Genomic DNA, 55,510 nt, shown 5'->3' on the forward strand with positions numbered 1-55,510 from the left:
CTGCGCAAGTCTACATCTCGCGCCTTCGGCTACGCCGAAGGGGTGCTGCGCACCCTGGCCCTCCAGACGCCTGCGTTCGGCCTCCTGAAGTCGCACCCTGCGTCGCCTGAACTATCGCGCGCTTAGAAGCAAAAGCGAAAGCAGAGCAAAAGCAGAGCAAAAGCAGAGCAAACAGCACTCTGATATGGCTCTCATGAATGGCTATTGGTCCTCGTTGCGTGATGCGCCACAATAGCGATCATTTGCGGAGCCTCCCATGACCGATTTCACCCCCGATGCCATCCTCGACGCCACCGGCCTCAACTGCCCGGAGCCGGTAATGATGCTGCACCAGCACGTGCGCAACCTGGCGGCCGGCGGCCTGCTCAAGGTCATCGCCACCGACCCGTCGACCCGCCGTGACATCCCCAAGTTCTGCAACTTCCTCGGCCACGAATTGCTGCAGCAGCAGGAAGAGGCAGGCACCTACCTGTACTGGATCCGCAAGAAAGCCGACTGAACCGCGCTGGAACCCACCTCCCATAGCGCCTACACTGCGCTCCCCAGACAGGAGAGCGCCATGCTGATAGTTGCCGACGAGAATATCCCGCTGCTCGATGCCTTCTTCGAAGGCTTCGGCGAGATCCGCCGTTATCCCGGGCGCAGCCTCGACGCCGCCAGCGTCAAAGACGCCGATGTGCTGCTGGTCCGCTCGGTAACCAAGGTCGACCGGCAACTGCTCCAAGGCAGCAAGGTGCGCTTCGTCGGTACCTGCACCATCGGCACCGACCACTTGGACCTGGACTACTTCGCCGCAGCGGGCATCCACTGGAGCAGCGCGCCAGGCTGCAATGCCCGCGGCGTGGTCGATTACGTGCTGGGCAGCCTGCTGACCCTGGCCGACCTGGACGGCGTGGCACTGGCGCAACGCACCTACGGTGTGGTGGGCGCCGGTGAAGTCGGTGGCCGCCTGGTGCGTGTGCTGCGCGGCCTGGGCTGGAAGGTGCTGGTTTGCGACCCGCTGCGCCAGGCTGCCGAAGGCGGCGACTACGTCAGCCTCGCGACGATCCTCGAACAGTGCGACGTGATCAGCCTGCACACCCCGCTGCAGCGCGGCGGTGCGCATCCGACCTGGCACCTGCTCGGCGCAGCACAGCTGGCACAGCTGCGCCACGGCGCCTGGCTGATCAACGCGAGCCGCGGGCCAGTGGTGGACAACGCAGCGCTGCGCGAGCTGCTGCTGGATCGCGAAGACGTGCACGCAGTGCTTGATGTCTGGGAAGGCGAGCCGCAGGTCGACCTGCAACTGGCCGACCTGTGCACCCTGGCCACGCCGCATATCGCCGGTTACAGCCTGGATGGCCGCCAACGCGGCACGGCGCAGATCTACCAGGCCTTGTGCCGCCACCTGGGCGAGGCCGAAAAGGTGCAGCTGGCCGACCTGCTGCCGCCGCCGCCGTTGGCGCACATCGAGCTGGACGGCACTGCAGAGCCGGCCTGGGCCCTGGCGACGCTGTGCCGGGCGGTGTATGACCCACGCCGTGACGATGCCGATTTCCGTCGCAGCCTGAGTGACGATGTGACCGAGCAGCGGGCGGCATTCGACCAGTTGCGCAAGCAATACCCACCGCGCCGGGAGATCGAAGGCTTGACCGTGCGCGTGCGGGGCGAGGCGCCGCAGTTGGCACAGATGGTCAGTGCCCTGGGTGGCATTCTGGCCTGATTGCCGGTGCAGGCTGAAATAAAAAACCCGGCATAAAGCCGGGTTTCAAAGCATTCGCGCCTCAGCCGTGGCGTACTTTTTTCACGCGGCTGTCTTCCAGCTCCTTGCAGGCCTTTTGGATCATCTGCTCGGTAATCTCGATCTCGCGGCCCTGTGCATCGATGATCGAACCACAGGCCTTGGGCTGTGGTTTGTTCTGCGCTTTAACGGTGTCGCTGCCATGTTGCAAGCTCATTGATTATCTCCTCATCAGGTTCCGGCTCAGGTTAAACCTGCGCCATGACTGGCCTGTTACAAAAGTTATCGGGCACCAAGGCCTGCTCAGTCCAACAGAAAGCGCGGCAAAGCTCCAGAGGCCTGTTAGAACGATGGGCTATAGGCACTGCCCGCATGGATGAGTGGTAGTCTTCAATCTTCCTGCAATTCTGGTTCACGCCATGTCCGATCCGGCTTCCTCACGCCAACGCCGTGCCCTGCGCCTGGCCTGGCGGTTCATGCGTCCCTACCGTCGCCAGGCGCTGCTAGCCTTGCTGGCGCTGATTGTCACCGCTGGCATCACCTTGTCCATGGGCCAGGGTATTCGCCTGTTGGTCGACCAGGGCTTCATGACCCGCTCGGCGCACCAGCTGAACCAGACCATTGGCCTGTTCCTGGTGCTGGTGTTGGCCCTGGCGGCAGGCACGTTCAGCCGCTTCTACCTGGTGTCATGGATCGGCGAGCGCTGCGTTGCCGACATTCGCCGCGCGGTCTTCGATCACCTGGTGGGCCTGCACCCAGGCTTTTTCGAGGACAACCGCAGCTCCGAGATCCAGTCAAGGCTGACTGCCGACACGACCTTGCTGCAGTCGGTGATCGGCTCGTCGCTGTCGATGTTCTTGCGCAATGCGCTGATGGTGATCGGTGGCGTGGTGCTGCTGTTCATCACCAACCCCAAGCTCACCAGCATCGTAGTAGTGGCGTTGCCGCTGGTGCTGGCCCCCATCCTGCTGTTTGGCCGGCGGGTGCGCAGCCTGTCGCGGCAGAGCCAGGACCGGGTGGCCGATGTCGGCAGTTATGTGGCCGAGACCCTGGGGCAGATCAAGACCGTGCAGGCCTACAACCACCAGGCACGCGACCGCGAGCTGTTCGCCGGTACGGTGGAGGCCGCGTTTGCCGTGGCCCGGCAACGTATCGCCCAACGCGCCTGGCTGATTACCCTGGTGATCGTGCTGGTGCTGGGCGCGGTCGGGGTGATGCTATGGGTAGGCGGCATGGACGTGATCGCCGGGCGCATTTCTGCAGGGGAGCTGGCAGCGTTCGTGTTCTACAGCCTGATCGTCGGCAGTGCCTTCGGTACCCTGAGTGAAGTGATTGGCGAATTGCAGCGCGCCGCCGGGGCTGCCGAGCGCATAGCTGAACTGTTGGCAGCGCAAAGCACGATCCTGGCCCCTGAGGCGCCCGTGACGCTGGCACAGCAGCGCGCCACCGGACGCATCGAACTGCAGCAACTGACCTTTGCCTACCCCTCGCGGCCCTCGGTGGCCGCCATCGACCACCTCAGCCTGACCATCGAACCCGGCCAGACCGTGGCGCTGGTAGGGCCGTCGGGGGCGGGCAAGTCGACCCTGTTCGACCTGCTATTGCGCTTCTACGATCCGCAACAGGGTTGCATCCTGCTCGATGGCCAACCGATCACGGCGCTGGCCCCGGACGACCTGCGCCGCCAGTTCGCCCTGGTGGCGCAGCAACCGTCACTGTTTCGTGGCACGGTCGAGGCCAACGTCCGTTACGGTCGGCCTGAGGCGACCTTTGCCGAGGTCGAGGCGGCAGCCCGCGGCGCCCATGCCGACGAATTCATCCGGCAACTGCCGCAGGGTTACCAGACGCCGCTGGGCGAGGGCGGCGTTGGCCTTTCCGGTGGCCAGAAGCAGCGCCTGGCCATCGCCCGGGCGCTGCTGGTGGATGCGCCGATCCTGCTGCTGGACGAAGCCACCAGCGCCCTCGATGCGCAAAGCGAGCACCTGATCCAGCAGGCGCTGCCAAGCCTGATGGCCGGGCGTACCACGCTGGTCATCGCGCACCGCCTGGCCACGGTGCAGCACGCCGACCGTATCGCGGTGATCGACAAGGGGCGTGTGGTCGCGGTCGGCACGCACCGGCAGTTGATCGAGGAAAGCCCGTTGTACGCGCGCCTGGCCGAGCTGCAGTTCACCACGGGCTAGGCGTCGAGCATCTGTAACATTTCTGTAGCAATTGCCTGAGAGTATTGATTTCAACTGTTGCGTAAGTGCTCGACCTGGCTGCTATCGATCGATGGCAGCTTTTTTTTGGCCTGCGAACGAGGACAAGGATGTCTGTCGCGGCGCTGCAACGGCGCGCCGTTTTCTTATTCCTTGTTCCGAGATCCACGATGTTGCGTAAATCACTCAGCGTGCAAATTCTCACCCTGCTCGGTGGCAGCCTTGCGGCGATGCTGCTGATCGCCCTGGTGTGCTTCCAGTTCCTGTCCTCCAGCGTGCGTGGCTACGCCGAACTGGTCGATGGACCGCTGCGGGCCTCGCAGTTGATCGACGAAGCCAACCTGCAGTTCAAGATCCAGGTGCAGGAATGGAAGAACGTGCTGCTGCGCGGCCGCCAGCCAGCCGAGCTGGACAAGTACTGGCAGCAGTTCCAGGCCCGCGAGCAGCAGGTTCAGCAACTGCTCGGGCAACTGATCGACAGCAGCGACGCCACGCTCAAGGCACCGTTGCAGCAATTGCGTGACAGCCATCGGCAGTTGGGCCAGGCCTATGCGCAAGGGCGCCAGGCGTTCCTTGCGGCCGGTGGCGATCCGCTAGCCGGCGACCAGGCAGTGAAAGGCGTGGATCGGGCTGCCAGCGAGCAGATGAGCGCGCTGGTCGAGCAATTGCGCGCTGAGGCCCGTGGCCGTGCCGCCGCGATCAATGCCGCAGCCCAGCGCACCGTCTGGCTGGGTATCCTGGTGATGCTCGGTTCGGCGTTGCTGGTAGGCCTGCTCAGCCTGTGGCAGGTCAACCGCAGCCTGATCGAGCCGATCCGCCAACTGATCGAATACGTGGCGCAACTGAGTCAGGGCCACTTCGCCGCGCGCGTCGAAAGCCGTCGCGAGGACGAACTGGGCCGCCTGGCGCGTGCTGCCAATACCCTGCGCGATTTCCTTGCCGAAACCGTTGGCCGCCTCAAGGACAATGCCCAGGAACTGGAAGGTGCCAGTGGCCAGTTGCGCACCATTGCCGGTGACATGGCCCGCGGCACCCATGACCAGTTCCAGCGTACCGACCAGGTGGCCACGGCCATGCATGAGATGTCTGCCACGGCCCAGGAAGTGGCCCGCCACGCCGCCGAGGCCGCCCGCGCCGCCGATGATGCCGATCACAGTGCCCAGGCAGGCGAACAAGTGATGCAGCAGACCATCGACATCATTGGTGTGGTCAACCGCGAGATCACCGGCACGGCTGCGGTGATCCGCGACCTGGAACAAGACAGCTCACGCATCGGCAAGGTACTGGAAGTGATTCGCGGCATCGCCGAGCAGACCAACCTGCTGGCCCTCAATGCCGCCATCGAGGCGGCCCGCGCCGGGGAGGCCGGGCGTGGTTTTGCCGTGGTCGCCGATGAGGTACGCAGCCTGGCGCAGCGTACGGCGGCGTCGATTGCCGAAATTCATCAGATCATCGAAGCCGTGCAATCGGGTGCGGTCGAGGCGGTCAAGGCCATCGAGAGCGGTCAACAGCGCAGCGAGGAGGGTGCCGAACAGGTGCAGCAGGCCGGGCAGATGTTGCAGCGCATCACCCTGGCAGTGGAGGCGATCCGCGACATGAACCGGCAGATCGCCACGGCGGCCGAAGAGCAGACCAGCGTGGCCGAAGACATCTCGCGCAACCTGATCGAAATCACCCGGATTGCCACGGCCAACCAGGAGGCTGTGCAGCATACCGAGCAGGCTGGGCAGCGCCTGCATGGGCTGTCGGGGCAGTTGGGTGACGTCACTTCGCGGCTTACCGCCTGATGGGGGCGGGGCCGCGCAGCGGCCCCAGGGGGAAACCCGCCATCTGGCAGGGAAAACGGTTTCCCCTGTGGCGGAATGTCGCCATGCGACGCGCTGTCACACCCGTATTCATTGGCCCAAACCCAGTTGGCACGCTACCTGCTCTGTGCGGCGCGCGTGTACACAACAACTGGACAACATCAATGAAGAAATTCCTGCTGACGTTCCTCTGCCTGGGCGTCATCGGCTGCTCCAAACCCGAAGCACCTGAGAAGACCGTCGATGTGCTGCTGATCGGCGGTGGCATCATGAGTGCGAGCCTGGGTACCTATCTCACCGAACTGGAACCGAACTGGAAGGTCGGCGTCTACGAGCGCATGGACCAGGTCGCCGAAGAAAGCTCCAATGCCTGGAACAACGCCGGTACCGGCCATTCGGCGTTCTGCGAGCTGAACTACACCAGCGAAGGCAAGGACGGCAGCATCGATATCAGCAAGGCCGTCGGGGTCAACGAGCAGTTCGAGATATCCAAGCAGTTCTGGGCCTACCAGGTCGAGCAGGGCGTGCTCAGCAACCCGAAGTCGTTCATCAACAACGTGCCGCACATGAGCTTCGTCTGGGGTGACGAGAACGTCGCCTTCCTGCACAAGCGCGTTGCCGCCTTGCAGCACAGCTCGCTGTTCCGTGGCATGGAAATCAGTGAAGACCACGAACAGATCCGCAAGTGGGTGCCGCTGGTGATGGAAGGGCGCGACCCGCAGCAGAAAGTGGCCGCCACGCGCATGGCCATCGGTACCGACGTGAATTTCGGCGAAATCACCCGCCAGCTGTTTGCCTCGATGACCCGCAACCCCAACGTCAAGCTGCACCTGAGCCATGAAGTGCGCGATATCGTGCGCAACGCAGATGGCACCTGGAAGGTGCTGGTGGCTGACCTTGCCCATGGCGGCAAGGAGGCCAGCGTCAATGCCCGGTTCGTGTTCATTGGCGCCGGTGGCGGCGCGCTGAAGCTGCTGCAGAAGTCGGGCATCCCTGAAGCGGACGGTTATGCCGGCTTCCCGGTTGGTGGCCAGTTCCTGATGACCGACAACCCGGATATCGTCGCCCGCCACAAGGCCAAGCTGTATGGCAAGGCTTCGGTCGGTGCGCCGCCGATGTCGGTACCGCACCTGGACACGCGGGTGATCGACGGCCAGGAGGTGTTGCTGTTCGGCCCGTTCGCGACCTTCTCCACCAAGTATCTCAAGCACGGTTCGTTGCTGGACATGTTCGCTTCGCTGACCCGCCACAACATCCTGCCGATGATGAACGCCGGGATCGACAACCTCGACCTCAGCACCTACCTGATGGGCCAGCTGATGCTCAGCTTCGACGACCGCATGCAGGCCCTGCGCGAGTATTTCCCCAACGCCAGGAACGAAGACTGGAAGCTGCTGCAGGCTGGCCAGCGTGTGCAGGTGATCAAGAAGGACCCGGTGCTCGGTGGCATCCTGCAGTTCGGTACCGAAGTGGTGGCTGCACAGGATGGCAGCATTGCCGCGCTGCTGGGGGCTTCGCCGGGCGCCTCGACGGCCGCACCGATCATGCTGACGGTGCTGGAAAAGACCTTCAAGGACCGCATCAAGACGCCCGAGTGGCAGGCGCGTCTGAAGGCGATCGTGCCTAGCTATGGGCAGAAGCTGAACAACGACATCGAACTGACCAACCGCACCCGTGAGTGGAGCAGTTCGCGACTGCAATTGCTGTATGTGCCGGTGCAGGCGGAGCAAGTGACAGTGGTCAACTAGTTTCCACAGCACAACAAAAAGCCCGCGCAAGGCGGGCTTTTTGAAAAGATTTTGGTCGGAGAGACAGGATTCGAACCTGCGGCCTTCTCGTCCCGAACGAGACGCGCTACCTGGCTGCGCTACACTCCGATGAACAAAATCCTACTGCATAGATTTTTCGGGTGCAAGCCCTTGTTGTTTAAAGGGCTTATGCCAAAAAAAGCACTCGTATCAGAGTTCCTTGACGGTGCGGATCTGGTCTTTGTTCAGGCGCGTGCGCTTGCCGTCGAGCTGTTCGAACTCGTAGAAACCGGAGTCCTCGTCATAGGAGGGGGTATCCACTGCCTGGATTTCGCGGCCGTCGTTCAGGGTGATCACGGTCGGCGATGCGCAGCCAGCGAGGGCGCCAAGGCCCAGGGCGAGCAGGAAGGCGGGAAGGGTCCGTTGAATCATCGTGTTTCTCCAGTGCGATGGTGCAAGATGACTTTATGACGCGGGGCGTCCACGCAAGTTCCTTTTACATTCCAGCATAGCGGCAAGCCTGGGATATTGACCTGTGCCTGCCTGCACTGCCGCCTGTGATATAACTGCGCCATCCCCTTTCCCTGCGACGGACACCCATGAAAGCCAAGGCAGATATCCCCTTCGTGGCGCTGAACATTGCCGTGCTCACGGTCAGCGACACCCGTACCTTTGAAACCGACACCTCCGGGCAGACCTTCGTCGACCGCCTCACCGCCGCTGGCCACACACTGGCCGCGCGCGTGCTGCTCAAGGACGACCTGTACAAGATCCGCGCCCAGGTTGCCACCTGGATCGCCGACGACAGCGTGCAGGTGGTGCTGATCACCGGTGGGACCGGCTTTACCGGCCGTGACAGCACGCCAGAGGCTGTCGCCTGCCTGCTGGACAAGCAGGTCGAGGGCTTCGGCGAACTGTTCCGGCAGATTTCGGTGGCCGATATCGGCACCTCCACCGTGCAATCGCGCGCCCTGGCCGGCCTGGCCAACGGCACCCTGGTGTGCTGCCTGCCGGGCTCGACCAATGCCGTGCGCACCGGTTGGGACGGCATCCTCGCCGAACAGCTGGATGCCCGCCATCGGCCGTGCAATTTCGTTGCTCACCTGAAACAGGCAGCGGCCTGTGACAGCCGTGGCTGAGGTGCCGATTGCCCGGCCTCTGATGCCGGTGGAAGAGGCCCTGGAGCGCCTGCTGGCGCTGGCCGAGGCTGCGCCGATCAAGGACACCGAACAGGTCTCGCTGGCCGAAGCCGAAGGCCGTGTGCTGGCCACTGAACTGGTGGCTACGCTCGACCTGCCGCCGTGGCCGAACAGCGCCATGGACGGTTACGCCCTGCGCCTGGCCGACCTGCAGGGCGAGCCGTTGCCGGTCAGCCAGCGGATTTTCGCCGGGCACGCGCCCGAGCCCCTGCAACCCGGCACCTGTGCGCGGATTTTCACCGGCGCGCCGATGCCGGCCGGTGCCGACTGCGTCGAAATGCAGGAAAACACCGAGGTTCTGGAAGATGGCCGGGTGCGTTTCCTCGAAGCGCTGGCGCTTGACCAGAACGTGCGCCCGCAAGGCCAGGAAACCCGCAAGGGCGAACAGGTGATGGTCGCAGGCACGCGGCTCGGGCCCATCGAACTGGGCCTGGCGGCGACCCTGGGTCATGCGCATTTGCAAGTGGTACGGCGGGTGCGGGTGGCGGTGCTGTCCACCGGCGATGAGCTGGTCGAGCCTGGCCTGCCGCTGGGCCCAGGGCAGATCTACAACAGCAACCGGCGCCTGCTGGTCAGCTGGCTGCAGCGGCTGGGCTGCGAAGTGCGCGACATGGGCATTCTCCCCGATGACCTGGAGCGTACCCGCGAGTGCCTGGGCGGCCTGGGTGATGTCGACCTGATCTTGTCCACCGGTGGCGTTTCCGTGGGCGAGGCCGACTACCTGGGCGCCGCATTGCGCGAAGCGGGCGAGCTTGCCCTGTGGAAGCTGGCGATCAAGCCTGGCAAGCCCCTGACGTTCGGGCATTACCGCGGCGTGCCGGTGATCGGCTTGCCCGGCAACCCGGCGTCGACCCTGGTCACCTTCGGCCTGCTGACGCGGCCCTACCTGCTGCGCCGCCAGGGTGTGGCCGAGGTCACGCCGCTACGCTTCGATGTGCCTGCGGGGTTCGAGTGGACCAAGGCCGGCACCCGCCGCGAGTACCTGCGCGCGCGTATCGACAATGGCCAGGTGCGTATCTACAAGAACCAGAGCTCCGGCGTGCTTCGCAGCGCTGCCTGGGCCGAGGGGCTGGTGGAAGTGCGTGAAGGCAGCACGCCGAAGCCGGGCGACAGCGTGCCGTTCATACCGCTGAGCGAACTACTCGGCTGAGCGCCCGAGCCAGGCGCCACGGCCTTGCGTGGCGTCGGCCGGTGCCGACTGGGTGAGGCGCATGTGCACCGTTTCCAGTTGCTGGGCGGCCACGCTCCAGTCGTGGCGATTGCGGGCGAACTGGCGGCCGGCCTCGCTCAGCTGGCACATGCGCCACGGCTGGTTGAGCAGTTGCGTGATCAGCAGCGCCAACTGGTCGCCGTCATCACTGCCCAGGTAATGCTCGCCGTTGTTGGCGGCCAGGCCTGAAACGCCTTTGTCGGTGCTGATCACAGGCAGCCCGGCGGCCATGGCTTCGAGGATCTTCACCTTGGAGCCACCGGCATAGCGCAACGGTGCGAAGAACAGCGCGGAACGCCGTTGCAGTTCACGCAGGTCGGGGCGATAGCCGACCCATTCGATGCGTGGGTCGTTCCAGCGCAGTTTCCAACTGATCGGCATGGCATGCCCGGCGATGGCCAGGCGTACTGCCGGATTGCTCATCCACACTTGGGGCAGGATGTCTTCCAGGGCCCATTCGATGGCCTCGACATTGGCGGCGTACTCGAAGTTGCCGACGAACAGCAGCCTTTGGCTGTGCAGCGCCGGCTGGACGTTCTGGTAGTAGTCGCAATCGACGCCATTGACCACCACGTTGACCGGGCGGCCGCTGACCTGGCTGATCAGCTCGGCATCGTGCGGGCTCACGGCCACCACCTCGGTGGGCTGGCGCAGCACGCGCTGCTCCCAGCGCCGATAACGCCAGCGGTCGAAGGCGTTGAGCGGGCGTAGCCACAGCGGCAGGCGGTCATGGCAGGCGGCACCGGTTACTGATTCCAGGTTGTGTTCGCTGAGCATGTAGGGCAGCTCACGTGCCTGCAGCGCTTTTTCGAAAGGCTGGAAGCTGTAGCTGTGTTCGATCTGGATAACGTCCCATGGCTCGTCCAGCAATTGCTCGAACTGGTGCCGCAAGCCTGGAGCTAGGCCATTGATGATGGCCCGCATCGGGTAGTCGATGATTGGCGAGGCGAGCAGGTTGAGTGGGCTGTGCAGTGGGCGCCGGGGTAGAACGATCAGGCGTTCGAGCAAGGGTTCGAGGGCTTCGCGGGCGGCATCGCACAAGGGGGTCTTCGACTGCACCAGCAAGGTGATCCGGTGGCCCTGCTGCGCGAGGGCGCGCAGCAGGTGATATTGCCGGGTCTTGCTGCCACTGGTGGTGGGCCAAGGCAGGTAGGGCAGTGTCCAGAGAATGCGCATGAACCGGAAACCTCGCTGAAGGCTGCGGACAAAAAACGCGTCCGCCAGCCCTCAGCCGATGGCTGCCGCCGGGACGCGTCCGTAAATATCAGTAAAGCGCACGATATCGTCTTCGCCCAGGTACTCGCCGCTTTGTACTTCGATCATCACCAGGTCGATGACGCCGGGGTTGGTCAGGCGGTGGGTGCGGCCGGGTTTGATGAAGGTCGACTCGTTGGTGTCGAGCAGAAACTCCTCTTCGCCGTTGGTCACACAGGCCATGCCGCTGACGATGATCCAGTGCTCGCTACGGTGATGGTGCATCTGCAGCGACAGCGATTCGCCGGGGCGTACCATGATCCGCTTGATCTTGAAGCGCGGGCCTTCTTCGAGCACGGTGTACATGCCCCAGGGACGGTTGACCGTGCGGTGCAGGCGGTAGGCTTCATGGCCCTGGTGCTTGAGCTGCTGGGCAATCACCTTGACCTCCTGGCTGCGAGCAGCGTCGGCGATCAGCAGGGCGTCGGGGGTGTCGATGACGATCAGGTTGTCCAGGCCGACGGCACCTACCAGGCGCTTTGGCGAGTCGATGTAGCAGTTGGTCACGTCGTGCAGCACGGCTTCACCATTGCAATGGTTGCCGTCCTCGTCGGTGTTGCGCAGTTCGCGCACAGCCTCCCAGCTGCCGATGTCGCTCCAGCCCAGTGCGCAAGGCACCACGGCCACCTTGGCGGAACGTTCCATCAGCGCGTAGTCGATGGAAATGTCCTCGGCCAGGGCGAAGCTGTGCGGGTCCAGCTCCACCTGCAGCACCTTGTCGCCTTCCTTGGTGGCGCTCTGCGCCAGGCAGCAGGTTACGCAGGCGAGCAGCTCCGGGGCATGCGCCTGCAGCTCGGCGAGTACGGTGCCCACGCGCAGGCAGAACATGCCGGCGTTCCACAGGTGGCGGCCGCCTTCGAGGTAATCGCGGGCGGTGAGGGCGTCGGGTTTCTCCACAAAGCTGTTCACCTGATGGGCATGCGCGCTGATAGCCTGGCCTTGCTCGATGTAACCGAAGCCGGTTTCAGCGCGGCTGGGCAGCAGGCCGAAGGTGGCCAGCCAGCCATCGCTGGCCAGTTGCCGGGCGTGCTCGACGGCATTGGCAAAGGCCTCGGCGTCCTGGATCAGGTGGTCGGCCGGCAGCACCAGCAGCACGCTGTCGTGGCCGTAATGGCTGGCACAGTGCAGCGCGGCTGCTGCGATGGCCGGTGCGGTGTTACGACCGTTGGTTTCCAGCAGGTAGTCGATGGCGAGGTTGTCTGGGTTGACCTGGCGGTACTCGTCCTGGGTGCGGAAGAATACTTCGCGGTTGGTCACTGTCAGTACCCGCTCGACGCCGGGTAGCGCCGCAGCGCGGGCGAAGGTTTTTTGCAGCAGGCTCTGGCCATCGGGCAAGCGCATGAAGGGTTTGGGCATGGCTTCGCGAGAAACCGGCCACAGGCGGGTGCCGGCACCGCCAGCGATGATGCAGGGGATCAGAACGCTCATTTCACAGCCTCGACTCTAGGCGCTGGTTACAGCGCAGTGAAGGGGAACTTAGCGACCTGTCACGGTTTTGGCGGAAAAGTCAAAAAACCGACTTTTCACTACAGCTTCATCCATGAGGGCCAAATTTTTGTCGATCATGCGCCCGATGGGAAAAGCTTTCAATGATAATTATGTGAATCCGCCTGTTTTTCGCTTGTCCATGCTCCAGGTCAATGCGCGCTCTGGCGCAGATTTGCCAGCGCCGTGCAGCATTCCGGCGATGTTTGTGGTCGAGATCTGGACTGTACGTTCCCTACGGAGAAGCACCATGCCAAAGCGCAAGGCAATCTTGATCCTGCATGGCAAGCAGGCCATGAACGAGGCAGTGCGCCAGGCGGTGGGCGCCCTGCGCGAGCGTGGCTGGACGCTGGATGTGCGGGTGACCTGGGAAGGCGGCGATGCCCGGCGGCTGGTTGGCGAAGCGCTGGCGGCCGGCTATGGCCATGTGATCGCTGGTGGCGGTGACGGCACCTTGCGTGATGTCGCCGAAGCCATGGGTCAGGCTCGCAGCGAGGCGAGCCTGGCGCTGCTGCCACTGGGTACGGCCAATGACTTTGCCAGGGCCGCGGGCATCTCACTGGAGCCTGCCGAGGCACTGGCGTTGCTGGAGCTGCCGCCACGGTCGATCGACCTGGGCCAGGTGGGCGACCAATTGTTCTTGAACATGGCCACCGGCGGTTTCGGCAGCCAGGTTACCGCCAGCACGTCTGAAGACCTGAAGAAAATGCTCGGCGCCGCAGCCTACCTGTTCACCGGGCTGACGCGCTTCAGCGAGCTGCAGACCGCTTCGGTGCAGCTGTCAGGGCCGGGGTTCGACTGGCAGGGTGACCTGCTGGCGCTGGGGATCGGCAATGGGCGCCAGGCCGGAGGCGGGCAGGTGTTATGCCCGGATGCGCAAGTGGATGATGGCCTGCTCGACATCGCCATCCTGCCGGCGCCCCAGGAAATGGTCGGCGCGCTGCGTGATTTGCTGGCGGGCGAGGGGCTGTTCGTGCGGGCGCGCTTGCCTTGGGTCGAGATCACGTGTTCGCAGGGGCTGGACATCAACCTCGATGGTGAGCCGCTGCAGGCCGACAGCCTGCGCTTTGCCGCAGTACCGGCGGCACTGAAACTGCACCTGCCGCCGAATTCGCCGCTGATCAGTCGTCCAGGCTGATGATTTTCTCGCGCACGGCGAACAGTACCAGGCCGGCTACGTCGTAGATCTGCAGGCGCTTCATGATCTGCGAGCGGTGGGTTTCTACCGTCTTGATCGACAGGCCCAGGCCGGCGGCGATTTCGCGGGTGGACTTGCCGCGCACGATCAGGCGCAGGATCTCCAGTTGCCGTGCGGTGAGGTTGTGGCGGTCGACGCCTGGCTGCTTGCCGTGCTGCGCGCGCATCAGGGCCTGGTTGATCACGGTATGGGCGATGGCCGGGCTGAGGTAGCGCTCGCCATTGCGCAGGGCGGCCAGGGCCTGCTCCAGTTCGGTCGCTGTCGCATCCTTGAGCAGGTAGCCATGGGCGCCACTTTCCAGCGTCCGCATGATCAGGTCGGGGTCGGTATGCATCGACAGGATCAGCACCCTGCAGGTGTTGCCTGTGGCGCGCAACTGGGTAAGCGCATCGAGGCCGCTGGTGGAGCGCATGGAGATGTCCAGCAGGACGATGTCCGGCGCCAGTTGGCGAACCTGCTCGAGCAGTTGGTCGCCATCATCGGCTTCGCCGATCACGGTATAACCGGGGATATCGGATACCAGGGCACGAACCCCGGCACGGATCAGCGAGTGGTCGTCCACCAGCAGCAATCTACAGGTCATGATGAAGCGGTAGTCCTGGCGCGTTCATGGGTACGGGGTGGCCACGGGAACAGCACGTCGATCGTCGTGCCCAGGCCGAGCTGGCTGGTGATTGCCAGGCTGCCGTTGAGGGCGGTGGCGCGTTCCTGCATGCCGGCCATGCCGCGTTGGCCGGCTTCGGCGGGGTTGGCGGCAGGGAGGAAGCCCTGGCCGTCGTCCTGGATCGTCAAGGCAAGCCCGGCTGCGCTGCGCTGCAGGCGGATGGTCAGGTTACGTGCGCGGGCATGGCGCAGTATGTTGGTGACCGCCTCCTGGGTGATGCGAAACGCTGCCATGGCGACTTCCTCGGAAATACCGCCCAGGCGCTGATGGCATTCCAGGCTCCAGTGCACGTCGGTGTTTGCCAGGGTGCGTACCAGGTGCGCCCGCAAGCTGGCTTCGAGGCCAAGGCTGGCCAGTTGCCGCGGGTTGAGGATGGCGGAAACGTCACGCACCTTGCTCAGGGTGTCCTCGAGGGTACTGCGCAAGCTGCCACAGTGCACCTGCAAGTCGCTCGGTACTCGGCGCTGCAGCCACTCCAGCTGCATTTTGGCGGCAGTGAGCAGCTGGCCGATGTCGTCATGCAGTTCGCGGCTCAGGTGCTGGCGCTCGCTTTCCTGGACCTTGAGCATGCGCCCGGCCAGTTCCGCCGGGCGCAGGCTGATCGACTTGGCACCGTGGCTCAGGTGCCAGCAGACGCCAAGCGTGGCCACCAGTTGCAGGAGCAACAGGCTGGCTGGCATGCCGTGCCCGCCAGCAAACAGGACCAGGTTGGCAAGCAGCGACACCACGCACAGCAATGCCGTCGCCCAGCGCAGCAAAGTGGCGCGTGAACGGCAGCGCAGAGATATCTTCAAGCGTGGGAACATAGAATTGAGAAGCCACTGAAGTCTTGCTGATGGGGGCCGTGCACAGGTCTCGGCAAAGGCTTTGGCGTCGTGTTCGCAACAAAAGGCGAGCCTGGCTCGAGGCGATGCGTGAATGGCCAGCCAGCATTTGTATGCGCGCATCTTAACACTTCGGTTCGATTTGGTCGCGGCTGGGTAATGCTTTGAAACCTCAGTATTTCCGGGCTTGGGAGAGGGTGCTCGGCAGGGTTGAAGGGTGTCAAAGTGCCATTGCCTGGCCACATGGCAGCCGCCGCAAGTTCAACTTGCTGAAGACCGCTCAAGTGCAAGGCACTGAACTAATGCAGAACTCTGCTAGTTCGGGCTTGTTTGCCGCTTGAGTCATGCGCTTAGTTGCTGTTGCCAGGTGGCTTAGTGGCGCTGCGCGGGCTGGCCGGCTGAAGGCCTGGCCGCCACTGACGGATGCAGATGCACACAGTTGCTGCCGTTATCGTGGCAAGGCGCACACGTTTGCGGCAATGGCTGATTCAGGGCGGTAGCCAGCTCATTGAGCAGCGCCACCTGCTCGCAGGTATCGAGGGCAAGCCGCCCCGTGTGCACGTCGATCAGTTCCAGTTGCCAGGCCAGCAGGGTCAGGCAGGCATTCAGCGTGGGCAAGGCTTCGTTGCCCAGGCGCTGCTGCTGGCAGGCAGGGGCAAGCAACTGCTGCAGGACGCTTGCATAGTGGGCGACTTCGAGCAGGCCCAGGGCGCTGGCACGCCGGGCCAGGGTCTCGAGGGCGTTGTTCAGGCATCGGCAGGCGTCCGGATCATTGGCGATCAGCTCCAGATGCTGCAGGCATTCCTGGGACTGGGTCAGCAAGACCTGGGCATCCAGCAGGAAGTCCTGCAGGGTGCCGATGTTAGAGACGCTGCTGTCCATCATGACACTCCGGCGCGTTGGGCTGGAGCAGGGGATGGCCACGCCATGTCGATCGCTAGCAAAAGCCTGACTCCATTCATGCAGTGAGAATGGCGTCACATTAATGGCTAAAGGATATCGCGAACATCAGGTTGCACCTGATTGCTCCTAGGGGTTTCCCTTAGGGCACCTCGGGTGCGACAAGTTGCCCCGGAATGGATCCAAGGTGGGCGTATCGCAGTAAAGCATGATGCTAATGTGATATCAATTGCCCTGCAGAGCATTTTTTCGCAGGGGTCAAGATGCGCAGTAAAGCGCCGATATAGAACGGATCATTTCATATTTTCGACAACAACCCTGGGGGTTTTCCAATGGCTGGCATTCTCGACACGGTAGACCAACGCACGCAGCTGGTGGGTGAGAACCGTCTGGAAATCCTGATGTTCCGCCTGGCCGGTCGCCAGTTGTTCGCGATCAACGTTTTCAAGGTGCAGGAAGTGCTGCAACTGCCCAAGCTGACCCTGATGCCGCAGCGCCATGCGTTCGTCTGTGGTGTGGTGAACCTGCGCGGGCAGACCCTGCCGGTGATCGACCTGTCCCAGGCCATCGGCATGCGCCCGCTGCAGCCGGGGCCGGACAGCACCATCATCGTCACCGAGTACAACCGCTCGGTGCAGGCGTTTCTGGTGGGAGGCGTCGATCGCATCGTCAACATGAACTGGGAAGCCATCATGCCGCCGCCTTCCAGTGCCGGGCGCCAGCATTACCTGACCGCCATCACCAAAGTGGACGACAAGTTGGTCGAGGTGATCGATGTGGAGAAGGTGCTGGCCGAGATCGTCCCGTACAACGCCCGGGTTTCCGGTGACAAGCTTGCCGACCCGGTACTGGCGCGCGCGCGTGGCCGTGAAGTGCTGCTGGTGGATGACTCCAGCGTGGCCCTGGCGCAACTGCGCGATACCCTGTCGCAACTCGGGGTGAAGCTGCATGTGGCCAGTGACGGCCTGAAGGCCCTGCGCCTGCTCAAGGGTTGGGCCGATGCGGGGGAAGATGTCTGCGAGAAACTGCTGATGGTCTTCACCGATGCGGAAATGCCTGAGATGGACGGCTATCGGCTGACCACCGAAATTCGCAACGATGCGCGCCTGCGCAGGCTGTACGTGGTGCTGCACACTTCCCTGTCGGGCAGCTTCAACGAATCGATGGTGAAGAAGGTTGGTTGCGACAACTTCCTTTCCAAGTTCCAGCCTGATCGCCTGGTCGATGTGGTCAAGCAGCGCCTGCTGCTGGATACCAGCAACGCGTGATCCCGGCGCCGGCCAGGTATAAGCTTGGCTTTTGACAAGGCATGAGGCGGGCAGGGATGTTTCTCAGTGAGTTGTATCGATACCCGGTGAAGTCTGGGCAGGCGCAGCGTCTGCAGGGCTCGCCGGTGGGGCTTCTGGGGTTGCAGGGTGATCGTCGCTGGATGGTGGTCGAGGAAGAGAATGGACGCTTCCTCACCCAGCGTGCCTGGCCACAGCTGGGTCAGCTGAAGGCCAGCGAGGGGGAGGCCGGCGATTTACTGCTGGAGCTGCCTGGGCAAACGCCGTTGCGTGTGACAGTGCCAGGCGCTGACGATGCGCTGCGCGGCGTGACCATCTGGCGCGATACCCTGCGCGCGCCGGACGCGGGCGACGAGGTGGCTGCCTGGTTGTCGCAGTGGCTCGGCAAGGCAGTGCGCCTGGTGCATTGCCCGGAACAACGGGCGCGATACCTGCCCAGCGGCTATGGTCTGAACAGCGACCGTGCGGCTTTCCCTGATGGTTTTCCGTTATTGCTGATTGGGCAAGGTTCGCTGGATGAGTTGAACCGGCGGATTGGCCGGCCGATGGAAATGCTGCGCTTTCGGCCGAACCTCGTGGTGCATGGGGCTGAACCGTTTGCCGAGGACGGCTGGAAACGGATCCGCGTTGGCGAGCTGGAGTTTCGTGTGCTCAAGCCTAGTGTGCGGTGTATCTTCACCACGCTCGACCCGGCTACCGGGGAGCGCAGTGCCGACCGCGAGCCGTTGACAACCCTGAAGACCTTCCGAGAGCGGGAGGGAGACATTCTGTTCGGGCAGAACCTGGCTGTGGATGGCACGGGTTGGCTTGAGGTCGGGATGGAAGTCGAAGTGCTGGAATAACCTGTACCGGCCCCATGTGGGAGCCGCGCTTGTCGTGGCGACGAACCGCGTCGATGGGCCGCAAAGCGGCCCCGGGGTTTTCGGAATTTCGGGAGGTCTGCTGGCCGCAGGCGAGGGCTTCGCCCTCGATCGCCGGCAAGCTCGGCTCCCACAGGCCGGTACCGGTTCAGCAGTATTCACATGTCATCAAAGTAGCGCTCGTGCCAGTCCACCAGCGGCTGCGGCACATTGAGCTTCTGCCCATAGATCACCGAATACGACAGCACGTTCTGCACATACTGGCGCGTCTCGTCGAACGGGATCGATTCCACCCATACGTCGAAGCTCAGGTGCTTGGCGCCTTTGAGCCACTGCCGCACGCGCCCCGGGCCAGCGTTGTAGGCCGCAGATGCCAGTACCCGGTTGCCGTTGAACTGGCCGTGCACCTGGCTCAGGTAGGCCGCGCCGACTTGAATGTTCTTCTCCGGGTTGAACATCTGCTGCGGCGAAGCCAGCGGAATGCTGAACTTGCGTGCGGTCTCCTTTGCGGTGGCCGGCATCACCTGCATCAGTCCACTGGCACCGACACTGGAACGGGCATCCTCCATGAAGGCGCTTTCCTGGCGGGTGATGGCAAACACCCAGCTCGAGTGCAGCCCACGCACCTTGGCTTCGCGCACCAGGGTGTCGCGGTAGGCCATCGGGAAGCGGATATCCAGGTCGTCCCAGTACTGCGCCTGGCTGATGGTGCGAATCGCCGGGAAGTACCAGTGCATGTCGTAGGCCAGGCGTGCCTGGGCGACCATTTCGTCACGGGTGAAGTGGCGGCTCACGTGGTACCACTCGCGGCGGCCTTCGACCACCTGGCCGCGGGCGTGGAACTCCAGGGCACGCTGGATGCCTGGGGTGTTGCGCACCTTGTTGACCAGTTGCGGGCTCAACAGCAGTGGCTTGTTGTTCAGCTGGTAAGGCGTTTTTGCCCGGTCAGCCGCGAGGAAACCGTAGAAGTCACGCTCGCGCGCGACGTTCTTGTACAGCAATGGGATCTGCGGGTTGTTCGGCTGGGCCAGTTCCAGGCTGCGCGCCTGCCAGTACCTCCAGCGGTTGCTGCTGGCCAGGTCCTGTGGCAGGCGCTTGGTCAGGTCGTAGGCGTCTTCCCAGCGGCCCAGGCGCAGCAGCAGGCGCAGGCGCCATTCGCTGACCGTGTTGTCGCGCAGCTCGGGGTCGTAGCGAGTCATCAGGTCAAGGGCGCGCGGGTCGTAACGGCGGGCCAGGGTCAGGCCGATCTCGCGGGCGATGGCGACCTTCTCGTCGCGGGAGAAATGCATGCGCTGGGCGTAGTCGTCGAGCATCTGCATGGCTCGATCGGGATCCTGCCTGGCCAGGCGGCGCAGGCCGAGGCTGACCACGTCGGCCATGGCCTCGTTGGCCGGGGTGAAGCGCGAAGGCTGGTTGAGCAGTTCGGGCTTCTGCGCCACGTCGATCAGCAAGCGGCCCTGCGGCCCGAGGGTGGTCAGGCCCTGCACCAAGCTGTTGGCCAGCGCGTAGTTGCGCGCCTGGGCCGCCAGCTTGGCGCGGTTCCAGCGCTTGGCCTCGGTCAGTTGGCCTTCCGCGGCCCACATGCCGAACAGGGTGTCGCAGGCAGCCGGTTGCGTTTTGCCGACGTTCCACAGCTTGTCAGCGCTGGCGAAGCCTTCGGCGCGCTGGCCATGGCTCAACTGGTACTGGCCATTGAGGCAGTCAAGCTCAGTGAAGTTGAGCTTGGGGTCGTAGTACTTGACGAAGGTATTCCACTCGCCGCGTTCGGCCAGCCAGCGCAGCCAGCGCAGTTTCATCCAGTTGGCCTGGGGCAGGTCGCCGTGCTTGGCCAGGAAACCTTCGATTTCCTCGTTGCTGGCACTCTTCAGGCGCGCGGTCAGTTCGTCGTACGCCAGGTACGGCGTGAGCGGGTAGTCGCGCAGCGCCTGGGCATAGCGCAGGTACGGGCCTTTGTCGCCCTTGGCCAGCGCACGCTTGGCCTCGTCGTAGTACTGGCGTTGCTGGGAAAGGTCGATGGCCTGCGCCGCACTGGCGGTGGCGGCGGTGAGCAGCAGGCAGGAAGCAATCTGTAACAGGCGGCTGCGCATGATACGTCCGGGCAGTTGAACCATGGGGAAGTGACGGCGAAGCCAGCACTGTTGAAATCTGATTGCCTTAGCTTAGCCGTTTGCCGGCGGCGGGTGATAGCGCTGTGCTTGTAACCGGGCGTTAACGCCGACCGGGCGTCGCCAAGCCCCTGTACGGCAGTCAACTTAATGCCGGAAGGGGCCAAGTCAGGTAGAATGCGCGCCCGCTTTCTGGAGACGAACATGACCCTGCTCAAATTCAGCGATGTGTCCCTCGCATTCGGCGCGATGCCGCTGCTGGACAAAGTGTCCTGGCAGATCGCCCGTGGCGAGCGGGTGTGCATCATCGGCCGCAACGGCACCGGCAAGTCGAGCATGCTGCGCCTGGTCAAGGGCGAGCAGAAGGGCGACGACGGCGAAATCTGGCGTGCCCCTGGCCTGAAGATCGGTGAGTTGCCGCAGGAGCTGCCGGTCGCCGACGAGCGCACGGTGTTCGACGTGGTCGCCGCTGGCCTGGATGGTGTTGGCGAGTTGCTGGCCGAGTTCCACCACCTGAGCCAGAACATCCAGGGCGATGAAGATCTGGAAAAGCTCATGCACGTCCAGCACGAGCTGGAAGCCCGCGATGGCTGGCGCTTGCAGCAGGTGGTGGAAAGCACCCTTAGCCGCCTGCAGCTGCCTGCCGACAAGACCCTGGCCGAGCTCTCCGGTGGCTGGCGCCGCCGCGTGCTGCTGGCCCAGGCGCTGGTGTCGGAGCCTGATCTGCTGCTGCTTGACGAGCCGACCAACCACCTGGACATCGGTGCCATCGCCTGGCTCGAAGAAGCCCTGCGTGGCTTCAACGGCGCCGTGCTGTTCATCACCCACGACCGTTCCTTCCTGCAGAACCTCGCCACGCGCATCCTCGAACTGGACCGCGGCGGCCTGATCGACTGGAACGGCGACTACGCCAGCTTCCTGGTGCACAAGGAGGCCGCGCTGGCCGCCGAAGAGACTGCCAATGCGCTGTTCGACAAGCGCCTGGCCCAGGAAGAGGTGTGGATCCGCCAGGGCATCAAGGCCCGCCGCACCCGTAACGAAGGCCGTGTGCGTGCACTCAAGGCGCTGCGTGTCGAGCGCAGTGAACGTCGCGAGCGCCAGGGCAAGGCCAACATCCAGATCGAGGCAGCGGACAAGTCCGGCAAGCAGGTGATGGTGCTGGAGAACGTCAGCTTCCATCACGCCGATGGTCCACTGCTGGTCAAGGACTTCTCCATGGTCCTGCAGCGCCAGGACCGCATCGGCCTGCTGGGTGCCAACGGTACCGGCAAGACCACCCTGCTGAAGATGATGCTCGGTGACCTGGAGCCTACGGCCGGCAAGGTCGAGCGCGGTACCAAGCTGGAAGTGGCCTACTTCGACCAGATGCGCCACCAGCTCGACCTGGAAAAGACCGTCATCGACAACCTCGCCGAAGGCCGTGACTTCATCGAGATCGATGGCCAGAACCGCCATGTCCTGAGCTACCTCGGTGATTTCCTGTTCAGCCCGCAGCGTGCGCGCACGCCGGTCAAGGCGCTGTCCGGTGGCGAGCGTGCGCGCCTGCTGCTGGCCAAGCTGTTCAGCAAGCCGGCCAACCTGCTGGTGCTCGACGAACCGACCAACGACCTGGATGTGGAAACCCTCGAGCTGCTCGAAGAGGTGCTGTGCAACTACAAGGGTACCGTGCTGATGGTCAGCCACGACCGGGCCTTCCTCGACAACGTCGTCACCAGCACCCTGGTGTTCGAAGGCGAGGGCAAGGTGCGCGAGTACGTCGGTGGCTATGAGGACTGGATCCGCCAGGGTGGTTCGGCGAAGCTGCTCGGGGTGACCGAAAGCAAGGGTGGCAAGTCCGAGCTCAACAGTGCCGTGGTCGAAAAGCCGGTGGAAGTGGCCGCGCCTGCGCCAGCGGCGCCGGTGGCGGAGGCTTCGAAGAAGAAGCTCAGCTACAAGCTGCAGCGCGAGCTGGAAATGCTGCCGGGGCAGATCGACGAGGTCGAACAGCGCATGGCCGAGGCCCAGGAAGAAGTGAACGCAGCTGGCTTCTATCAGCGGCCGATTGCCGAGACTTCGGCGGTGCTGGCCAGGATCGAGAAGCTGCAAGCTGAGCTGGATGTGCTGGTAGAACGGTGGGCCGAGCTGGAAGGCTGATTAACCTTTATTGGCCTCTTCGCGGCGGTTCGGCGGCCCGACAAACCCGCTCCCACAAGGTTCAGTGATTACCTGTGGGAGCGGGCTTGTCGGGGCGCCGAACCGCCGCGAAGAGGCCGGTACAGGCCAAATCACTCTTTCTTCAGCAAGCGCACCGCCAGCACATCGCACGGCGCGCCATGCAGCACGTCATTGGCGGTAGAGCCCAGCAGCAGTGCCAGGCCATGCCGACCATGGCTGCCGACCACGATCAGGTCGCACTTCTGCTCCTTGGCCAGTTGGTGAATTTCCTGACGTGGCTGGCCGTAGGTCAGGTGCGAGTCGCCGCGGTTGATGTCGGGGTACTTGTTGAACAGGCGTTCCATGCGCTCCTTGGCCTGGTCGAACTGCTGCTGTTGCAGTTGCGACAGGTCCATCGGTACATCGCCGCCAAAGGCCATGGCCATCGGTTCGACGATATGCACCAGCGAGACCTTGGCATTCGACGGTGCCGCCAGCGCCATGGCACGTTTGATCACCGGGTCGCACTCTTCGGTGAGGTCGACGGCGACCAGAAGATGTTCGTAGGACATGAGCTGTACTCCTGACAATCGCGATAGTAGAAGTATGGTCGCTTTCCGGCAGGTCATCCGTGAAACCTGAGTAACCCGCTCATTTGCAACGCTTTATGGAATCTACAGATATGACGGTATGGCTGGTGGTGTCAATCCTTGCGCTGATTCTCAGCCCGCTTTCCTGGCTGCGGCTGTCGCGCAAGCAGGGGCAGCAGATGAGCCTGCGCCTGGAGGCGCGGCGCATGGGCCTGGCCATGCAGCTGGCACCGCAGCAGTGGCCGCACTGGCTGGAAAAGGAGCCGCCGAGCCCGTGCCCGCAGTACCACCGTGGGCGCCGTCGGGGGCACGAGGACAGCTGGTGCTACTGGCAGGTCAGCCCCGGCGTCTGGTGGAACCAGTGGAAGGAAGTGTGCGAAGAACCGCGCCTGAACGAGGTGTTCGCGCGCCTGCCAGAGACTGTCTACAAGGTCGAGGCCGACAAGCGCATGATCGCCCTGTACTGGAGCGAGCGCGGTGATGAATCTGTATTGCAGGATATTGCCCACGCCTTCGACACCCTCGCTTGATGGCCCAGAACGACAAAGCGGCAACCCGGTAGCTACCAGGTTGCCGCTTTGTCGTTTCTGCAGCGCAGAAAAGGCCAGGCAGGCCGGGAAATTCTTGAATCCAGTCGCAGTGTAGTCATTCTCCGGCCGGCTGCATGAAAAAAATGCAGTGCGGGCGGTTTCCTTGTGGTCAATCGCTGACATGAATGATCGGCAATCACTGTCATCATGTTTTGGCCCCCGGCGATACAAAATGACCGGAAAGTCGCGTTTTCACTCCGTTCGGGAGCATTTGACAACGCCGATCTTTTCGGAGAATGTGTGCATACCCAAATCAAACGGGCGTATGAATTGAGCGTTTGTATGTCATCCCGCTCATACAGAATCCCGACTAGCGCGCTGACGGGTGTGCCTGGGGCAGGGGCGGCAAAGCCAGCTCTTCCACCAGCGTTCGGCGTGTACAGTTCAGCTTCCATATCGTGGAGATCAGTTGATGATTTACGAAGGTAAAGCCATCACGGTTAAGGCTCTTGAAAGCGGCATTGTCGAACTGAAGTTCGACCTCAAGGGTGAGTCCGTCAACAAGTTCAATCGCCTGACCCTGGACGAGCTGCGCCAGGCCGTCGACGCCATCAAGGCCGACGCCTCGGTGAAAGGCGTGATCGTCAGCAGTGGCAAGGACGTGTTCATCGTCGGCGCCGACATCACCGAATTCGTCGATAACTTCAAGCTGCCCGAGGCCGAACTGGTTGCCGGCAACCTGGAAGCCAACCGCATCTTCAACGCTTTCGAAGACCTCGAAGTGCCGACCGTGGCGGCCATCAACGGCATCGCCCTGGGTGGCGGCCTGGAAATGTGCCTGGCAGCCGACTATCGGGTCATGTCCACCAGCGCCAAGATCGGCCTGCCTGAAGTCAAGCTGGGCATCTACCCAGGCTTCGGTGGCACCGTGCGTCTGCCGCGCCTGATCGGCTCGGACAACGCCATCGAGTGGATCGCCGCCGGCAAGGAAAACCGTGCCGAAGACGCCCTGAAAGTCGGCGCCGTCGATGCCGTGGTCGCCCCTGAACTGCTGCAGGCCGGTGCCCTGGACCTGATCAAGCGCGCCATCAGCGGCGAGCTGGACTACAAGGCCAAGCGTCAGCCCAAGCTGGAAAAGCTCAAGCTCAACGCCATCGAACAGATGATGGCCTTCGAGACCGCCAAGGGCTTCGTCGCTGGCCAGGCCGGCCCGAACTACCCGGCGCCGGTCGAAGCCATCAAGACTATCCAGAAAGCCGCCAACTTCGGCCGTGACAAGGCCCTGGAAGTGGAGGCCGCCGGCTTTGCCAAGCTGGCCAAGACCTCGGTTGCCGAAAGCCTGATCGGCCTGTTCCTGAATGACCAGGAGCTCAAGCGCAAGGCCAAGGCCCATGACGAGATCGCCCACGACGTGAAGCAGGCCGCCGTGCTCGGCGCCGGCATCATGGGTGGCGGCATCGCCTACCAATCGGCGGTAAAGGGCACCCCGATCCTGATGAAGGACATCCGCGAGGAAGCCATCCAGCTGGGCCTGAACGAGGCTTCCAAGCTGCTCGGCAACCGCGTCGAGAAAGGCCGCCTGACCCCGGCGAAAATGGCCGAGGCGCTCAACGCCATTCGCCCGACCCTGTCGTACGGCGACTTCGCCAATGTCGACATCGTCGTCGAAGCCGTGGTCGAGAACCCGAAGGTCAAGCAGGCCGTGCTGGCTGAAGTGGAAGGCCAGGTGAAAGAGGATGCGATCCTTGCTTCCAACACCTCGACCATCTCCATCAACCTGCTGGCCAAGGCGCTCAAGCGCCCGGAAAACTTCGTCGGCATGCATTTCTTCAACCCGGTGCACATGATGCCGCTGGTGGAAGTGATCCGTGGCGAGAAGTCCAGTGAAGTGGCGGTCGCCACCACTGTGGCCTACGCCAAGAAGATGGGCAAGAACCCGATCGTGGTCAACGACTGCCCGGGCTTCCTGGTCAACCGCGTGCTGTTCCCGTACTTCGGCGGTTTCGCCAAGCTGGTCAGCGCTGGCGTCGATTTCGTGCGCATCGACAAGGTCATGGAGAAGTTCGGCTGGCCGATGGGCCCGGCCTACCTGATGGACGTGGTCGGCATCGACACCGGCCACCACGGCCGCGACGTGATGGCCGAAGGCTTCCCGGACCGCATGAAGGACGAGCGCCGCTCGGCCGTCGACGCCCTTTACGAGGCAAACCGCCTGGGCCAGAAGAACGGCAAGGGCTTCTACGCCTACGAGACCGACAAGCGCGGCAAGCCGAAGAAAGTCTTCGATGCCACCGTGCTGGATGTGCTCAAGCCGATCGTCTTCGAGCAGCGTGAAGTGACCGACGAAGACATCATCAACTGGATGATGGTGCCGCTGTGCCTGGAGACCGTGCGCTGCCTGGAAGACGGCATCGTCGAAACCGCCGCCGAAGCCGACATGGGCCTGGTCTACGGCATTGGCTTCCCTCCCTTCCGGGGTGGTGCGCTGCGCTACATCGACTCGATCGGTGTGGCCGAATTCGTTGCCCTGGCCGATCAGTACGCCGACCTGGGGCCGCTGTACCACCCGACCGCGAAGCTGCGTGAAATGGCCAAGAACGGCCAGCGCTTCTTCAACTGAGTGGTCAACGAGCTAGAGCGAGAGATTTGATATGAGCCTGAATCCAAGAGACGTGGTGATTGTCGACTTCGGTCGCACCCCCATGGGCCGCTCCAAGGGTGGCATGCACCGCAACACCCGCGCCGAAGACATGTCCGCGCACCTGATCAGCAAGCTGCTGGAACGTAACGCCAAGGTCGACCCGAAAGAAGTCGAAGACGTGATCTGGGGCTGCGTCAACCAGACCCTGGAGCAGGGCTGGAACATCGCCCGCATGGCGTCGCTGATGACCCAGATTCCGCACACCTCGGCCGCCCAGACCGTCAGCCGCCTGTGCGGTTCGTCGATGAGCGCACTGCACACCGCTGCACAGGCGATCATGACCGGCAACGGTGACGTGTTCGTTGTCGGTGGCGTCGAGCACATGGGTCACGTCAGCATGATGCATGGTGTCGACCCTAACCCACACCTGTCCCTGCACGCTGCCAAGGCGTCCGGGATGATGGGCCTGACCGCCGAGATGCTGGGCAAGATGCATGGCATCAGCCGTGAGCAGCAGGACCTGTTCGGCCTGCGTTCGCACCAGCTCGCCCACAAGGCGACGGTCGAAGGCAAGTTCAAGGACGAGATCATCCCGATGCAGGGCTATGACGAGAAGGGTTTCCTGAAGGTCTTCGATTTCGACGAGACCATTCGCCCGGAAACCACCCTCGAGGGCCTGGCGTCGCTGAAGCCGGCGTTCAACCCGAAAGGCGGCACCGTGACTGCCGGTACTTCGTCGCAGATCACCGACGGCGCTTCGTGCATGATCGTCATGTCCGGTCAGCGTGCCATGGACCTGGGCATCCAGCCACTGGCAGTGATCCGCTCGATGGCGGTGGCCGGTGTCGACCCGGCGATCATGGGCTACGGCCCGGTGCCATCGACCCAGAAAGCCCTCAAGCGCGCCGGCCTGACCATGGCCGATATCGACTTCATCGAGCTCAACGAAGCCTTCGCCGCACAGGCCCTGCCAGTGCTCAAAGACTTGAAAGTGCTCGACAAGATGGATGAGAAGGTTAACCTGCACGGCGGCGCCATCGCTTTGGGCCACCCGTTCGGTTGCTCCGGTGCACGGATTTCCGGCACCCTGCTCAACGTCATGAAGCAGAATGGCGGCACCCTGGGGGTGGCGACCATGTGCGTCGGCCTTGGCCAAGGTATCACCACTGTCTTCGAGCGCGTCTGATCGCGTTGTGGGACAGCAACCGGGGCCTTGTGCCCCGGTTTTTGTTTTTTTCAGAATTTGTTTCAAGAGGAAGGGCGACATGCAGATACAACCAGGCGTATACCGGCATTACAAAGGGCCTGAGTACCGTGTCTTCAGTGTTGCACGGCACTCCGAGAACGAAGAGTGGATGGTCTTCTACCAATGTCTGTATGGTGATTACAGCTTCTGGGTGAGGCCGCTTGCGATGTTCCAGGAGTCCGTCGAGGTTGACGGCGAGCAGGTGCCGCGCTTTGCTTTGGTCACGGCCGAAGAAGGGCTGCCTGAGCTGTCTGGCAAGTCGCAAGCGTGATCGACCACGCTTGACCTCACTCTTTTGCCACTATATATAGCGGTGCCGCGTCCGGCACCTGACGCGTTTTTCATCTTCAGATTCAGGAATACTCCGATCCATGGGCAAATCGCTGGTCATTGTGGAATCCCCGGCCAAGGCCAAGACCATCAACAAGTACCTGGGCAACCAGTACGTGGTGAAGTCGAGTATCGGCCATATCCGAGACCTCCCCACCAGCGGTTCGGCCAGCGCAAGCAAAGAGCCGGCCGCCAAGCGTGGCAAGGCCGCTGCGGGTGAGGCTCCGGCGCTGTCGCCGAAAGAGAAGGCCCGTCGCCAGCTGGTGGCGCGCATGGGCGTCGACCCCGAGCACGGATGGAAGGCCAAGTACGAGATCCTTCCCGGCAAGGAGAAGGTGATCGAAGAGCTGCGCCGCCTGGCCAAGGATGCCGACACCATCTATCTCGCAACCGACTTGGACCGCGAAGGGGAAGCCATTGCCTGGCACCTGCGCGAAGCCATCGGTGGTGACGACACCCGCTACAAACGCGTGGTGTTCAACGAAATTACCAAGAAGGCGATCCAGGAAGCGTTCTCGCAGCCTGGCGAGCTGGACATCGACCGGGTCAACGCCCAGCAGGCGCGGCGTTTCCTCGACCGCGTGGTGGGCTACATGGTCTCGCCACTGCTGTGGGCCAAGATCGCCCGTGGCCTGTCTGCCGGCCGCGTGCAGTCGGTCGCGGTGAAGCTGGTGGTCGAGCGTGAGCGCGAGATCCGCGCCTTCGTGCCGGAAGAATACTGGGAAGTGCACGCCGATCTCGGTACTGCCAAGAACGCCAAGGTGCGCTTCGAAGTGGCGCGCGAGAAAGGCGAAGCCTTCAAACCGCTGAACGAAGCCCAGGCCATGGCCGCGCTGGAGAAGCTCAAGGCTTCGAGCTACAGCGTGATCAAGCGCGAAGACCGCCCGACCAGCAGCAAGCCGTCGGCCCCGTTCATCACCTCCACCCTGCAGCAGGCGGCGAGCAACCGCCTGGGCTTCGGGGTGAAGAAGACCATGATGATGGCCCAGCGTCTGTACGAAGCGGGTTACATCACCTACATGCGTACCGACTCGACCAACCTGTCGGCCGACGCCCTGGACATGGCGCGCAGCTACATCGAACGCGAGTTCGGCAAGCAGTACCTGCCGGAAGCCCCGCTGGTGTACGGCAGCAAGGAAGGTGCCCAGGAAGCGCACGAGGCGATTCGCCCGTCCGACGTCAACACGCACCCGACCAAGCTCAGTGGCATGGAGCGGGACGCAGAGCGCCTGTACGAACTGATCTGGCGCCAGTTCCTGGCTTGCCAGATGCCTCCGGCGCGGTACCTGTCCACCAGCGTCACCGTGGCAGCGGGCGACTTCGAGCTGCGCGCCAAGGGCCGCATCCTCAAGTTCGACGGTTACACCCGTGTGCTGCCACAGCAGAGCAAGCCGGGCGAAGACGACGTGCTGCCGGAAATGGCCCAGGGCGAAGCGCTCAAGCTGATCCAGCTCGACCCGAGCCAGCACTTCACCAAGCCGCCAGCGCGCTTCACCGAAGCCAGCCTGGTCAAGGAAATGGAAAAGCGCGGCATTGGCCGCCCGTCGACCTATGCGGCGATCATTTCCACCATCCAGGATCGCGGTTACGTCACCCTGCACAATCGCCGCTTCTACTCCGAGAAGATGGGTGACATCGTCACCGAGCGCCTGTCGGAAAGCTTCTCCAACCTGATGGACTACGGCTTCACCGCCGACATGGAAGAGAACCTCGACGACGTGGCCCAGGGTGAGCGTGACTGGAAAAACGTACTCGACGAGTTCTACGGCGACTTCAGCAAGAAACTGCTGACCGCAGAATCACCTGAAAGCGGCATGCGTGCCAACCAGCCGACCATGACCAACATTCCGTGCAAGGAATGTGGCCGACCGATGATGATCCGCACTGCATCCACCGGTGTGTTCCTGGGTTGCTCGGGTTACAGCCTGCCGCCGAAGGAACGCTGCAAGGCCACCGTGAACCTGGTGCCGGGTGACGAGATTGCTGCAGACGACGAGGGTGAATCGGAGTCGCGCGTGCTGCTGGGCAAGCACCGCTGCCCGATCTGCGCCACGGCGATGGATGCCTACCTGCTGGACGAGAAGCACAAGCTGCACATCTGCGGTAACAACCCGGATTGCGCCGGCTACGAGATCGAAGAGGGCAGCTACCGCATCAAGGGTTACGAAGGGCCGAGCCTGGAGTGCGACAAGTGCGGCAGCGAAATGCAGCTCAAGACCGGCCGTTTCGGCAAGTTCTTCGGCTGCACCAACCCTGCGTGCAAGAACACCCGCAAACTGCTCAAGAGCGGTGAGGCAGCGCCACCGAAGATGGACAAGGTGGATATGCCGGAGCTCAAGTGCGAGAAGGTCGATGATACCTATGTGCTGCGTGACGGCGCTTCGGGGTTGTTCCTGGCTGCCAGCCAGTTCCCGAAAAATCGCGAAACCCGTGCACCGCTCGTGTCGGAGATCGTGCCGCACAAGCACGAGATAGATCCGAAGTACCACTTCCTGTGCGATGCGCCGCAGAAGGACCCGGAAGGGCGCCCAGCAGTAATTCGTTACAGCCGCAAGACCAAGGAGCAGTACGTGCAGTCCGAGGTCGATGGCAAGCCGACCGGCTGGAAGGCGTTCTACGACGGTGGTGCTTGGAAGGTTGAAGACAAGCGCTGATCCCTCAGTGCTTTGATTGGGGCTGCTTTGCAGCCCATCGCCGGCAAGCCCGGCTCCCACAGGTACTGTGTAGTCTTCGGGCTTGATGCAACCTTGTGGGAGCCGGGCTTGCCGGCGATGGGCCGCAAAGCGGCCCTAATCATTTATGATGCAGCTATCCGCCTCGCAGCCTTACGGAGGGCACTGAAAATGGCCCAGGAACTCTACACCCGCACCAATCAAAAACTGTTCTTCGCCGGCCTCGCTCTCGAATCGATGGCCAAGGCCGAACAGAGCCAGGCCATGAACGCCCAGGGTCTGGTCCAGGCCGAGCGTGAGTCGGCGCTGTTCCACCTGTACGGCGCGCTGCTGGGGCTGTGTCATGAGATCGGTGGCTTCTACCGCTTGCCTGTGGTGGCTTCGGTCGAGCAGGCGCTCGCCGACGATGCCTTGAACAGCATCGCCATCCCTGAAGTTGCGGAAATGCTCGAGCTGATTCGCCAGCGTGAAACCTGGCTGGCGCAACTGCTCAGTGCTTATGCCGATTTGTTCCGACCACCGGTCGCGAAAAAAACGCCGAAAACCGACGTCACCCAGCCGCTCATTCAGGCCGTCAATCTCGATGAACCTGAGCATCCTGCGTTGTCGAGGGAAGAGTTGGAAAGCTGGCGCAACAACCTTAAAGGTTTGGTGAGACGTTTCCGCGACGCGTTGAGTGAGTGCTGATAGCTGCAGCGGCTGGTACACTAACGGCCTTTCGTGGAGAACTGCCCTATATGTCTACGTCGTTTCTGGAAATTGTCGAGTTGCCTGATGGCCGTATCGAGCTGCGTCGCGCCGAGGATGAAGGCTCCCTGGTAACCCTGGATTTCTCGGAAGACGCCAAGGCGTTCCTGCAGGGTCAACATGTCGAGGTCGCCAAGGCCATGCTGAGCGTTGGCGTGCAGATGGCAGGGCGCCTCATTGATGGCGAGCTGGATCGCGACGAAGGGCCGCGCGTACTTCACTAAAGCGTGTGCTTACCTGGCATCTCAGGCAAAGCCTGAACATCAGCCGAGGCGGATGTTCAGGCTTTGTGCATTTCCGGCACTGGCTGCGCGTACCAGTTGTTGGCGAGCGGTAGCATTGACGCTGCCAAGCCAGCTGACCACGGTGTGGCTGCGGCCGAGGCGTAGCGCTTCACAGGCCAGTTGCAGTGCGCTTTGATTACCGCCGGGATGCAGCAGCAGGATTCGTTCGCGGTTGAGCCCGGCATCACGCAGCCAGGCCTGGGTCAGGCTGGTGGGTGGAGCAATCAGCGTCAGCCAGCGGGCCTCTTCCTCTTCGCTCAGATCACGCAATACCGGGGCCAGCAGGCTATGGCAGTGTTCGGGGGCGCCACGCAGGGACAGTTCGCTGAACAGCTCTGGATGGCTGCTCTTGCGTGCCTGCTCGCTGGCCTTCAGGCCAGGCAGTACCGGCTGGGCGAGGAACGCTTCGAACAGCGGAAGCTGGACCTGCTGATGTGCTTGTATGGACTGCTGCATGACGCCTCCTGGATCAGCGGCGAATGACGCCGACACTCAAACCCTCGATCACCAGTTCCTGTTCTTTCAGGTCGACTTCGATGGGGGCGAACTCGGGGTTTTCAGCGATTAGCCAGACCTTGCTGCCTTCACGCTTGAAGCGCTTGACGGTCACTTCGTCGCCGATGCGGGCGACGACGATCTGGCCATTACGGGCCTCACGGCAGGTGTGCACTGCCAGCAGGTCGCCGTCGAAGATACCGACGTCCTTCATGCTCATGCCGTGCACGCGCAACAAATAGTCGGCGCGGGGGTGGAAGAAGGTCGGGTTGATGTTGCAGGATTGCTCGATGTGCTGCTCGGCGAGGATCGGTGCGCCTGCGGCGACCCGGCCAATGATCGGCAAGCCGTTTTCTTCGGCCTTGGCTTCAAAGCCAGGAATACGGATGCCACGGGAAGCGCCCGGGGTCATTTCGATGGCGCCTTTACGGGCGAGGGCCTTGAGGTGCTCCTCGGCGGCGTTCGGCGACTTGAAGCCCAGTTCCTGAGCGATTTCCGCACGCGTCGGTGGGAAGCCGTTGTCTTCGAGGCAGCGTTTGATGAAAGCCAGGATCTCGGCTTGGCGTGGCGTCAGTTTCAACATGGCAGGCGCTCTGTCTTTTTATACAGTGACTGGAATTATATACAGTACTGGATGCGCTGCAAGCACAAAGCAGCAGGAAATACCCAGGATGACGCTTGCAGCCTGCATCCTGGCGCTTTTAAATGGCGACCGCCCAGTCACCGAGTCTTGACAGATGCAGGTCTGAAACGTATGTTTCAAACACCTGTTTGTCTCTGTCTGGCGGAGTAGTAATGGCCCAATCTGAAACCGTTGAACGCATTCTCGATGCTGCCGAGCAGCTGTTCGCGGAAAGAGGCTTTGCGGAAACCTCGTTACGGCTGATCACCAGCAAGGCCGGGGTCAACCTCGCAGCGGTCAACTATCATTTCGGTTCGAAAAAGGCCCTGATCCAGGCGGTCTTCTCGCGCTTCCTCGGGCCGTTCTGCGCCAGCCTCGAGCGCGAGCTGGAGCGGCGTCAGGCCAAGCCAGAGCAGAAACCCAGCCTTGAAGAGCTGCTGGAAATGCTGGTGGAGCAGGCGTTGGCCGTGCAGCCGCGCAGCAACAACGACCTGTCGATCTTCATGCGCCTGCTGGGCCTGGCCTTCAGCCAGAGCCAGGGCCACCTGCGGCGCTATCTCGAGGACATGTACGGCAAGGTGTTCCGGCGCTACATGTTGCTGGTCAACGAAGCCGCACCGCGCATTCCACCACTTGAGCTGTTCTGGCGCGTGCACTTCATGCTCGGCGCTGCGGCGTTCAGCATGTCCGGGATCAAGGCGCTGCGCGCCATTGCCGAGACCGATTTCGGCATCAACACCTCGATCGAGCAGGTCATGCGCCTGATGGTGCCGTTCCTGGCTGCCGGCATGCGGGCCGACACTGGCGTCACCGACAACGCCATGGCCAGCGCCCAGTTGCGCCCACGCAGCAAGACCGGCAGCGCTACCGTCAAGGCCTGAAGGCTGGGCGGGGCAGGGCGCTTCGGCTAAGCTAGCGCCCATGCCTGACCTCGATTTCCTGCACATCTCCCTCGCCGACCAGCGCCTCTACGGCTTTGCCCAAGGGCAGCTGCGCGTGCGTCTTGCAGTATCCACCGCGCGCAATGGCGCAGGTGAGCGCAACGGTTCGGGTTGCACGCCACGCGGGCTCCACCAGGTGCGCGCGCGGATCGGCGCAGGCTTGCCAGTCAATGCCGTGCTGCAAGGGCGACGCTGGACGGGCGAGATCTGGTCGCCGGCGCTGCACGCGCAGCATCCCGGGCGAGACTGGATCCTGACCCGCATCCTCTGGCTCAGCGGCTGCGAGCCGGGCATCAATCGCCTGGGTAGCGTTGACACTTTTCGCCGCTATATCTATCTGCACGGCACGCCTGACACGGAACCCTTGGGCGCGCCGCTGTCCCATGGCTGCATACGTTTGCACAACACCGATCTGCTTGGCCTGTTCGAGTGTGTGCCGGCACATTGCCCGGTGCGCATCGACGAGGCTGCCTGCCCCCAGTGGGCTTCACTGAATCTGCAATGAAGGATTGCCTATGACCGCCAGCCTGCAAGGCTCCCTGATGGTGGATATCGCCGGTAAATGGCTGACTGCCGAGGATCGCCAGCTCCTGCGCCAGCCGGAAGTGGCCGGCCTGATCATCTTTGCCCGCAACATCGACAGCCCGCGCCAGGTGCGTGAACTGTGCGCCTCGATCCGCGCCATTCGCCCCGACCTGATCCTTGCGGTCGACCAGGAAGGCGGGCGGGTGCAGCGCCTGCGCCAGGGCTTCGTACGCCTGCCAGCGATGCGCGCCATCGCTGACAATGCCAATGCCGAGTACCTGGCCGAGCAGTGCGGCTGGCTGATGGCAACCGAAGTGCTGGCGGTCGGCCTGGACCTCAGCTTTGCCCCGGTGCTCGACCTCGATCACCAGCGCAGTGCGGTGGTTGGCAGCCGTGCCTTCGAAGGCGACCCGCAGCGCGCCACGCAGCTGGCCGGGGCCTTTATCCGGGGCATGAATGCAGCGGGCATGGCGGCTTGTGGCAAGCACTTCCCTGGGCATGGCTGGGCCGAGGCGGATTCGCATGTGGCGATTCCAACAGACGAGCGCAGCCTCGACCAGCTGCGCCAGGCGGACCTGTTGCCATTCTCCCGCCTGAGCGGGCAACTGGCGGCGGTAATGCCGGCGCATGTCATCTACCCACAGGTCGACAACCAGCCGGCTGGTTTTTCGCGGCGCTGGCTGCAAGATATTCTGCGCGGCGAGTTGGGTTTCGAGGGTGTGATCTTCAGCGACGATTTGTCGATGGCCGGGGCACATGTTGTCGGTGATGCAGCCAACCGCATCGAAGCCGCGTTGAGTGCGGGCTGTGATATGGGGCTGGTGTGCAACGACCGGGCGGCCGCGGAACTGGCCTTGAGTGCGGTACAGCGCCTTAAGGTCAGGCCCTCGCCAAGGGTCGCAAGCATGCGTGGTCAGGGTTTTGCGCGCACTGACTACCGCCAGCAGCCGCGTTGGCTGCATGCCTTGGGTGCGTTGAGGGACGCACAACTGATCGATTGACGCGCGCTGCAGACTCACTGGCAAAACTGCTTGATTGAGGTGGGGAGGTTGGGGGCATCGGGAACTGCTGCGCTATACCTCCTTCCAGGTTATGCCCTAGAGACTTGGGCAACGCACAGATGTCTGTGCTTGCCCGTAATGGGTATCTGCTTTCCCAATTGAGGTTTTTGTCATGACGGTTTGTATGCAGGGTGCTTTGATGGTTGACATCGAAGGCAAACGGCTGACACCTGAGGACCGACGGCTGCTGCTTCAGCCCGAAGTTGCAGGCTTGATCATTTTTGCTCGTAACATCGCGCACCCGCGCCAGGTGCGTGATTTGTGCCAATCGGTGCGAGCCATTCGCCCGGACCTGATCATCGCAGTCGATCAGGAGGGGGGGCGGGTGCAGCGTATCCGCGAAGGGTTGGTGAGGTTGCCGTCCATGGGGCAAATAGCCAGGAGCGACAATGCCGAGCGGTTGGCCGAGCATTGTGGTTGGTTGATGGCGACCGAAGTGTTAGCCATTGGTATAGACATTAGTTTCGCCCCCGTGCTTGACCTGGATCATGGGCGCAATGCTGTCATCGGAGAGCGCGCCTTTGGCAGTGATCCTGAGCGTGTCGCGTTGCTGGCGGGTGCATTTATCCGTGGGATGAATGCTGCGGGCATGGCCGCATGCGGCAAGCATTTCCCAGGGCATGGCTGGGTTGAGGCTGACTCGCATGTGGCTATCCCGACGGACACTCGCAGTCTTGAGGAACTGCGCAAGGCGGACTTGGTACCATTCTCCCGATTATCATCGCAGCTGTCGGCGATGATGCCTGCGCACATCATCTATTCAAAAGTCGACAATAAACCGGCTGGGTTTTCGAAGCGTTGGCTTCAAGAGATTCTCAGGGGGGAGCTTGGTTTCGACGGGCTGATCTTCACTGATGACCTGTCCATGGCAGGCGCTAGCGGGGTTGGCGACATTGCTGATCGCGTTGAGTCGGCGTTCCGTGCGGGGTGTGATGTGGCGCTGGTATGCAATGACCGTGCTTCGGCAGAGCTCGCGCTTGAGGCGGCGCAGCGCATGCAGGTCAAACCATCGCCGCGCCTTGCCCGGATGCGCGGCTTCAGCTTTGCACGAACCGATTATCGCCAGCAGCCGCGGTGGCTGGAGGCGCTCGGGGCGTTAAGGGAGGCGCAGCTGGTCGCTTGATTGCGCCGGCCTCTTTGCTTCGACCGCCGGGCAGAGGCCGGTACAGAAGCTGTTTAGCGGCCTCGCTTGCCCGGCAGTGGCGCAAACAGCGCGTCGATCTCCTCATCCCCCAGCCGCCACTGCCCTGCCTGCCCGCCATCGAGCAGGCTCGCCGCCAGCGCTGCCTTCTCCTGTTGCAGCGCCTGGATCTTCTCTTCCACCGTCCCTCGGGTAATCAGCTTGAACACGAACACCGGCTTGTCCTGGCCAATTCGGTAGGCGCGGTCGGTCGCCTGGTTCTCGCTGGCCGGGTTCCACCACGGGTCGAAGTGGATCACGGTATCTGCCGCAGTCAGGTTCAGCCCAACACCCCCAGCCTTCAGGCTGATCAGGAACACTTCGCTGTCACCCTGCTGGAACTGCTGTACCGGCGTGCGTCGATCGCGCGTGTCGCCGGTGAGCAGGCTGTAGCGGATCTTGCGCTTTTCCAGCTCCTGCTCGATCAGTGCCAGCATCGAGGTGAACTGCGAGAACAGCAGCACCCGGCGCCCCTCGCTGAGGAGCTCTTCGAGCATGTCCAGCAGCGCGCCAAGCTTGCCCTTGTCAGCCTGGTTGCCCTTGGTTTCGACCCCTTTGACCAGGCGCAGGTCGCAACACACCTGGCGCAACTTGAGCAGGGCGTCGAGGATCACGATCTGGCTGCGTGCCGCGCCATTGCGGGCGATCTCGTCGCGGACCTTCTTGTCCATGGCCACGCGCACCGCTTCATAGGTGTCGCGCTGGGCATCGCTGAGTTCGACCCAGTGCACCATTTCGGTCTTGGCCGGTAGCTCGGTAGCCACCTGTTCCTTGGTGCGGCGCAGCAGGAACGGGCGCACCCGGCTGACCAGGTGGGCCAGGCGCTCGACGTCGCCGTGGCGCTCGATGGGGGTGCGGTAATCCTGGTTGAAGCGTTTCACGTCACCCAGCCAGCCGGGCATGAGGAAGTGGAAGATCGACCACAGCTCGCCCAGGTTGTTTTCCATCGGCGTGCCGGTCAGGCACAGGCGCTGGTTGGCTTGCAGCTCGCAGACGGCGAGGGCGGCCTTGCTGGTGCTGCTCTTGATGTTCTGCGCCTCGTCCAGCACCAGCACATGCCAGGTTTGCGCGCGCAGGTGTTCCAGGTCGCGTGGTACCAGGGCATAGGTGCTGAGCACCAGGTCGTATTCATCCAGCTTGGCAAAGTGCTTGCTGCGGCCCGGGCCGTGCAGGGCCAGCACGCGCAGGCCGGGGGCGAAGCGTTGGGCTTCGTCGAGCCAGTTGGGCACCAGGCTGGTGGGCATCACCGCCAGTGCCGGGGCGGTCAGGCGCCCGGACTGTTTCTCCAGCAGCAGGTGGGCCAGGGCCTGCAGCGTCTTGCCCAGGCCCATGTCATCGCCAAGGATGCCGCCGGTGCCCATTTCGCGCAGCGCCTGCAGCCAGTTCAGACCTTGTTGCTGGTAGGGGCGCAGGGTGGCGTTGAGCCCGCTAGGCACTTCGACCTGCAGGTCGCGGGCATCGCGCAGGCGCCGGCCGAGGTCGCGCACATGGGCGCCACCCTCCCACTGCAGCGGCAGGTGTTCGATGTCGTTCAGGCGTGCGGCGTCGGCACGGTCCATGCGCAGGGCCGGGCCGGGCGTATCCTCGTGCAGGTACAGCTCGCCGAGGGTGCCCATCACCGCCTTGATGCGGCCGTAGGGCAGGGCGACGCGCAGCGCCGGGCTGTCCAGGCGGCCGCGGTTGAGGTCGATCAGCAGGTGTTCGTCGTCGCTGCGCCGTGCCAGCTCGCTGGGGCGCAACAGCTCAGGGTTGCTGCGCAGCAGTTGCAGCACGATCGGCAGCAGGCTGTGGCGCTGGCCCTCGACCACGATGCCCAGCTCCAGGTCGAACCATTCATGCCCAGGTGCTTCGTCGATGCTGGCGTACCAATCGTCCACCTCCTGCAGGTTGAAGGCGAAGTCGCGGTGGATGTCGATCTCCCAGCCGGCCTCGCGCAAGCGTGGCAGGCCGTCGCGGGCGAAGCGCAGCCAGGCCTCGTCGTCGGGCAGCTGGAGCATCTCGCCAGCACTGTCGGGCAGGGCCTTGCTCTGCCGGGTGGCGGGCTTGAAGCCGAAGTCGCGCAGCACCTTGCGCAGCGCCTGCTCGACCTGGGGCTGGCGGCGGATGCGCTGGCTGGTGGTGCCGATCAGGCGGGTCAGTGGCTTGTCGTCGCTGCCGCTGGCGCGCAGGCCGTCGTAGTCGAACGCCAGCGCGGCGCGGTGCTGCATCTGCCGTTGCATGCGGCCGGTCTTGGGCATGTAGGCACTGAATTCGAGGCTGCCGAGGGTCAGGTGCGGCCTGGGCTGCAGGTCGTCGATGAGCTGTTCGTCCAGCGTGGTCGGCGTAGGGAGTTGGTGGTTCAAGGCGTTGAGCTTGTGGCTGAGAGGCACGACGAGGTGTTCCGGAACGTCAGGAGCGATGGTCAGTTGCAGGGCAATGTGCGGATCAAGGCTGTGTTCGATCTTGCCCACCTCGCTGCGGGTGAAATCGAAGTAATAAAGTGGCAGTAGCGCAATCACGCAGTTCAGCGGTGTTTCGCCGTGATACCAGATGCCGCGATAGTGACCATTATCCAGCCGCACCCAGCGGAATTCGGCCGCAAGCGCAGCGCCTTCGCGCAGCAGGGGCTTGTTTTCGTCACAGAGCATGCGACCGGTATCCAGCGCGCGCTGGAACAGTTCGCCGCCTTCCCGGCCTTTGAGCGGGTAGCCGCGGTCCTGGCCACCGGCCTGGTTCAGTGCCGAAAGCAGGCGCAGGATGCGGATGTCTTCTTCCTTGACGAAGCGCGGGGGTTCGTAAAGGAATTCGTAGAGTGACTGCACGCGGCTATAGCGCAGGCCCTGCTCGTCACGTATGCCTTTGCGTACCCGCAGCGCACAGCCGGGTTCATCGGTCAGCCTGAGCTGGTAGCAGACCATGCGCCCGCGTTTGTCGTGGGTGTCGGCGGGCTCCTGGGCGGGCTGCTCAAGGCCTTTGAGCCAGCGCTGCAGGTCGGCCGGCAGTGCGTCACCGCTATTTTTCGCCGTTGCCTGCGGCTCGCTCAAGACGAACAGCACGGCGGCGCAATGCTTGCAATTTTGCCCCACCGGGCAGCTGCACTGGCCGCGTACATGGCAGCGGCCAGCCAGGGCGGTGAGGGTGATCTTCTGCCGATAAGGGCTGCCCTCGCTGCCGCGACAGCTGGCTTCAATGAGCGCGCCAGTGCAGCGTTCGATCTCTACCCGGTCTTCCCGGGCGTAACGCTCGCCGCGCTGCAGGACCGGCTCGGTGAACGACTGGGTCCAGTTCGGGTACTCGCGCAGCAGCTGCAGAGCGTCGCGGCTCATGGTGTCACTGCTCCATCATCTCCGGGTCCATCGCTGGCATCTTCGGTGTGCCAGGTGGAGTGACCTTCAGCAGCAGCGCCAGGTGGCCGCCATCGAGGAAGGTCAGCTGGCCGCCTTTCATGTTCTTGTTTTCCTGATTGAACTGCTCGCTTTGCAGCACGTTGCCATTGCCGTCGAGCTGGTTGACCCAGAAATTGGCCGTGACGGCAATGAAGCGGCCCGGGGTGATGCTCAGGTTGCCTTCGATCGGGAAGTGGCCGAACTGTTCCTTGCCGTCGCCCAGGGCGATGCGGCTGCCTTCGGCGTCGACTGGCTGCTGCCAGGCCTTGTGCAGCAGCACGGTGTAGCTCGGGGTTGCTTCCAGGCGGGTAACCTCGTCCTGCAGTGCCAACGGGCGTTCGGCATTCTGGTCCAGGCGCGGGGCACCGGCGCTCCAGTTTTCAGGCGCATATTGGCTGGTGAAGGCGGGCACGCTGTTCTGCCGCACCAGAATCATTTCTACCTGATACATGCCTTCGGCGAAGGCGGCTGGCGCGAACAGCGCGAGCAGCAGGGTCAGGCAACGGATGCTACGCATGGATCTTCCTTAGGCAGGCTGTGGGGTCAGGCGCTCGAACAGCGCCTCCAGGGTATTGAAGCGTTCTTCGGGGCGTTCCATCGGGACCAGGAAACGGAACTGTGTTGCGCCTTCGAACTTGTAGCGTTTGGGCTGGCCCTGGATCAGCTTGATCAGGGTCAGCGGGTCGACCGGGGTCTCGGCCTCGAATTCAAGCTTGCCGCCATTGGGGCCGGCGTCGACTTTCTTGATGCCGAGCGTTTCCGCCTGCAGCTTGAGCTGGGTCAGGCGCATCAGGTTCTTGGTCGGCTCGGGCAGCAGGCCGAAGCGGTCGATCATCTCCACTTGCAGGTCCTTGAGGCCTTCTTCGTCGGCCGCCGAGGCGATGCGCTTGTAGAGGATCAGGCGGGCATGCACATCGGGCAGGTAGTCCTCGGGGATCAGCGCCGGCAGGCGCAGGTTGATCTCAGGGCCACCGCCCAGCGGCTGCTCGAGGTTCGGTTGGGTGCCCTTGCGGATGGCCTTGACCGCGCGTTCGAGCATTTCCATGTAAAGGGTGAAACCCACCGCCTGGATCTGACCGCTCTGGCCTTCGCCAAGCAGCTCGCCGGCGCCGCGGATTTCCAGGTCGTTGGTGGCCAGCACGAAGCCGGCCCCGAGGTCCTGGGTGTTGGCGATGGCTTCCAGGCGCTTTTCGGCGTCGGCGCTGATCTTCTGCCGCTGCGGGGTCAGCAGGTAGGCGTAGGCCTGGTGGTGGCTGCGGCCAACACGGCCGCGCAGCTGGTGCAGCTGGGCCAGGCCGAACTTGTCGGCGCGCTCGATGACGATGGTGTTGGCGCTCGGCACGTCGATGCCGGTCTCGATGATGGTCGAGGCGATCAGCACGTTGAAGCGCTTGTGGTAGAAGTCGCTCATCACCTGTTCCAGTTCGCGCTCGCGCATCTGCCCGTGGCCGATGCCGATACGCGCTTCCGGGACCAGTTCGGCCAGTTCGGCCGCGCACTTCTCGATGGTCTTCACGTCGTTGTGCAGGTAGTACACCTGGCCGCCGCGCAACAGCTCACGCAGCAGCGCCTCCTTGACCGTGCTCTTGTTCTGCTCCATGACGAAGGTGCGCACCGACAGGCGTCGCGCTGGCGGGGTGGCGATGATCGACAGGTCGCGCATGCCCGCCACGGCCATGTTCAGCGTGCGCGGAATCGGCGTGGCGGTCAGGGTGAGGATGTCCACTTCGCTGCGCAGGGCCTTCAGCTGCTCTTTCTGGCGCACGCCGAAGCGGTGTTCCTCGTCGATGATCGCCAGGCCCAGGTCCTTGAAGCGCACGTCGTCCTGCAGCAGCTTGTGGGTGCCGATGAGGATGTCGATCTTGCCTTCGGCAAGGTCGGCGGCGGCGGCGGCCACTTCCTTGGCCGACTTGAAGCGACTCATCACCTCGACCTTTACCGGCCATTCGGCAAAGCGGTCGCGGAAGCTGTTGTAGTGCTGCTGGGCGAGCAGGGTGGTCGGCACCAGCACCGCCACCTGGCGGCCGCTGTGCACGGCGATGAAGGCTGCGCGCATGGCCACTTCGGTCTTGCCGAAGCCTACGTCGCCGCAGACCAGGCGGTCCATCGGCTTGGGCGCCAGCATGTCGACCCGCACCGCCTCGATGGCCGCTTGCTGGTCGGGGGTTTCCTCGAACGGGAAGCCCGCGCTGAACGTGGCGTAGTCGGCGGCCGGGTCGGCAAACGCATAGCCCTTGCGCGCGGCGCGACGGGCATAGATGTCGAGCAGCTCGGCAGCCACGTCGCGGACCTGCTCGGCGGCTTTGCGCTTGGCTTTCTGCCAGGCTTCGGAGCCCAGGCGGTGCAGCGGCGCCAGGGCGTCATCGCTGCCGGTGTAGCGGGCGATCAGGTGCAGGTTGGCTACCGGCACATACAGCTTGGCGCCCTCGGCGTATTCCAGGGTGAGGAATTCGGCGGCCTGGCCGTCGATTTCCAAGGTGGCCAGGCCCAGGTAGCGGCCCACACCATGGTCGATGTGCACCACCGGTGCGCCTTCGCGCAGCTCGGTGAGGTTCTTGATGACCGCGTCGTTGGCTGCCTCGCCGCGTTTTTCGCGGCGCCGGCGCTGCATCACGCGCTGGCCGAACAGTGGGCTCTCGGCGACCAGGGCGACGGCCGGGTCTTCCAGCAACAGGCCGTCGTCCAGCGGGGCGATGGTGATTGCCAGGCGCTCGCGGCCGGTAATGAAATCGGCCCAGCTGTCGACCGTCTGCGGGCGCAGCTTGAGGCGTTCGAGCAGTTCCAGCAGCACTTCGCGGCGGCCCGCCGATTCGGCGGTGAACAGCACGCGGCCGCTGAACTGGTCGAGGAATTCGGCCAGCGCCGCCAGCGGCTGGTTGGCCTTGGCCTCGATGGCCAGGTTGGGCAGGGCGCGCGCGGGGAAGCGCTCGCGGCCGGCGCCGGCTTCGATGTCGTCGGCGCTGACCACCACCCGTGGCCACTGCTTGAGCTGGGCGAAGCAGTCTTCGACGGGCAGGAACAGCTCGGCCGGCGGCAGCAGCGGGCGGGTCAGGTCGCCGCGGCGCTCTTCATAGCGCCCGCGCACGTCGTTCCAGAAATGCTCGGCCGCTTGCTCGACGCCCGGCAGCGAGAACACCTGGGTGTCGGCGGGCAGGTAGTCGAACAGGGTCGAGGTTTCTTCGAAGAACAGCGGCAGGTAGTACTCGATGCCGGCAGGGATGATGCCGCTGGCCAGGTCCTGGAAGATCGCGCTACGGCGGAAGTCGACATCGAAACGCTCGCGGAAACGCGCCTTGAAGCGGGTCACCTCTTCCTTCTGCATGGGGAACTCGCGCGCCGGCAGCAGGCGGATCGAGTCGACCTTGTCGATCGAACGCTGGGTCTCCGGATCGAAGGTGCGCAGGGTTTCGATCTCGTCATCGAACAGGTCGATGCGATAAGGCAGCTTGCTGCCCATCGGGAACAGGTCGATCAGTGCGCCACGCACGGCGAATTCACCATGCTCGTAGACCGTGTCGACGCAGCGGTAGCCAGTGGCTTCCAGGCGCGTGCGCATCTGCTCGACGTCGATGGTCTGGCCCACGTCCAGCACCAGGCTGCTGCCGAGCAGGAAGCGGGTCGGGGCCAGGCGGTGCAGGGCAGTGGTGATCGGCACGACCAGAATGCCGTGGCTCAGCTCCGGCAGCCGGTAGAGGCTGGCGATGCGCTGGGAAATGATGTCCTGGTGCGGCGAGAACAGGTCGTAGGGCAGGGTTTCCCAATCGGGGAACGGCAGCACCGGCAGGTCCGGGGCAAAGAAGCGAAGCTCTTGCTCCAGACGATCGGCGGCCTGGCTGTCGGCGGTCAGCAGCAGGGTGAAGCGGCCCGCGCTGCTGGCAGCCTCGGCGATGGCCAGGCTAAGGGCGGCACCGGGCAGGTTGCCCCAGGTTTGTTTGCCGGCCGTGGCCGACATTTGCGGTAGGCGCAGAACTGACACGGGAGATTGCACTCCAAGCGTTGCGGCAAAGAGATCGATTGTACCGGTGACAGTGCCTGCTGTCAGGCTCGACAGGCCATGAACAGCGGGCTTTGCCATCGGCGACAGGCGCTCATTGCCGGTTACGCGCAGGGGCGTCATAATGTAGCCCCTTTTTTCTGTCCCTACATGTGGAAGGTTCCCGTGACTCAGAAGCCCGACCAGTGTCTTGGTGAGTGGATCGATCGTGAAGCTCTGGCTGAAGCGATGATCCCGCTTATCGGTCAGCTCTACCGCAACAACAATGTGGTGAGCTCGATTTATGGCCGTAGCCTGATCAACCGTTCGGTTATCTCGATCCTCAAAGCCCACCGCTTTGCGCGTCACCGTCAAACTGACGAGACCGAACTGTCCGTACACGAGACATTCCCCCTGCTCAAGGCCATGAGCGAGCTGAAACTGGGCGCCGCTTCGGTCGACCTGGGCAAGCTGGCCAACAAGTTCAAGCAGGAAGGCAACGGCCGCACTGCCGAGCAGTTCGTCCGTGAAGAACTGGCCGACGTGGTTGGCCAGCAGAACGCTTCGGCCCGCAAGGGTACCGACGTCGTCCTGTACGGCTTCGGCCGCATCGGCCGCCTGCTGGCGCGCATCCTGATCGAGAAGACCGGTGGTGGCGACGGCCTGCGCCTGCGTGCAATCGTCGTGCGCAAAGGCGCCGAGAACGACCTGGTCAAGCGTGCCAGCCTGCTGCGCCGTGACTCGGTGCATGGCCCGTTCGATGGCACCATCACCATCGACGAAGCCAACAACACCCTCACCGCCAACGGCAACCTGATCCAGATCATCTACGCCAAGAGCCCGAGCGAAGTCGACTACACCCAGTACGGCATCGAAAACGCGCTGATCGTCGACAACACCGGCGTATGGCGTGACGCCGACGGCCTGGGCCAGCACCTGGCCTGCCCAGGCGCTGCCCGCGTGATCCTCACCGCACCTGGCAAGGGCGCGCTGAAGAACATCGTGCATGGCATCAACCACGGTGACATCACTGCCGATGACAAGATCATCTCGGCAGCCTCCTGCACCACCAACGCCATCGTGCCGGTGCTCAAGGCCATCAACGACCAGTACGGCATCGTCAACGGCCACGTCGAAACCGTTCACTCGTTCACCAACGACCAGAACCTGATCGACAACTTCCACAAGGGCAGCCGCCGTGGCCGTGCCGCGCCGCTGAACATGGTCATCACCGAAACCGGCGCCGCCACCGCTGCCGCCAAGGCACTGCCAGTGCTGAAAGGCAAGCTGACCGGCAACGCCATTCGCGTTCCGACGCCGAACGTTTCGATGGCCATTCTCAACCTGAACCTCGAGAAGCCGACCACCCGCGACGAGATCAACGAGTACCTGCGCCAGACCGCCATGCACTCGGAACTGCACAAGCAGATCGACTACGTCAGCTCGCAGGAAGTGGTTTCGACCGACTTCGTCGGTTCGCGTCACGCCGGTGTGGTGGATGCCGAGGCGACCATCGCCAACGACAACCGCGTTGTCCTGTACGTCTGGTACGACAACGAATTCGGTTACAGCTGCCAGGTGGTTCGCGTGATGGAAGAGATGTCGGGTGTGAACCCGCCAGCGTTTCCACGCTGATCCGCTTGTAAGCGCATGAAAAAACGGGAACCTTCGGGTTCCCGTTTTTTTTTGCCTGGCATTTGTTGTCGTTGTACCGGCCTTTTCGCGGCCAAGCCCGCTCCCACAGGGATATCACTGGTTTCAAGGCTTGTGATATCCCTGTGGGAGCGGGCTTGCCCGCGAAAAGGCCGGTACAGACGATCGAGACCTCGATATTGCGTGCACTTCTCTCAATCCTGCTGATGCTCCTGACCGCCTGCAACCAGGGCCCGACCCTGGAGCGCCTGGGCGGCCCGACCATGGGCAGCAGCTACAGTATCCAGTACGTCCGCGAGCCTGGCGGCCCGGCACCGGGCCAGGTCCAGGCGGCGGTCGAGACCATCCTCAACGACATCGACCAGCATTACTCGACCTATCGCGGCGATTCCACCATCAGCCAGTTCAACCTGCTGCCTGCCAACCAGTGCATGGTCTTGCCGCCTGACATGCTCGAACTGGTCGCCCTTGGCCAGCACCTGGCCGAACTGAGCGACGGCGCTTTCGACCTCACCGTCGAGCCGCTGCTCGACCTCTGGGGTTTCGGCCCGCAGGCTCGCCACGAGCAGGTGCCTGACCCGCAAGCCCTGGCCCAGGCCCGCCAGCGCGTCGGTTACCGCCACCTGCGCATCGATGGCCAGGCACTGTGCAAGGATGCCGCGGTGCAACTGGACTTCAACAGCATTGCTGCCGGCCACGCTGTCGACCTGATCGCCGAGCGCCTGCGCGCCATGGGTGTGAGCCGTTTCGTCGCCGAAGTCACCGGCGAGCTCAAGGCCGTGGGCCGCAAGCCAGACGGAAGCCCTTGGCGTATCGCTCTGGAGCTGCCGCGCGAGGACCGCCAGGTCGCCCGCCAGATCATCCCGGTCAATGGCCTGGGGGTTTCGACCTCGGGTGACTATCGCCACTATTTCGAGGAGAATGGCCGGCGCTATTCACACACCTTCGATGCCCGCCTAGGGCGCCCGGTCGACCACGACCTGGCCGCGGTCACCGTACTCGATCGCTCGGCACTTCAAGCCGATGGCTATTCGACCCTGCTGCTGATCCTGGGGCCGGAGCGCGCCTGGGATTTCGCCGTGGCCCATGATCTGGCTGCGGTTTTGGTGACTCGGGCCGAAGGTGGCTTCGTCTCCCGAGCTACCCCCGCATTCGAGCAGGCGGTGAAAGGCGATTGAAAGCGTTGGCAGGGATGATCGCCGCCAGGGATCGGTAAATGACATGTAGTGCAGGCAAAATTGGCCTACGACGCGACCAAGGGTTAATGTGCGCGGCGTTCACGCTTGATTAGACTGCACCCGAATTTTCTCATGACGCCCTGGCGGCATGATCGAGTCCCGCGGGTAACCGTAACCCCGGGCCAGTTCTGAAGGAGTACGCATGGCTGTCTACAACTACGACGTAGTGGTGCTGGGTTCCGGCCCGGCCGGTGAAGGTGCGGCAATGAACGCCGCCAAAGCGGGGCGCAAGGTGGCAATGGTCGACAGCCGCCGTCAGGTCGGCGGCAACTGCACCCACCTGGGCACCATCCCGTCCAAGGCGCTGCGTCACTCGGTGCGGCAGATCATGCAGTTCAACACCAACCCGATGTTCCGTGCCATCGGTGAGCCGCGCTGGTTCTCGTTCCCTGACGTGCTCAAGAGTGCCGAGCGGGTCATCGCCAAGCAGGTCGCTTCGCGTACCGGCTATTACGCCCGCAACCGCGTCGATGTGTTCTTCGGTACCGGCAGCTTCGCCGATGAGCAGACCGTCGAAGTGGTCTGCCCCAATGGCGTGGTCGAGAAGCTCAACGCCAAGCACATCATCATCGCCACCGGCTCGCGCCCGTACCGCCCGGCCGACATCGACTTCCACCACCCACGCGTCTACGACAGCGACACCATCCTCAGCCTCAGCCACACCCCGCGCAAGCTGATCGTCTATGGCGCCGGCGTGATCGGTTGCGAATACGCCTCGATCTTCAGTGGCCTTGGCGTGCTGGTGGAACTGGTCGACAACCGCGGCCAGCTGCTGAGCTTCCTGGACTCGGAAATTTCCCAGGCGCTGAGCTACCACTTCAGCAACAACAACATCACCGTACGCCACAACGAGGAGTACGAGCGGGTCGAGGGCCTGGACAACGGGGTGATCCTGCACCTGAAGTCGGGCAAGAAGATCAAGGCCGACGCCTTGCTGTGGTGCAACGGCCGTACCGGCAATACCGACAAGCTGGGCCTGGAAAACATCGGCATCAAGGTCAACAGCCGCGGCCAGATCGAGGTCGACGAGGCCTACCGCACGAGCGTGCCGAACATCTACGGTGCCGGTGACGTGATCGGCTGGCCAAGCCTGGCCAGCGCTGCCCACGACCAAGGCCGTTCGGCCGCTGGCAGCATCGTCGACAATGGCAGCTGGCGCTTCGTCAACGACGTGCCGACCGGCATCTACACCATCCCGGAGATCAGCTCGATCGGCAAGAACGAGCAGGAGCTGACCCAGGCCAAGGTGCCGTACGAAGTGGGCAAGGCGTTCTTCAAGAGCATGGCGCGTGCGCAGATCGCGGGTGAGCCGCAGGGCATGCTGAAGATCTTGTTCCACCGTGAAACCCTGGAAGTGCTCGGGGTGCACTGCTTCGGCTATCAGGCTTCGGAGATTGTGCACATCGGCCAGGCGGTGATGAACCAGCCAGGTGAGCAGAACAACCTGAAGTACTTCGTCAACACCACATTCAACTACCCGACCATGGCCGAAGCCTATCGGGTAGCTGCCTACGACGGCCTGAACCGGCTTTTTTGAGCGGCTCCGGCCGGTGGCCTGAGCCGGTCGGGGAGACCGATTTCAGCCCTACCCGAGGGTGGTCTTGGCCAAACCGGGAAAGTCTGTAATCAGGCTGTCCACGCCAAAGTCAGCGAGCCGGCGCATCAGTGCCGGTTCGTTGACCGTCCACACCGACACATGCAAGCCCTGACCCTGTGCTTTGAGCAGGCGCTCGGGGGTGCACAGCGTCCAGTTCAACGCCAGCAGCTCGCAGCTATAGTTCTGCGCGACCTTCAGCGGGTCGAGCCAGGCGTACTCGGCAACCAGCCCGCGTTTCACATCCGGTACCAGCTCCAGGGCAGCACCCAGCACTTCGCGTGAGCTCGAAGTGATGGTCACCTTGTCGAGCAGGCCGTACTGCTGCGCCAGTTCGCGGATCGCCAGTACGGTGGTGGCGGCGCGGGTGCGCGAGGCGCTCTTGACCTCCAGCTGCCAATGCTCGAAGGCGCACTTCTCGAACAGTTCTTCGAGTTTCGGAATGGGGCAGGGTTGCACGTGCCCAGGGCCGCCCTTGCGCGCATCGATCTTGACCAGTTCGGCGGCCGGGTGCTCGACCACCTTGCCACGGCGGCCGGTGGTGCGCTTGAGGGTGGGGTCGTGGATCACCATCAGCTCGTTGTCGGCCGACAAGTGCAGGTCCAGTTCGCAGCGGTTGACGCCGTGGGACAGGCACTGCTGAAAACTCTTCAGGGTATTTTCGGGGGCTTCGCCCTTGGCGCCGCGATGGCCGTAGATCAGGGTCACGTTCGTTCCTTCAAATCAGGGTGATAGGGCTCAGGAGGCGGGGCCGTCTTGTTCCAGCTGCTGGCGCCGTTGCTGCTGTTGGCGCTGCAGGATGTAGCGGGCCAGCAGTTGCCGTTGGGCATCGGTCATGTCGGTGAATTCCGTGCCGACCTCGTAATCGCCGCCCGGGCGCGGGTCGCAGTGGGTGACCTTGCCGCGCAGCAGCAGGCCGTGGGCGCGCGGCATCAGTACCATCTTCACCTTCACCCGGGTACCGGGGGCGATCTGCCGAGGTTGCGCGAACTCGATGCCACCTTCGGAAATGATCACCCGCTGTGGCTGGCCGATTTCACCGAGCAGGGTTTGCGCGACCACTGCACTGAGCAGGTCGAGGCGCTTGTTCTGCGCCCGCAGGAAGGCTGCCAGGGTGCGGTCCTTATCGCTCAGCTGGCGCAGCAGGTGCTGTGACTCGAAGTCGGACAGGTGCAGCTCGCTGAGCAGGTTGAACAGTGGCGAATCATCTTGCAACAGTTCTGCCTCAAGGGCTTCGGCCGCGCTGAGGGGGCTGATTTCCAGTGCGATCCGATCTTCGATGCGGTAGTATTCGCGGCGATCTTCTTCGTCTAATGTCGTCATGGCGAACCCATGGTTGCGGCGGTGGTCCGAGTGTAAAGCCGCCGTAGGCGCCTCGCCACAAGGACGTTCCCTTTCATCCGAACAAGCCCCGACATGTTCAGACCTCTTTTCGCATTCATCGGTACGCGTTACACCCGTGCCAAGCGCCGTAACCACTTCGTCTCGTTCATTTCCCTGACCTCGATGATCGGCCTCGCCCTGGGCGTGGTGGTGATGATCGTGGTGCTCTCGGTCATGAACGGTTTCGACCACGAGATGCGTACCCGCGTGCTGGGCATGATCCCCCACGCCACGCTGGAGAGCGGCCAGCCGATCAACGACTGGTCTGCCCTTGCCCAACAAGTAAAGCAGAATCCGCAGGTGCTGGCGGTCGCCCCGTACACGCAGATGCAGGGCCTGCTGACCCATGACGGCAAGGTGCAGAAGGTGTTGCTCAACGGCATCGACCCGGCGCGTGAGCGCGAGGTGTCGATCATCGACAACTTCATCCAGCAAGGCAGCCTCGACCAGCTGGCGCCAGGCGAGTGGGGCATCATGATCGGCGACAAGGCCGCGGCCAAGCTGGGCGTGGCCATCGGCGACAAGCTGACCTTCGTCGCTCCCGAGGTCAGCGTGACCCCGGCCGGCATGTTCCCGCGCATGAAACGCTTCACCGTGGTCGGCACCTTCCACGTCGGTGCCGGCGAGATCGACGGCTACCTGGGCCTGACCAACATCACCGACCTGTCCCGCCTGCACCGCTGGAAGCCGGACCAGGTACAGGGCCTGCGCCTGAAGTTCGACGACCTGTTCCAGGCGCCACGGGTGGCCTGGAGCATCGCCCAGCAGCTGGGCGACCAGGAATACTACAGCCGCGACTGGACCCGTACCCACGGCAACCTGTACCAGGCGATCCGCATGGAAAAGGCCATGATCGGCCTGTTGTTGCTGCTGATCGTGGCGGTGGCGGCGTTCAACATCATTTCCACCCTGGTGATGGTGGTCAACGACAAGCGCGGTGACATCGCCATCCTCCGTACCCTGGGCGCCACGCCCGGGCAGATCATGCTCATCTTCATGGTCCAGGGCACGGTGATCGGGGTGATCGGCACGCTGATCGGCGCCGTGGTCGGGATCGTCGCGGCGCTGAACGTCAGCGCCGCGATCGCCGGCATCGAGACGCTGATCGGGCACAAGTTCCTCAATGCCGATGTGTATTTCATCGATTACCTGCCGTCGCAGATCCAGGCCCAGGACGTCTACATGGTCTGCGGTGCGGCGCTGGTCCTGAGTTTCTTCGCCACCCTGTACCCGGCCTGGCGTGCGGCCCGCACCCAGCCTGCAGAGGCGCTACGTTATGAGTGAGTCGCGCATGAGTGATAAAGCCGTTCTGAGTTGCCGCAACCTGGGCAAGTCCTACGACGAGGGCCCGGAGTCGGTGCAGGTGCTGTCCGGGCTCAACCTGGAGCTGCACGCCGGTGAGCGCGTGGCCATCGTCGGTAGCTCCGGCTCCGGCAAGAGTACCTTGCTCAACCTGCTTGGCGGCCTCGACCGGCCCACCCAGGGCAGCGTGTGGCTGGCCGGCGAAGAGCTGTCGGCCCTCGGCGAGCGTGCCCGCGGCCTGCTGCGCAACCGCGAGTTGGGCTTCGTCTACCAGTTCCACCACCTGCTGCCAGAGTTCACCGCCATGGAGAACGTGTGCATGCCGCTGTTGATCGGCCGCACGGCCATCCCTGAAGCCCGTGAGCGTGCCGAGGCGCTGCTCAAGCGGGTCGGCCTGGGCCATCGCCTGCACCACAAGCCGGCCGAACTGTCCGGCGGTGAACGCCAGCGTGTGGCAATCGCCCGCGCCCTGGTCAATCGCCCGGGCCTGGTGATGCTCGACGAGCCGACCGGCAACCTCGACCACCACACCGCCCAGGGTATCCAGGAGCTGATGCAGGAATTGTCCAGCGCATCGCGTACCGCCTTCCTGGTGGTGACCCACGACCTCAACCTGGCGCGCCAGATGGACCGCGTGCTGAAGCTCGACGATGGCCACCTGGTGGCGATCTGACCGAGTGCACGGGGTGGCAGCGCCGCCCCGTTTTCCCGTTTAATTTGGGTGTTTCCTACATGTTCAGACCCTTGCCCATCTTCATCGGCGCGCGCTACACCCGGGCCAAGCGCCGCAACCACTTCATCTCGTTCATTTCGATGACCTCGATGATCGGCCTGTCGCTGGGCGTGCTGGCGATGATCGTGGTGCTGTCGGTGATGAACGGCTTCCAGCGCGAGATGAGTTCGCGCATTCTCGGCTTGGTGCCGCATGCCTCGATCCTTGGCGTGCAGCCGCTGGACGACTGGCACAAGGCGGCCGATGCCGCGTTGCAGAACCCGGCGGTGATGGCCGCAGCGCCGATCACCGAGATGGAAGGCATGCTCTCGTACAAGGGCGCGATGCAGCCGATCCAGGTCAGCGGCATCGACCCGGCCGAGGAGAGCAAGGTTTCCATCGTCGGCCAGCATATCGTCCAGGGCCGCCTGCAGGACCTGCAGCCGGGTGAGTACGGCGTGGTCATCGGCGAACTGACCGCGCGGCGCTTTCGCCTCAACACCGGTGACAAGCTGACCCTGATCGTGCCGGAAATCAGCAAGGAGCCCGGTGGCATCACCCCGCGCATGCAGCGCCTGACCGTGGTCGGCATCTTCAAGGTCGGTGCCGAACTGGATGGCTCGCAGGCCTACATGCACGTGGCCGATGCCGGCGAAATGCAGCGCTGGGCGCCAGGCCAGGTTCAGGGCGTGCGCCTGAAACTGCACGACCTGTATGCCGCGCCGCAGGTGTCCAAGGCAATTGCTGCCGGTTTGGGCGATGGCTACCGCGCCGATGACTGGTCGCACACCCAGGGCAGCCTGTTCAGTGCGATGAAGATGGAAAAGACCATGATCGGCCTGTTGCTGCTGATGATCATCGCGGTGGCGGCCTTCAACATCATCGCCACCCTGGTGATGGTGGTGAACGACAAGGGGCCGGACATTGCCATCCTGCGTACCCTGGGCGCCACGCCGGCGCAGATCATGGGCACGTTCATGGTCCAGGGCAGCCTGATCGGTATTGTCGGCACCTTGATCGGTGGTGTGCTCGGCGTGATCGCCGCGCTCAATGTCAGCCAGATCGTCGGCTGGCTGGAGCGGGTGAGCGGGCAACACATCTTCACCTCGGATGTTTACTTCGTCAGCAGCTTGCCGTCCGAGCTGCAGGGCGGGGATGTGCTGATGATCTGCGCGGCGGGGCTGGTGATGAGCTTCCTGGCGACCATCTACCCGGCGTACCGGGCGTCGCAGGTGCAGCCGGCGATTGGCCTGGCGGTCTGAGTCCTCCTGTCAGGGCCTTTTCGCGGGCAAGCCCGTTCCTAAAGGGGCAGCACAAGCCCTGAAGGCTGTGCAATACCTGTGGGAGCACCTGTGTTGCTCAATTTCTGGAATCTGGCGCGATCCCTGTGGGAGCGGGCTTGCCCGCGAAGGGCTGCAAAGCAGCCCCCATGTCACCGGACTTCAGGCAATTCGATCACGAAACGGGTCCAGCCATCCTGGCAATGCGCCTTAATGCTCCCGCCATGGGCCTGTATGATCGACCGGGTAATCGCCAAGCCCAGCCCCGCATGCTCGCTACTGCCTTCCCGCCGCGCCGGGTCGACCCGGTAGAAGCGATCGAACAAGCGCGGTAACGCTGACGGTTCAATTGCCGCCCCGGTATTGGCCACGCAAATCCGCAACCCCGGCTCCAGCGTCACCCGTATTCGCCCGCCTGGCGGGGTGAAGCGCAGGGCATTGTCGAGCAGGTTGGACAGCGCCCGTCGCAGCATAGGCCGGTCACCCTGCACGATCGCCTCGCCCTCGCGCAGCAATTGCACGTCATTATCCTCGGCCAACGGCGCGTAGTACTCCAGCAGCGCATCCACGTCTTCGTGCAGGGCCAGCGCCGTCTGCCCCGGTACCAACAGGCCGTGGTCTGCTTTGGCGAGGAACAGCATGTCGTTGATCATCTGCGCCATCCACTGCAGCTCCTCGAGGTTGCCATGCAGTGCCTCGCGGTACTCCTCCAGGCTGCGCGGGCGGGTGAGGGTGACCTGGGTGTGGGTCAGCAGGTTGGAAAGCGGCGTGCGCAGTTCGTGGGCGATGTCGGCGGAGAACGCCGACAGGCGTTGGAAGGCGTCGTCCAGGCGTTGCAGCATGGCGTTCACCGTGGTGGCCAGTTCGGCCAGCTCCTCCGGCATCTGCGCCACCGGCAGGCGAGTGGTCAGTGAGCGTGCCGACACGCTGGCAGCCACCTGGCCCATCTGGCGCAGGGGGCGCAGGCCACTGCGTGCGGCCCAGGCACCAAGCAGGGCAGTGGCCAGCGCCGATAGCCCGACGGTAAGCCAGATCAGGCGCTGCATGCCTTGCAGGAAGTGCTGGTGATGGGTGATATCGAGAAACAGCGTCAGCTGTGCAGACGTCTGATCGTCCGGGGGGACCGTGAGGCTTCGGTAATCGACGCCCTCGGCGTGCAGGGTCGTCAGCGTGGGTGTCGACGGCGTGCCTGGCAGGCCGTCGCGGCTGGCGAACCAGTGCGCACCGTCTGGGCCATCGATGCGCAGCGCCAGGTCAGCCTGGTGGCTGAGCTCGTCGCGCAGGGCTGGCAAGCGGCCTTGCAACTGGTCGGGGTGCTTCAGGCCGGCGAGCTGGCTGCGAAACAGGGAAAGGCGCGACTCCAGCAGTTGCTGGTCCAGTTCGACGAAATGCTGCTCACTGGCACGGTTGAACAGCAGCCCGGCGCCTAGCGACACGGCAGCGGTGCAGGCGGCAAACAGCAGTGCCAGGCGCGTGCCGAGGGACAGCCTGCGCATCAGTCGTGGCGCTCTTCGAGCACGTAGCCCATGCCGCGTACGGTATGGATCAGCTTGTTGGGGTGCGGGTCGTCGATCTTCAGGCGCAGGCGGCGCACGGCCACTTCGATGACGTTGGTGTCGCTGTCGAAGTTCATGTCCCACACTTGCGAGGCGATCAGCGATTTGGGCAGCACCTCGCCCTGGCGGCGTAGCAGCAGTTCGAGCAGGGCGAACTCCTTGGCCGTCAGGTCGATGCGCGTGCCGGCCCGTTCGGCGCGGCGGCGGATCAGGTCCAGGCGCAGGTCGGCGAGGGTCAGGGTGGTGTCCTGGCTGGGGCTGGTGCCGCGGCGCAGCAGGCTGCGCACCCGGGCCAGCAGCTCGGAGAAGGCGAACGGCTTGACCAGGTAATCGTCGGCGCCCAGTTCCAGGCCGTGCACCCGGTCCTCGACGGCGTCGCGGGCGGTCAGGAACAGCACCGGAGTGTCCAGCCCGGCAGTGCGCACGGCCTGCAGGATCTGCCAGCCGTCACGCCCGGGCAGCATCACGTCGAGGATCAGCAAGTCGTGGTCGCCGGTCAGGGCCAGGTACTGGCCGGTCTCGCCGTCGGTGGCCAGTTCGGTGGCGAAGCCGGCTTCGCTCAGGCCCTGGCTCAGGTACTGGCCGGTGCGGGCCTGGTCTTCGACGATCAGCAGTTTCATGCTCAATCCACAATCAGAGGGTTGACGCGGTTCCTTGTGGAAGCGGGTGAACCCGCCGCACAGGGATGATGGGATGGCTGAAATGATACGTGACTAACGCGAGCCTCGCCCAAGCTGACAAAGTTGTAATCTTCTTGTCAGCCAAGCGCCAGCCGCGCCTTTCTAGAGTGGTCCCATCCCGACGTGATCTTCGGAGTCATCATGAAACACCTGTTCATCGCCGCCGCCCTGGCCCTGGTCAGCCTGCCAACCCTGGCAGGCGAGGCGAAAACCTTCGCATTCGGCGAGCCAGCCCCGGCTGCCCCTGCCACCCGCACCGTTGAAGTGGTGCTCAAGGACATCGCCTTCGAGCCCAAGAGCCTGCACGTGAAGGCGGGC

Annotated in this window: 47 protein-coding genes, 1 tRNA gene and 1 pseudogene (1 of these 49 cut by a window edge); 30 read left to right on the top strand and 19 right to left on the bottom strand. The window is 63.6% G+C overall.

All coding sequences use genetic code 11. The features are described 5' to 3' along the window. The first annotated feature begins 256 nt into the window (after positions 1-256). Together tusA and pdxB are read left to right on the top strand one after the other, a co-directional pair. Positions 257-499, top strand: a complete 243-nt coding sequence (gene tusA / locus ACIPZ5_RS00005; protein WP_027919534.1) for a sulfurtransferase TusA — start codon at positions 257-259, stop codon at positions 497-499. Between the two features lie 60 nt (positions 500-559). Next, positions 560-1,702 carry a 4-phosphoerythronate dehydrogenase PdxB gene (gene pdxB, locus ACIPZ5_RS00010; RefSeq protein WP_400805774.1) on the top strand — a complete coding sequence of 381 codons (1,143 nt, stop codon included), beginning with the start codon at positions 560-562 and terminating at the stop codon, positions 1,700-1,702. Positions 1,703-1,763: 61 nt separating this feature from the next. On the opposite strand, the gene ACIPZ5_RS00015 is transcribed toward pdxB, so the two are convergent. After that, positions 1,764-1,937, bottom strand: a complete 174-nt coding sequence (locus tag ACIPZ5_RS00015; RefSeq protein ID WP_261940946.1) for a PA1571 family protein — start codon at positions 1,935-1,937, stop codon at positions 1,764-1,766. A gap of 202 nt (positions 1,938-2,139) precedes the next feature. Between ACIPZ5_RS00015 and ACIPZ5_RS00020 the strand changes: the two genes are divergently transcribed. The 4 genes and pseudogenes from ACIPZ5_RS00020 (at position 2,140) to mqo (ending at position 7,474) form a co-directional block, all read left to right on the top strand. After that, positions 2,140-3,903 (top strand): ABC transporter transmembrane domain-containing protein, encoded by a 1,764-nt coding sequence (locus ACIPZ5_RS00020; RefSeq protein ID WP_343599649.1) that lies wholly within the window; start codon positions 2,140-2,142, stop codon positions 3,901-3,903. 761 nt (positions 3,904-4,664) lie between these two features. Then, positions 4,665-4,778: pseudogene (locus ACIPZ5_RS00025) on the top strand (hypothetical protein); the annotation flags it as partial. A gap of 225 nt (positions 4,779-5,003) precedes the next feature. Then, a complete protein-coding gene (locus ACIPZ5_RS00030; RefSeq protein ID WP_400806669.1) occupies positions 5,004-5,708 on the top strand; it encodes a methyl-accepting chemotaxis protein in 705 nt (234 codons plus the stop codon). Between the two features lie 182 nt (positions 5,709-5,890). Next, on the top strand, positions 5,891-7,474 hold the full coding sequence (mqo, locus tag ACIPZ5_RS00035) for a malate dehydrogenase (quinone) (protein WP_400805778.1): 1,584 nt from the start codon (positions 5,891-5,893) through the stop codon (positions 7,472-7,474). 52 nt (positions 7,475-7,526) lie between these two features. Here mqo and ACIPZ5_RS00040 read toward each other — a convergent pair. Next, positions 7,527-7,603: transfer RNA gene (locus ACIPZ5_RS00040), tRNA-Pro, on the bottom strand. 81 nt (positions 7,604-7,684) lie between these two features. Beyond that, a complete protein-coding gene (locus ACIPZ5_RS00045; protein ID WP_110631211.1) occupies positions 7,685-7,906 on the bottom strand; it encodes a YgdI/YgdR family lipoprotein in 222 nt (73 codons plus the stop codon). 167 nt (positions 7,907-8,073) lie between these two features. On the opposite strand from ACIPZ5_RS00045, the gene moaB reads away from it, so the two are divergent. Beyond that, positions 8,074-8,613 (top strand): molybdenum cofactor biosynthesis protein B, encoded by a 540-nt coding sequence (moaB, locus tag ACIPZ5_RS00050; RefSeq protein WP_343599643.1) that lies wholly within the window; start codon positions 8,074-8,076, stop codon positions 8,611-8,613. Beyond that, entirely contained in the window at positions 8,597-9,823 is a 1,227-nt protein-coding gene (gene glp / locus ACIPZ5_RS00055) for a gephyrin-like molybdotransferase Glp (protein ID WP_343599641.1), read from the top strand. Before moaB ends, glp begins: the two co-directional genes overlap by 17 nt. Here glp and ACIPZ5_RS00060 read toward each other — a convergent pair. Both ACIPZ5_RS00060 and ACIPZ5_RS00065 read right to left on the bottom strand, forming a co-directional pair. Continuing rightward, positions 9,812-11,059, bottom strand: a complete 1,248-nt coding sequence (locus tag ACIPZ5_RS00060; RefSeq protein WP_343599639.1) for a glycosyltransferase family 4 protein — start codon at positions 11,057-11,059, stop codon at positions 9,812-9,814. The genes glp and ACIPZ5_RS00060 overlap by 12 nt on opposite strands. A 51-nt stretch (positions 11,060-11,110) precedes the next feature. Further along, positions 11,111-12,565 (bottom strand): mannose-1-phosphate guanylyltransferase/mannose-6-phosphate isomerase, encoded by a 1,455-nt coding sequence (locus ACIPZ5_RS00065; RefSeq protein WP_343599637.1) that lies wholly within the window; start codon positions 12,563-12,565, stop codon positions 11,111-11,113. 307 nt (positions 12,566-12,872) lie between these two features. On the opposite strand from ACIPZ5_RS00065, the gene yegS reads away from it, so the two are divergent. After that, entirely contained in the window at positions 12,873-13,760 is an 888-nt protein-coding gene (yegS, locus tag ACIPZ5_RS00070; protein ID WP_400805783.1) for a lipid kinase YegS, read from the top strand. Here the strand turns inward: yegS and ACIPZ5_RS00075 are convergent. From ACIPZ5_RS00075 to ACIPZ5_RS00085, 3 genes are all read right to left on the bottom strand, one after another. Continuing rightward, a complete protein-coding gene (locus tag ACIPZ5_RS00075) occupies positions 13,744-14,403 on the bottom strand; it encodes a response regulator (protein WP_400805785.1) in 660 nt (219 codons plus the stop codon). The genes yegS and ACIPZ5_RS00075 overlap by 17 nt on opposite strands. Further along, positions 14,400-15,290 (bottom strand): sensor histidine kinase, encoded by an 891-nt coding sequence (locus ACIPZ5_RS00080; RefSeq protein WP_400805789.1) that lies wholly within the window; start codon positions 15,288-15,290, stop codon positions 14,400-14,402. Before ACIPZ5_RS00080 ends, ACIPZ5_RS00075 begins: the two co-directional genes overlap by 4 nt. Positions 15,291-15,680: 390 nt before the next feature. Next, positions 15,681-16,190: a histidine kinase gene (locus tag ACIPZ5_RS00085; protein WP_343599629.1), complete on the bottom strand. Its 510-nt coding sequence runs from the start codon at positions 16,188-16,190 to the stop codon at positions 15,681-15,683. 350 nt (positions 16,191-16,540) lie between these two features. On the opposite strand from ACIPZ5_RS00085, the gene ACIPZ5_RS00090 reads away from it, so the two are divergent. Both ACIPZ5_RS00090 and ACIPZ5_RS00095 read left to right on the top strand, forming a co-directional pair. Further along, a complete protein-coding gene (locus tag ACIPZ5_RS00090; protein WP_261940934.1) occupies positions 16,541-17,476 on the top strand; it encodes a chemotaxis protein CheV in 936 nt (311 codons plus the stop codon). A gap of 56 nt (positions 17,477-17,532) precedes the next feature. Then, on the top strand, positions 17,533-18,336 hold the full coding sequence (locus tag ACIPZ5_RS00095; RefSeq protein WP_343599627.1) for an MOSC domain-containing protein: 804 nt from the start codon (positions 17,533-17,535) through the stop codon (positions 18,334-18,336). A 176-nt stretch (positions 18,337-18,512) separates the two neighbouring features. Here the strand turns inward: ACIPZ5_RS00095 and ACIPZ5_RS00100 are convergent, their stop codons facing one another. Then, positions 18,513-20,441, bottom strand: a complete 1,929-nt coding sequence (locus ACIPZ5_RS00100) for a transglycosylase SLT domain-containing protein (RefSeq protein WP_400805793.1) — start codon at positions 20,439-20,441, stop codon at positions 18,513-18,515. A gap of 222 nt (positions 20,442-20,663) precedes the next feature. Here ACIPZ5_RS00100 and ACIPZ5_RS00105 point away from each other — a divergent pair, with 222 nt between their 5' ends. After that, positions 20,664-22,592: an ATP-binding cassette domain-containing protein gene (locus ACIPZ5_RS00105; protein WP_343599623.1), complete on the top strand. Its 1,929-nt coding sequence runs from the start codon at positions 20,664-20,666 to the stop codon at positions 22,590-22,592. 131 nt (positions 22,593-22,723) lie between these two features. On the opposite strand, the gene ACIPZ5_RS00110 is transcribed toward ACIPZ5_RS00105, so the two are convergent. Then, positions 22,724-23,164 (bottom strand): universal stress protein, encoded by a 441-nt coding sequence (locus ACIPZ5_RS00110; protein ID WP_313712027.1) that lies wholly within the window; start codon positions 23,162-23,164, stop codon positions 22,724-22,726. A 110-nt stretch (positions 23,165-23,274) separates the two neighbouring features. Here ACIPZ5_RS00110 and ACIPZ5_RS00115 point away from each other — a divergent pair, with 110 nt between their 5' ends. The 7 genes from ACIPZ5_RS00115 (at position 23,275) to ACIPZ5_RS00145 (ending at position 31,572) form a co-directional block, all read left to right on the top strand. Next, positions 23,275-23,712 carry a hypothetical protein gene (locus tag ACIPZ5_RS00115; protein WP_343599620.1) on the top strand — a complete coding sequence of 146 codons (438 nt, stop codon included), beginning with the start codon at positions 23,275-23,277 and terminating at the stop codon, positions 23,710-23,712. 472 nt (positions 23,713-24,184) lie between these two features. Further along, the gene (fadB, locus tag ACIPZ5_RS00120; RefSeq protein ID WP_261940928.1) at positions 24,185-26,332 is read left to right on the top strand and encodes a fatty acid oxidation complex subunit alpha FadB; all 2,148 of its coding nucleotides are present in this window, start codon (positions 24,185-24,187) and stop codon (positions 26,330-26,332) included. A gap of 31 nt (positions 26,333-26,363) precedes the next feature. Beyond that, complete coding sequence (fadA, locus tag ACIPZ5_RS00125) at positions 26,364-27,539, top strand: acetyl-CoA C-acyltransferase FadA (protein ID WP_261940927.1); 1,176 nt, start codon at positions 26,364-26,366, stop codon at positions 27,537-27,539. A 79-nt stretch (positions 27,540-27,618) separates the two neighbouring features. Further along, positions 27,619-27,870 (top strand): DUF1653 domain-containing protein, encoded by a 252-nt coding sequence (locus tag ACIPZ5_RS00130; RefSeq protein WP_343599617.1) that lies wholly within the window; start codon positions 27,619-27,621, stop codon positions 27,868-27,870. A 100-nt stretch (positions 27,871-27,970) separates the two neighbouring features. Beyond that, complete coding sequence (gene topA / locus ACIPZ5_RS00135; protein ID WP_400805797.1) at positions 27,971-30,583, top strand: type I DNA topoisomerase; 2,613 nt, start codon at positions 27,971-27,973, stop codon at positions 30,581-30,583. A 189-nt stretch (positions 30,584-30,772) separates the two neighbouring features. Beyond that, the gene (locus ACIPZ5_RS00140) at positions 30,773-31,288 is read left to right on the top strand and encodes a DUF6586 family protein (RefSeq protein WP_261940925.1); all 516 of its coding nucleotides are present in this window, start codon (positions 30,773-30,775) and stop codon (positions 31,286-31,288) included. A 50-nt stretch (positions 31,289-31,338) separates the two neighbouring features. Beyond that, positions 31,339-31,572: a hypothetical protein gene (locus ACIPZ5_RS00145; protein ID WP_261940924.1), complete on the top strand. Its 234-nt coding sequence runs from the start codon at positions 31,339-31,341 to the stop codon at positions 31,570-31,572. Between the two features lie 39 nt (positions 31,573-31,611). On the opposite strand, the gene sulA is transcribed toward ACIPZ5_RS00145, so the two are convergent. After that, positions 31,612-32,088: an SOS-induced cell division inhibitor SulA gene (gene sulA / locus ACIPZ5_RS00150; RefSeq protein WP_261940923.1), complete on the bottom strand. Its 477-nt coding sequence runs from the start codon at positions 32,086-32,088 to the stop codon at positions 31,612-31,614. A gap of 13 nt (positions 32,089-32,101) precedes the next feature. Further along, complete coding sequence (gene lexA / locus ACIPZ5_RS00155) at positions 32,102-32,710, bottom strand: transcriptional repressor LexA (protein WP_261940922.1); 609 nt, start codon at positions 32,708-32,710, stop codon at positions 32,102-32,104. 212 nt (positions 32,711-32,922) lie between these two features. On the opposite strand from lexA, the gene ACIPZ5_RS00160 reads away from it, so the two are divergent. From ACIPZ5_RS00160 to nagZ (ACIPZ5_RS00175), 4 genes are all read left to right on the top strand, one after another. Then, on the top strand, positions 32,923-33,630 hold the full coding sequence (locus tag ACIPZ5_RS00160) for a TetR/AcrR family transcriptional regulator (RefSeq protein WP_085674813.1): 708 nt from the start codon (positions 32,923-32,925) through the stop codon (positions 33,628-33,630). 40 nt (positions 33,631-33,670) lie between these two features. After that, positions 33,671-34,195 carry a L,D-transpeptidase family protein gene (locus ACIPZ5_RS00165; RefSeq protein ID WP_400805800.1) on the top strand — a complete coding sequence of 175 codons (525 nt, stop codon included), beginning with the start codon at positions 33,671-33,673 and terminating at the stop codon, positions 34,193-34,195. 22 nt (positions 34,196-34,217) lie between these two features. Then, on the top strand, positions 34,218-35,216 hold the full coding sequence (gene nagZ, locus ACIPZ5_RS00170; RefSeq protein ID WP_400806671.1) for a beta-N-acetylhexosaminidase: 999 nt from the start codon (positions 34,218-34,220) through the stop codon (positions 35,214-35,216). A gap of 172 nt (positions 35,217-35,388) precedes the next feature. Then, positions 35,389-36,399, top strand: a complete 1,011-nt coding sequence (gene nagZ / locus ACIPZ5_RS00175; protein ID WP_343597171.1) for a beta-N-acetylhexosaminidase — start codon at positions 35,389-35,391, stop codon at positions 36,397-36,399. A 53-nt stretch (positions 36,400-36,452) separates the two neighbouring features. Here the strand turns inward: nagZ (ACIPZ5_RS00175) and ACIPZ5_RS00180 are convergent, their stop codons facing one another. Genes ACIPZ5_RS00180 through mfd form a run of 3 tightly spaced genes read right to left on the bottom strand, consistent with a single transcriptional unit; the run spans position 36,453 to position 43,797 of the window. Further along, positions 36,453-39,761, bottom strand: a complete 3,309-nt coding sequence (locus tag ACIPZ5_RS00180) for a DEAD/DEAH box helicase (protein ID WP_343597173.1) — start codon at positions 39,759-39,761, stop codon at positions 36,453-36,455. A 4-nt stretch (positions 39,762-39,765) separates the two neighbouring features. After that, the gene (locus tag ACIPZ5_RS00185; protein ID WP_400805804.1) at positions 39,766-40,338 is read right to left on the bottom strand and encodes a CsiV family protein; all 573 of its coding nucleotides are present in this window, start codon (positions 40,336-40,338) and stop codon (positions 39,766-39,768) included. 9 nt (positions 40,339-40,347) lie between these two features. Beyond that, positions 40,348-43,797: a transcription-repair coupling factor gene (mfd, locus tag ACIPZ5_RS00190; RefSeq protein WP_313712013.1), complete on the bottom strand. Its 3,450-nt coding sequence runs from the start codon at positions 43,795-43,797 to the stop codon at positions 40,348-40,350. Between the two features lie 168 nt (positions 43,798-43,965). Between mfd and ACIPZ5_RS00195 the strand changes: the two genes are divergently transcribed. The 3 genes from ACIPZ5_RS00195 (at position 43,966) to sthA (ending at position 48,222) form a co-directional block, all read left to right on the top strand. After that, on the top strand, positions 43,966-45,429 hold the full coding sequence (locus ACIPZ5_RS00195; protein WP_261940916.1) for a glyceraldehyde-3-phosphate dehydrogenase: 1,464 nt from the start codon (positions 43,966-43,968) through the stop codon (positions 45,427-45,429). 224 nt (positions 45,430-45,653) lie between these two features. After that, a complete protein-coding gene (locus ACIPZ5_RS00200) occupies positions 45,654-46,625 on the top strand; it encodes an FAD:protein FMN transferase (RefSeq protein ID WP_400806674.1) in 972 nt (323 codons plus the stop codon). Positions 46,626-46,827: 202 nt separating this feature from the next. After that, positions 46,828-48,222, top strand: a complete 1,395-nt coding sequence (sthA, locus tag ACIPZ5_RS00205; RefSeq protein WP_261940914.1) for a Si-specific NAD(P)(+) transhydrogenase — start codon at positions 46,828-46,830, stop codon at positions 48,220-48,222. A 48-nt stretch (positions 48,223-48,270) separates the two neighbouring features. On the opposite strand, the gene ACIPZ5_RS00210 is transcribed toward sthA, so the two are convergent. Together ACIPZ5_RS00210 and ACIPZ5_RS00215 are read right to left on the bottom strand one after the other, a co-directional pair. Continuing rightward, complete coding sequence (locus ACIPZ5_RS00210; RefSeq protein ID WP_261940913.1) at positions 48,271-48,987, bottom strand: glycerophosphodiester phosphodiesterase; 717 nt, start codon at positions 48,985-48,987, stop codon at positions 48,271-48,273. Positions 48,988-49,017: 30 nt separating this feature from the next. Next, the gene (locus tag ACIPZ5_RS00215) at positions 49,018-49,602 is read right to left on the bottom strand and encodes a PilZ domain-containing protein (protein WP_261940912.1); all 585 of its coding nucleotides are present in this window, start codon (positions 49,600-49,602) and stop codon (positions 49,018-49,020) included. Positions 49,603-49,695: 93 nt separating this feature from the next. Between ACIPZ5_RS00215 and ACIPZ5_RS00220 the strand changes: the two genes are divergently transcribed. Genes ACIPZ5_RS00220 through ACIPZ5_RS00230 form a run of 3 tightly spaced genes read left to right on the top strand, consistent with a single transcriptional unit; the run spans position 49,696 to position 52,938 of the window. Further along, positions 49,696-50,946, top strand: a complete 1,251-nt coding sequence (locus ACIPZ5_RS00220) for a lipoprotein-releasing ABC transporter permease subunit (RefSeq protein ID WP_085674795.1) — start codon at positions 49,696-49,698, stop codon at positions 50,944-50,946. A 7-nt stretch (positions 50,947-50,953) separates the two neighbouring features. Further along, entirely contained in the window at positions 50,954-51,637 is a 684-nt protein-coding gene (lolD, locus tag ACIPZ5_RS00225) for a lipoprotein-releasing ABC transporter ATP-binding protein LolD (RefSeq protein WP_176506135.1), read from the top strand. A gap of 59 nt (positions 51,638-51,696) precedes the next feature. Then, positions 51,697-52,938, top strand: coding sequence for a lipoprotein-releasing ABC transporter permease subunit (locus tag ACIPZ5_RS00230; RefSeq protein WP_343597189.1), 1,242 nt, complete (start codon positions 51,697-51,699; stop codon positions 52,936-52,938). A gap of 170 nt (positions 52,939-53,108) precedes the next feature. Here the strand turns inward: ACIPZ5_RS00230 and ACIPZ5_RS00235 are convergent, their stop codons facing one another. Both ACIPZ5_RS00235 and cinR read right to left on the bottom strand, forming a co-directional pair. Further along, a complete protein-coding gene (locus tag ACIPZ5_RS00235; protein WP_400805810.1) occupies positions 53,109-54,452 on the bottom strand; it encodes a heavy metal sensor histidine kinase in 1,344 nt (447 codons plus the stop codon). Continuing rightward, complete coding sequence (cinR, locus tag ACIPZ5_RS00240; protein WP_313712009.1) at positions 54,452-55,132, bottom strand: two-component system response regulator CinR; 681 nt, start codon at positions 55,130-55,132, stop codon at positions 54,452-54,454. The genes ACIPZ5_RS00235 and cinR overlap by 1 nt, the downstream gene beginning before the upstream one ends. Positions 55,133-55,333: 201 nt before the next feature. On the opposite strand from cinR, the gene ACIPZ5_RS00245 reads away from it, so the two are divergent. Beyond that, a protein-coding gene (locus ACIPZ5_RS00245; protein WP_400805814.1) for a plastocyanin/azurin family copper-binding protein crosses the window boundary here: on the top strand, positions 55,334-55,510 show its 5' end (the start). Its footprint extends 351 nt past the window's final position; only the first 177 of its 528 coding nucleotides appear in the window; it begins with the start codon at positions 55,334-55,336; the stop codon falls past the right edge of the window.

It is taken from the genome of Pseudomonas sp. NPDC089428 (assembly GCF_044749325.1).
Taxonomy (GTDB): domain Bacteria; phylum Pseudomonadota; class Gammaproteobacteria; order Pseudomonadales; family Pseudomonadaceae; genus Aquipseudomonas.

What these genes read in the sequence shown, in the direction of transcription:
- tusA (WP_027919534.1), top strand. Translation starts at nt 257, where the DNA reads ATGACCGATTTCACCCCCGATGCCATCCTCGACGCCACCGGCCTCAAC.
- pdxB (WP_400805774.1), top strand. Translation starts at nt 560, where the DNA reads ATGCTGATAGTTGCCGACGAGAATATCCCGCTGCTCGATGCCTTCTTC.
- ACIPZ5_RS00015 (WP_261940946.1), bottom strand. Translation starts at nt 1,937, where the DNA reads ATGAGCTTGCAACATGGCAGCGACACCGTTAAAGCGCAGAACAAACCA.
- ACIPZ5_RS00020 (WP_343599649.1), top strand. Translation starts at nt 2,140, where the DNA reads ATGTCCGATCCGGCTTCCTCACGCCAACGCCGTGCCCTGCGCCTGGCC.
- ACIPZ5_RS00030 (WP_400806669.1), top strand. Translation starts at nt 5,004, where the DNA reads ATGTCTGCCACGGCCCAGGAAGTGGCCCGCCACGCCGCCGAGGCCGCC.
- mqo (WP_400805778.1), top strand. Translation starts at nt 5,891, where the DNA reads ATGAAGAAATTCCTGCTGACGTTCCTCTGCCTGGGCGTCATCGGCTGC.
- ACIPZ5_RS00045 (WP_110631211.1), bottom strand. Translation starts at nt 7,906, where the DNA reads ATGATTCAACGGACCCTTCCCGCCTTCCTGCTCGCCCTGGGCCTTGGC.
- moaB (WP_343599643.1), top strand. Translation starts at nt 8,074, where the DNA reads ATGAAAGCCAAGGCAGATATCCCCTTCGTGGCGCTGAACATTGCCGTG.
- ACIPZ5_RS00060 (WP_343599639.1), bottom strand. Translation starts at nt 11,059, where the DNA reads ATGCGCATTCTCTGGACACTGCCCTACCTGCCTTGGCCCACCACCAGT.
- ACIPZ5_RS00065 (WP_343599637.1), bottom strand. Translation starts at nt 12,565, where the DNA reads ATGAGCGTTCTGATCCCCTGCATCATCGCTGGCGGTGCCGGCACCCGC.
- yegS (WP_400805783.1), top strand. Translation starts at nt 12,873, where the DNA reads ATGCCAAAGCGCAAGGCAATCTTGATCCTGCATGGCAAGCAGGCCATG.
- ACIPZ5_RS00075 (WP_400805785.1), bottom strand. Translation starts at nt 14,403, where the DNA reads ATGACCTGTAGATTGCTGCTGGTGGACGACCACTCGCTGATCCGTGCC.
- ACIPZ5_RS00080 (WP_400805789.1), bottom strand. Translation starts at nt 15,290, where the DNA reads ATGTTCCCACGCTTGAAGATATCTCTGCGCTGCCGTTCACGCGCCACT.
- ACIPZ5_RS00085 (WP_343599629.1), bottom strand. Translation starts at nt 16,190, where the DNA reads ATGGACAGCAGCGTCTCTAACATCGGCACCCTGCAGGACTTCCTGCTG.
- ACIPZ5_RS00090 (WP_261940934.1), top strand. Translation starts at nt 16,541, where the DNA reads ATGGCTGGCATTCTCGACACGGTAGACCAACGCACGCAGCTGGTGGGT.
- ACIPZ5_RS00095 (WP_343599627.1), top strand. Translation starts at nt 17,533, where the DNA reads ATGTTTCTCAGTGAGTTGTATCGATACCCGGTGAAGTCTGGGCAGGCG.
- ACIPZ5_RS00100 (WP_400805793.1), bottom strand. Translation starts at nt 20,441, where the DNA reads ATGCGCAGCCGCCTGTTACAGATTGCTTCCTGCCTGCTGCTCACCGCC.
- ACIPZ5_RS00105 (WP_343599623.1), top strand. Translation starts at nt 20,664, where the DNA reads ATGACCCTGCTCAAATTCAGCGATGTGTCCCTCGCATTCGGCGCGATG.
- ACIPZ5_RS00110 (WP_313712027.1), bottom strand. Translation starts at nt 23,164, where the DNA reads ATGTCCTACGAACATCTTCTGGTCGCCGTCGACCTCACCGAAGAGTGC.
- ACIPZ5_RS00115 (WP_343599620.1), top strand. Translation starts at nt 23,275, where the DNA reads ATGACGGTATGGCTGGTGGTGTCAATCCTTGCGCTGATTCTCAGCCCG.
- fadB (WP_261940928.1), top strand. Translation starts at nt 24,185, where the DNA reads ATGATTTACGAAGGTAAAGCCATCACGGTTAAGGCTCTTGAAAGCGGC.
- fadA (WP_261940927.1), top strand. Translation starts at nt 26,364, where the DNA reads ATGAGCCTGAATCCAAGAGACGTGGTGATTGTCGACTTCGGTCGCACC.
- ACIPZ5_RS00130 (WP_343599617.1), top strand. Translation starts at nt 27,619, where the DNA reads ATGCAGATACAACCAGGCGTATACCGGCATTACAAAGGGCCTGAGTAC.
- topA (WP_400805797.1), top strand. Translation starts at nt 27,971, where the DNA reads ATGGGCAAATCGCTGGTCATTGTGGAATCCCCGGCCAAGGCCAAGACC.
- ACIPZ5_RS00140 (WP_261940925.1), top strand. Translation starts at nt 30,773, where the DNA reads ATGGCCCAGGAACTCTACACCCGCACCAATCAAAAACTGTTCTTCGCC.
- ACIPZ5_RS00145 (WP_261940924.1), top strand. Translation starts at nt 31,339, where the DNA reads ATGTCTACGTCGTTTCTGGAAATTGTCGAGTTGCCTGATGGCCGTATC.
- sulA (WP_261940923.1), bottom strand. Translation starts at nt 32,088, where the DNA reads ATGCAGCAGTCCATACAAGCACATCAGCAGGTCCAGCTTCCGCTGTTC.
- lexA (WP_261940922.1), bottom strand. Translation starts at nt 32,710, where the DNA reads ATGTTGAAACTGACGCCACGCCAAGCCGAGATCCTGGCTTTCATCAAA.
- ACIPZ5_RS00160 (WP_085674813.1), top strand. Translation starts at nt 32,923, where the DNA reads ATGGCCCAATCTGAAACCGTTGAACGCATTCTCGATGCTGCCGAGCAG.
- ACIPZ5_RS00165 (WP_400805800.1), top strand. Translation starts at nt 33,671, where the DNA reads ATGCCTGACCTCGATTTCCTGCACATCTCCCTCGCCGACCAGCGCCTC.
- nagZ (WP_343597171.1), top strand. Translation starts at nt 35,389, where the DNA reads ATGACGGTTTGTATGCAGGGTGCTTTGATGGTTGACATCGAAGGCAAA.
- ACIPZ5_RS00180 (WP_343597173.1), bottom strand. Translation starts at nt 39,761, where the DNA reads ATGAGCCGCGACGCTCTGCAGCTGCTGCGCGAGTACCCGAACTGGACC.
- ACIPZ5_RS00185 (WP_400805804.1), bottom strand. Translation starts at nt 40,338, where the DNA reads ATGCGTAGCATCCGTTGCCTGACCCTGCTGCTCGCGCTGTTCGCGCCA.
- ACIPZ5_RS00195 (WP_261940916.1), top strand. Translation starts at nt 43,966, where the DNA reads ATGTGGAAGGTTCCCGTGACTCAGAAGCCCGACCAGTGTCTTGGTGAG.
- ACIPZ5_RS00200 (WP_400806674.1), top strand. Translation starts at nt 45,654, where the DNA reads ATGCTCCTGACCGCCTGCAACCAGGGCCCGACCCTGGAGCGCCTGGGC.
- sthA (WP_261940914.1), top strand. Translation starts at nt 46,828, where the DNA reads ATGGCTGTCTACAACTACGACGTAGTGGTGCTGGGTTCCGGCCCGGCC.
- ACIPZ5_RS00215 (WP_261940912.1), bottom strand. Translation starts at nt 49,602, where the DNA reads ATGACGACATTAGACGAAGAAGATCGCCGCGAATACTACCGCATCGAA.
- ACIPZ5_RS00220 (WP_085674795.1), top strand. Translation starts at nt 49,696, where the DNA reads ATGTTCAGACCTCTTTTCGCATTCATCGGTACGCGTTACACCCGTGCC.
- lolD (WP_176506135.1), top strand. Translation starts at nt 50,954, where the DNA reads ATGAGTGATAAAGCCGTTCTGAGTTGCCGCAACCTGGGCAAGTCCTAC.
- ACIPZ5_RS00230 (WP_343597189.1), top strand. Translation starts at nt 51,697, where the DNA reads ATGTTCAGACCCTTGCCCATCTTCATCGGCGCGCGCTACACCCGGGCC.
- ACIPZ5_RS00235 (WP_400805810.1), bottom strand. Translation starts at nt 54,452, where the DNA reads ATGCGCAGGCTGTCCCTCGGCACGCGCCTGGCACTGCTGTTTGCCGCC.
- cinR (WP_313712009.1), bottom strand. Translation starts at nt 55,132, where the DNA reads ATGAAACTGCTGATCGTCGAAGACCAGGCCCGCACCGGCCAGTACCTG.